At 32.6% G+C, this 57,671-nt stretch carries 48 protein-coding genes and 1 pseudogene (2 of these 49 only partly in view); 17 read left to right on the forward strand and 32 right to left on the reverse strand.

Annotated elements, in window-relative coordinates; all coding sequences use genetic code 11:
* Window positions 1-169, reverse strand: the start of a protein-coding gene (locus tag CELAL_RS16060; protein WP_013551946.1) for a sigma-70 family RNA polymerase sigma factor. 359 nt of this gene lie to the left of the window's left edge; 169 of the gene's 528 nt are visible here — the first part of the coding sequence; the start codon lies at window positions 167-169; its stop codon lies off the left edge, out of view.
* Between the two features lie 509 nt (window positions 170-678).
* The gene (locus CELAL_RS16065; protein ID WP_013551947.1) at window positions 679-1,272 is read right to left on the reverse strand and encodes a DUF6134 family protein; all 594 of its coding nucleotides are present in this window, start codon (window positions 1,270-1,272) and stop codon (window positions 679-681) included.
* A 470-nt stretch (window positions 1,273-1,742) separates the two neighbouring features.
* On the opposite strand from CELAL_RS16065, the gene CELAL_RS16070 reads away from it, so the two are divergent.
* On the forward strand, window positions 1,743-3,017 hold the full coding sequence (locus tag CELAL_RS16070; protein ID WP_013551948.1) for a ribonucleotide-diphosphate reductase subunit beta: 1,275 nt from the start codon (window positions 1,743-1,745) through the stop codon (window positions 3,015-3,017).
* Window positions 3,018-4,805: a ribonucleoside-diphosphate reductase subunit alpha gene (locus tag CELAL_RS16075; RefSeq protein WP_013551949.1), complete on the forward strand. Its 1,788-nt coding sequence runs from the start codon at window positions 3,018-3,020 to the stop codon at window positions 4,803-4,805.
* A 225-nt stretch (window positions 4,806-5,030) separates the two neighbouring features.
* Here CELAL_RS16075 and CELAL_RS16080 read toward each other — a convergent pair whose 3' ends face one another.
* From CELAL_RS16080 to CELAL_RS16110, 6 genes are all read right to left on the reverse strand, one after another.
* Entirely contained in the window at window positions 5,031-6,521 is a 1,491-nt protein-coding gene (locus tag CELAL_RS16080) for a M48 family metallopeptidase (protein WP_013551950.1), read from the reverse strand.
* Between the two features lie 6 nt (window positions 6,522-6,527).
* Entirely contained in the window at window positions 6,528-7,703 is a 1,176-nt protein-coding gene (locus CELAL_RS22465; protein WP_013551951.1) for a DUF6882 domain-containing protein, read from the reverse strand.
* A 43-nt stretch (window positions 7,704-7,746) separates the two neighbouring features.
* Window positions 7,747-8,403 carry a hypothetical protein gene (locus CELAL_RS16095; RefSeq protein WP_013551952.1) on the reverse strand — a complete coding sequence of 219 codons (657 nt, stop codon included), beginning with the start codon at window positions 8,401-8,403 and terminating at the stop codon, window positions 7,747-7,749.
* A 127-nt stretch (window positions 8,404-8,530) separates the two neighbouring features.
* On the reverse strand, window positions 8,531-8,941 hold the full coding sequence (locus tag CELAL_RS16100) for a hypothetical protein (RefSeq protein WP_013551953.1): 411 nt from the start codon (window positions 8,939-8,941) through the stop codon (window positions 8,531-8,533).
* A 107-nt stretch (window positions 8,942-9,048) separates the two neighbouring features.
* A complete protein-coding gene (locus CELAL_RS16105) occupies window positions 9,049-9,786 on the reverse strand; it encodes a LytR/AlgR family response regulator transcription factor (RefSeq protein WP_013551954.1) in 738 nt (245 codons plus the stop codon).
* Window positions 9,783-11,636 carry a histidine kinase gene (locus CELAL_RS16110; protein WP_013551955.1) on the reverse strand — a complete coding sequence of 618 codons (1,854 nt, stop codon included), beginning with the start codon at window positions 11,634-11,636 and terminating at the stop codon, window positions 9,783-9,785. The genes CELAL_RS16105 and CELAL_RS16110 overlap by 4 nt, the downstream gene beginning before the upstream one ends.
* A gap of 206 nt (window positions 11,637-11,842) precedes the next feature.
* Here CELAL_RS16110 and CELAL_RS16115 point away from each other — a divergent pair, with 206 nt between their 5' ends.
* From CELAL_RS16115 to CELAL_RS16130, 4 genes are read left to right on the forward strand one after another with little or no spacing between them, the layout of a single operon-like run.
* Window positions 11,843-12,445, forward strand: a complete 603-nt coding sequence (locus CELAL_RS16115; protein ID WP_013551956.1) for a TetR/AcrR family transcriptional regulator — start codon at window positions 11,843-11,845, stop codon at window positions 12,443-12,445.
* Window position 12,446: 1 nt separating this feature from the next.
* Window positions 12,447-13,505, forward strand: a complete 1,059-nt coding sequence (locus tag CELAL_RS16120; RefSeq protein ID WP_013551957.1) for an efflux RND transporter periplasmic adaptor subunit — start codon at window positions 12,447-12,449, stop codon at window positions 13,503-13,505.
* 3 nt (window positions 13,506-13,508) lie between these two features.
* Complete coding sequence (locus CELAL_RS16125; protein ID WP_013551958.1) at window positions 13,509-16,607, forward strand: efflux RND transporter permease subunit; 3,099 nt, start codon at window positions 13,509-13,511, stop codon at window positions 16,605-16,607.
* Window positions 16,608-16,642: 35 nt separating this feature from the next.
* Window positions 16,643-17,968, forward strand: a complete 1,326-nt coding sequence (locus CELAL_RS16130; RefSeq protein WP_013551959.1) for a TolC family protein — start codon at window positions 16,643-16,645, stop codon at window positions 17,966-17,968.
* 366 nt (window positions 17,969-18,334) lie between these two features.
* On the opposite strand, the gene CELAL_RS16135 is transcribed toward CELAL_RS16130, so the two are convergent.
* On the reverse strand, window positions 18,335-18,817 hold the full coding sequence (locus CELAL_RS16135; RefSeq protein ID WP_013551960.1) for a hypothetical protein: 483 nt from the start codon (window positions 18,815-18,817) through the stop codon (window positions 18,335-18,337).
* A gap of 540 nt (window positions 18,818-19,357) precedes the next feature.
* Here CELAL_RS16135 and dinB point away from each other — a divergent pair.
* From dinB to CELAL_RS16150, 3 genes are all read left to right on the forward strand, one after another.
* On the forward strand, window positions 19,358-20,590 hold the full coding sequence (gene dinB / locus CELAL_RS16140; protein WP_407636719.1) for a DNA polymerase IV: 1,233 nt from the start codon (window positions 19,358-19,360) through the stop codon (window positions 20,588-20,590).
* 1 nt (window position 20,591) lies between these two features.
* A complete protein-coding gene (locus CELAL_RS16145) occupies window positions 20,592-23,579 on the forward strand; it encodes a DNA polymerase III subunit alpha (RefSeq protein WP_013551962.1) in 2,988 nt (995 codons plus the stop codon).
* Between the two features lie 164 nt (window positions 23,580-23,743).
* Window positions 23,744-24,193 carry a ferritin-like domain-containing protein gene (locus tag CELAL_RS16150; protein WP_013551963.1) on the forward strand — a complete coding sequence of 150 codons (450 nt, stop codon included), beginning with the start codon at window positions 23,744-23,746 and terminating at the stop codon, window positions 24,191-24,193.
* A gap of 110 nt (window positions 24,194-24,303) precedes the next feature.
* On the opposite strand, the gene CELAL_RS16155 is transcribed toward CELAL_RS16150, so the two are convergent.
* The 6 genes and pseudogenes from CELAL_RS16155 to mnmE form a co-directional block, all read right to left on the reverse strand.
* Window positions 24,304-25,041 carry a DUF3891 family protein gene (locus tag CELAL_RS16155; RefSeq protein WP_013551964.1) on the reverse strand — a complete coding sequence of 246 codons (738 nt, stop codon included), beginning with the start codon at window positions 25,039-25,041 and terminating at the stop codon, window positions 24,304-24,306.
* Between the two features lie 116 nt (window positions 25,042-25,157).
* The gene (locus CELAL_RS16160) at window positions 25,158-26,558 is read right to left on the reverse strand and encodes an exonuclease domain-containing protein (protein WP_013551965.1); all 1,401 of its coding nucleotides are present in this window, start codon (window positions 26,556-26,558) and stop codon (window positions 25,158-25,160) included.
* 11 nt (window positions 26,559-26,569) lie between these two features.
* Window positions 26,570-28,630 carry an ATP-dependent helicase gene (locus CELAL_RS16165; protein WP_013551966.1) on the reverse strand — a complete coding sequence of 687 codons (2,061 nt, stop codon included), beginning with the start codon at window positions 28,628-28,630 and terminating at the stop codon, window positions 26,570-26,572.
* Window positions 28,631-29,306: 676 nt separating this feature from the next.
* A pseudogene (locus tag CELAL_RS16170) lies at window positions 29,307-29,849 on the reverse strand (integrase core domain-containing protein); the annotation flags it as partial.
* Between the two features lie 56 nt (window positions 29,850-29,905).
* Window positions 29,906-30,172, reverse strand: a complete 267-nt coding sequence (locus CELAL_RS16175) for a helix-turn-helix domain-containing protein (RefSeq protein ID WP_052304013.1) — start codon at window positions 30,170-30,172, stop codon at window positions 29,906-29,908.
* A gap of 215 nt (window positions 30,173-30,387) precedes the next feature.
* On the reverse strand, window positions 30,388-31,800 hold the full coding sequence (mnmE, locus tag CELAL_RS16180; RefSeq protein WP_013551967.1) for a tRNA uridine-5-carboxymethylaminomethyl(34) synthesis GTPase MnmE: 1,413 nt from the start codon (window positions 31,798-31,800) through the stop codon (window positions 30,388-30,390).
* A 470-nt stretch (window positions 31,801-32,270) separates the two neighbouring features.
* Between mnmE and CELAL_RS22400 the strand changes: the two genes are divergently transcribed.
* Both CELAL_RS22400 and CELAL_RS16190 read left to right on the forward strand, forming a co-directional pair.
* Window positions 32,271-32,819, forward strand: coding sequence for a hypothetical protein (locus CELAL_RS22400; RefSeq protein ID WP_041557775.1), 549 nt, complete (start codon window positions 32,271-32,273; stop codon window positions 32,817-32,819).
* Between the two features lie 68 nt (window positions 32,820-32,887).
* Window positions 32,888-33,226 carry a DUF4870 domain-containing protein gene (locus tag CELAL_RS16190; RefSeq protein WP_041557776.1) on the forward strand — a complete coding sequence of 113 codons (339 nt, stop codon included), beginning with the start codon at window positions 32,888-32,890 and terminating at the stop codon, window positions 33,224-33,226.
* A gap of 75 nt (window positions 33,227-33,301) precedes the next feature.
* Here the strand turns inward: CELAL_RS16190 and dnaN are convergent, their stop codons facing one another.
* Window positions 33,302-34,420, reverse strand: a complete 1,119-nt coding sequence (dnaN, locus tag CELAL_RS16195; RefSeq protein WP_013551970.1) for a DNA polymerase III subunit beta — start codon at window positions 34,418-34,420, stop codon at window positions 33,302-33,304.
* A 307-nt stretch (window positions 34,421-34,727) separates the two neighbouring features.
* The gene (locus CELAL_RS16200; RefSeq protein WP_013551971.1) at window positions 34,728-35,558 is read right to left on the reverse strand and encodes an SAM hydrolase/SAM-dependent halogenase family protein; all 831 of its coding nucleotides are present in this window, start codon (window positions 35,556-35,558) and stop codon (window positions 34,728-34,730) included.
* A gap of 127 nt (window positions 35,559-35,685) precedes the next feature.
* Here CELAL_RS16200 and CELAL_RS16205 point away from each other — a divergent pair, with 127 nt between their 5' ends.
* Complete coding sequence (locus tag CELAL_RS16205; protein WP_013551972.1) at window positions 35,686-36,639, forward strand: PhoH family protein; 954 nt, start codon at window positions 35,686-35,688, stop codon at window positions 36,637-36,639.
* Window positions 36,640-36,684: 45 nt separating this feature from the next.
* Entirely contained in the window at window positions 36,685-37,638 is a 954-nt protein-coding gene (locus CELAL_RS16210) for a phosphoribosylaminoimidazolesuccinocarboxamide synthase (RefSeq protein WP_013551973.1), read from the forward strand.
* A 9-nt stretch (window positions 37,639-37,647) separates the two neighbouring features.
* On the opposite strand, the gene CELAL_RS16215 is transcribed toward CELAL_RS16210, so the two are convergent.
* The 3 genes from CELAL_RS16215 to CELAL_RS16225 all read right to left on the reverse strand — a co-directional run bounded on the left by CELAL_RS16215 (window position 37,648) and on the right by CELAL_RS16225 (window position 40,579).
* On the reverse strand, window positions 37,648-37,836 hold the full coding sequence (locus CELAL_RS16215) for a hypothetical protein (RefSeq protein WP_013551974.1): 189 nt from the start codon (window positions 37,834-37,836) through the stop codon (window positions 37,648-37,650).
* A gap of 164 nt (window positions 37,837-38,000) precedes the next feature.
* Window positions 38,001-38,663 (reverse strand): 3'-5' exonuclease, encoded by a 663-nt coding sequence (locus tag CELAL_RS16220; protein WP_013551975.1) that lies wholly within the window; start codon window positions 38,661-38,663, stop codon window positions 38,001-38,003.
* Complete coding sequence (locus CELAL_RS16225) at window positions 38,663-40,579, reverse strand: DUF294 nucleotidyltransferase-like domain-containing protein (protein ID WP_013551976.1); 1,917 nt, start codon at window positions 40,577-40,579, stop codon at window positions 38,663-38,665. Before CELAL_RS16225 ends, CELAL_RS16220 begins: the two co-directional genes overlap by 1 nt.
* Before the next feature lie 775 nt (window positions 40,580-41,354).
* Here CELAL_RS16225 and CELAL_RS16230 point away from each other — a divergent pair.
* The 3 genes from CELAL_RS16230 to CELAL_RS16240 all read left to right on the forward strand — a co-directional run bounded on the left by CELAL_RS16230 (window position 41,355) and on the right by CELAL_RS16240 (window position 44,402).
* Complete coding sequence (locus CELAL_RS16230) at window positions 41,355-42,419, forward strand: methyltransferase (RefSeq protein ID WP_013551977.1); 1,065 nt, start codon at window positions 41,355-41,357, stop codon at window positions 42,417-42,419.
* 76 nt (window positions 42,420-42,495) lie between these two features.
* The gene (locus CELAL_RS16235; protein WP_013551978.1) at window positions 42,496-43,164 is read left to right on the forward strand and encodes an RluA family pseudouridine synthase; all 669 of its coding nucleotides are present in this window, start codon (window positions 42,496-42,498) and stop codon (window positions 43,162-43,164) included.
* Between the two features lie 182 nt (window positions 43,165-43,346).
* Window positions 43,347-44,402 carry a flavin-containing monooxygenase gene (locus CELAL_RS16240; protein ID WP_013551979.1) on the forward strand — a complete coding sequence of 352 codons (1,056 nt, stop codon included), beginning with the start codon at window positions 43,347-43,349 and terminating at the stop codon, window positions 44,400-44,402.
* Window positions 44,403-44,882: 480 nt separating this feature from the next.
* On the opposite strand, the gene CELAL_RS16250 is transcribed toward CELAL_RS16240, so the two are convergent.
* From CELAL_RS16250 to CELAL_RS21620, 12 genes are all read right to left on the reverse strand, one after another.
* A complete protein-coding gene (locus tag CELAL_RS16250; protein WP_013551981.1) occupies window positions 44,883-46,724 on the reverse strand; it encodes a PLP-dependent transferase in 1,842 nt (613 codons plus the stop codon).
* Between the two features lie 298 nt (window positions 46,725-47,022).
* A complete protein-coding gene (locus CELAL_RS22635) occupies window positions 47,023-47,244 on the reverse strand; it encodes an alpha/beta hydrolase family protein (RefSeq protein ID WP_052304014.1) in 222 nt (73 codons plus the stop codon).
* A 164-nt stretch (window positions 47,245-47,408) separates the two neighbouring features.
* On the reverse strand, window positions 47,409-47,687 hold the full coding sequence (locus CELAL_RS22640; protein WP_052304015.1) for an alpha/beta hydrolase family protein: 279 nt from the start codon (window positions 47,685-47,687) through the stop codon (window positions 47,409-47,411).
* 349 nt (window positions 47,688-48,036) lie between these two features.
* On the reverse strand, window positions 48,037-49,209 hold the full coding sequence (locus tag CELAL_RS16260) for a hypothetical protein (RefSeq protein WP_013551982.1): 1,173 nt from the start codon (window positions 49,207-49,209) through the stop codon (window positions 48,037-48,039).
* Between the two features lie 288 nt (window positions 49,210-49,497).
* Window positions 49,498-50,070, reverse strand: coding sequence for a hypothetical protein (locus tag CELAL_RS16265; RefSeq protein ID WP_013551983.1), 573 nt, complete (start codon window positions 50,068-50,070; stop codon window positions 49,498-49,500).
* A 95-nt stretch (window positions 50,071-50,165) separates the two neighbouring features.
* Entirely contained in the window at window positions 50,166-50,747 is a 582-nt protein-coding gene (locus tag CELAL_RS16270; protein WP_013551984.1) for a hypothetical protein, read from the reverse strand.
* Window positions 50,748-50,905: 158 nt separating this feature from the next.
* The gene (locus CELAL_RS16275) at window positions 50,906-51,487 is read right to left on the reverse strand and encodes a DUF5071 domain-containing protein (RefSeq protein WP_013551985.1); all 582 of its coding nucleotides are present in this window, start codon (window positions 51,485-51,487) and stop codon (window positions 50,906-50,908) included.
* A 135-nt stretch (window positions 51,488-51,622) separates the two neighbouring features.
* Window positions 51,623-52,171 (reverse strand): STM3941 family protein, encoded by a 549-nt coding sequence (locus tag CELAL_RS16280; RefSeq protein WP_013551986.1) that lies wholly within the window; start codon window positions 52,169-52,171, stop codon window positions 51,623-51,625.
* A gap of 154 nt (window positions 52,172-52,325) precedes the next feature.
* Window positions 52,326-52,532, reverse strand: a complete 207-nt coding sequence (locus CELAL_RS16285; protein WP_013551987.1) for a hypothetical protein — start codon at window positions 52,530-52,532, stop codon at window positions 52,326-52,328.
* Between the two features lie 92 nt (window positions 52,533-52,624).
* Window positions 52,625-53,356 (reverse strand): hypothetical protein, encoded by a 732-nt coding sequence (locus CELAL_RS16290; RefSeq protein ID WP_013551988.1) that lies wholly within the window; start codon window positions 53,354-53,356, stop codon window positions 52,625-52,627.
* A 237-nt stretch (window positions 53,357-53,593) separates the two neighbouring features.
* The gene (locus CELAL_RS21615; RefSeq protein WP_013551989.1) at window positions 53,594-54,607 is read right to left on the reverse strand and encodes a DUF6630 family protein; all 1,014 of its coding nucleotides are present in this window, start codon (window positions 54,605-54,607) and stop codon (window positions 53,594-53,596) included.
* Window positions 54,608-55,372: 765 nt separating this feature from the next.
* On the reverse strand, window positions 55,373-56,413 hold the full coding sequence (locus CELAL_RS21620) for an SH3 domain-containing protein (RefSeq protein WP_169311406.1): 1,041 nt from the start codon (window positions 56,411-56,413) through the stop codon (window positions 55,373-55,375).
* Between the two features lie 464 nt (window positions 56,414-56,877).
* Between CELAL_RS21620 and CELAL_RS16305 the strand changes: the two genes are divergently transcribed.
* Window positions 56,878-57,671: the 5' portion of a DNA topoisomerase 3 gene (locus CELAL_RS16305; RefSeq protein ID WP_013551991.1), read on the forward strand. Its footprint extends 1,528 nt past the window's final position; only the first 794 of its 2,322 coding nucleotides appear in the window; the start codon lies at window positions 56,878-56,880; its stop codon lies beyond the right edge, outside the window.

The following is a 57,671-nucleotide window of genomic DNA, read 5'->3' on the forward strand; positions in this document are numbered from 1 at the left end:
AAATCCAAGCTCTAGCTTTTTCTTCTTCCTTTAGTTTAGATACATTTTCATGAATTTTTAGGAAGGTATTTTGAAAAATATCATTGGTATGCTCTCTATTTTTAGTTTTTTTTAAAATAAAAAAATAGAGCTCATCATTGAATTTGTTCCATATTTTTTGAGTTTCCATACTTGAAAAATAAATAAAAGCTAGTTAAAAAACTAGCTTTTGATAAAATTAGCAACAGGTACATTTTGTACATTCACATAGCGCACATGGACAATTACTTTCCATGCAATTTTTGCAATTACATTTGGCACATTCGCAATTGGTGCATTTACACGTATTCATAGTCGTAAAATTTTTAAGGTTCATTAAGTAGACTGATCAACCTTAAAAAAGATACATTTTATTTTAAATTTTATTAATGCTGTTGTACTTTTTTACTTGTCATCGGTTCTCGATACTATTTTTGTTTCGCTGCCCTACACAAAAACCACTCGAACTGACATTGCGTTTTCTTGAACTTGACACTTTGTTTTTTGATATAAAGTTGTCTTTCAGTTTCCATTTTTTGAAATTACCATCAACCATCAACCATCAACCATCAACCATCAACCATCAACCATCAACCATCAACCATCAACCATCAACCATTAACCAATAGGAGGGAAGTCTTACTTGGCTTTAGCGAAAACCTATTCCCGCCGTACCATTTCAAAAGCGATGAGTCCGCCATCAATCACCGCTTTTTCTAAGACACCATTCTTATAATAATATTCGTTTTCTTTACCATTAGCATTTATTTTCTTATAACCATGATTGCCAAGGGAAATAATAGTATTAAAACTACCGTCTTGTTCAGAATAACAATCGGTTATGTCTAAGGGTTCTACAAAATACAATAAGACTGTAGCGTAAGTAATGGTGTTTTTAATAGCTACTTCAGGTTTGTCATTTTTTGTAATTTGATACTCATTTCCATGCCAATGGGTAAGTGTTTTGGCATGTGACTTTTCATTAATACTAATATTTACAGCCGCTTTTTTTAAAACCTTAGCATTAAAACTCACATCGTACTTATAGTTTACGGCAATCTCTTTAATAATTCTAAATTTAATAGTACTAGAAGTATGGTAGTTTATTTTAGCATCCTTAGTGCTTTTTGTTGCTATTAAACTCCCAATAGTTTTTTCTTTATAAATAATATCAAACCATAAGGTTTTATCTGGAGGGGATTCTAAGTCTCCTTGAAGCGTTATAAAATTGAAAAGTATCAGACACCAAACCATAAATTCGTTATTAAATAATATAGAGCCCTAGAGAGGCATTGCCCTTAAATTTAGATATCGCTTAGCGTTCTAGAATTTTTTGTATTCAGACATGTTTAAAGGTAAAAAGAATAGGTTTATGCCATACTGATTAAAATCATTAAAGTATAAAATCTAATTTTATTCAATTAAAGAGAGGGAGAGAATTACGTCTTAATTTAAAAGTAAAATAGTTTATTGCTCATGTTCAGCATGTTGTAAATAAACCATAAGGATTGGGGGTTTTTGCGACCCTAATTAGTAAAATAATTGTACTTAAAGTATATCTGTAAATAGTAGTTTCAACACGTTGATTATAAGTCTCTTTAAAATCTTATTAAGGAATTGTTTATAAAATGTGGAAAAACAAAATGAAGGTATAGTGAAAAACTACAATATCTTGTAGACCTTTGTATTCTCTTATAGCAAAAATTTTAATACGTAGATATCAAATGAAAATAACGCATCTCATCAAGAGGGATTTTACCACAAAACCCTTTCAGTTAAATAAGATCTCAAATGCCATACTAAAAGCTATGACTACTGTAAATCATGGTGATAAGGCTGATGCAGATTTGATTTCAAAAAATGTTCATGAGGCACTTTTAGAACGTGAAGAAACGGTTGTTAATTACACGCCAACGGTTGAAGAAGTACAAGATTTTGTAGAAACCAAACTGATGGAAGGCGGTTTTTTCGATGTTGCCAAAGCATACATTTTATACCGTAATGAGCAGTCGCAAAAGAGAAAATCAAATATTTTTGAGAAGCGTATAAATTTAAAGCCTTACGAATATCCAGAGCTTTATGAGTATGTTCCTGCGATTCGTCATTCCTATTGGATTCATTCTGAATTTAATTTCACGAGTGATATTCAAGATTTTAAAACACGCCTTACAGATACAGAGCAAAGCGCGATTAAAAACACAATGTTGGCTATTTCTCAAATTGAAGTAGCTGTTAAGGGTTTTTGGGGAGACATTTATCATAAAATGCCAAAACCAGAAATAGGATCTGTAGGGGCTACTTTTGCAGAAAGTGAAGTACGTCATGCAGATGCGTATTCGCACCTTCTTGAAATTCTAGGCTTGAATAATGAATTCAAGAATTTGAAGAAAAAACCAGCGATCATGAAAAGAGTGCAGTATTTAGAGACTGCATTAAAAAATGCTAAGAGTGAGGATAATAAAGATTATGCAGAGTCTATTCTTTTATTTTCTCTCTTTATAGAGCATGTTTCTTTATTTTCTCAATTCTTAATTATTATGGCTTTTAATAAGCATAAGAATATGTTGAAGGGGGTTTCAAATGTAGTAGAAGCAACCTCTAAAGAAGAGCAAATACACGGTGATTTTGGTATTGATATCATTAAAATTATCAAAAAAGAAAACCCAGATTGGTTTGATGCAGATTACCATAAGACCATACAACAAATGTGTAAAGATGCTTTTATAGCAGAAAGTAGTGTTGTGGACTGGATTTTTGAAAAGGGAGAGCTTGATTTCTTACCTAAGGATGTGGTGAATGAATTTATAAAAAACCGATTTAACAATTCGTTAGAAAGTATCGGTATTGAAAAAATATTTGAAGTAAACGAAGAATTAATAGCAGAGACGGAGTGGTTTGATGATGAAATTATTGGTACCAAACACGGCGATTTTTTCGTAAAGCGCTCTATTAATTATAGCAAAAGAACACAAAGTATAACTAGTGACGACCTTTTTTAGATGAACGAAATGAACACGACTAAAGACAATAAAACGTCTGCGACAACAGAAAGCGAACAACTTTTAAAAGCAAGAAAAGAAGCTTTAAAAAATCATAAAGAAAATTCTGAACCTGGATTTGATTGGTTGACAGAGCATAGCCGTAATTTTTTAAATTCGGGCTATTTAACAGATAACGAAACTCCAGAGCAACGTATTCGTGAAATTGCAGATAGAGCAGAGAAGTTATTAGATATGCCAGGTTTTTCTGATAAATTCTATGGCTACATGTCTGATGGGTACTATTCACTAGCATCGCCTGTTTGGTCTAATTTTGGAAAAGAAAGAGGTTTGCCTATTAGCTGTTTTGGATCGCATATAGATGATGATATGGGGAATATTTTATATACTCAATCTGAAGTTGGTATGATGTCTAAAATGGGTGGAGGTACTTCTGGCTATTTTGGAAAAATTAGACATCGTGGTGCAGAAGTTAAAAATAACGGTCAGGCTTCAGGAGCAGTACATATTATGCAGCTTTTTGAATCTATGGTTGATGTGGTAAGTCAAGGTTCTGTTCGTCGCGGAAGATTTTCACCATACCTTCCTGTAGAGCATCCAGATATTTCTGAGTTTTTAGAGATTGGTACAGAAGGGAATCCTATTCAAGAATTAACGCATGGAGTAACTGTAACCAATGAATGGATGCAGGAAATGATAGATGGAGATTCAGACAAACGTGCTATTTGGGCAAAAGTATTACAACGTAGAGGGGAAATGGGGTATCCATATATTTTCTTTAAAGACAATGCAAATAACGGAGCTGCAGATGTTTATAAAGATAATAACCATACCATCTATGCAAGTAATCTTTGTACGGAAATAATGTTACCATCTAATGATAATTGGTCTTTTGTTTGTGTGTTATCATCAATTAATGTTATGCATTATGACAAATGGAAAGATACAGATGCTGTAGAAACCATGGTCTATTTCTTAGACGCTGTGATTACAGAGTTTCTTGATAAATTAGAAGTGTATCGCGATTCAGATAGACGAGAAGATAGACAAACTTTCTTATTTATGGAGCGCGCTTATAATTTCGCAAAAGATAACAGGGCTTTAGGTCTTGGCGTATTAGGATGGCATTCTTTGTTACAATCAGAAATGCTTCCTTTTAATAGTCAAAAAGCATACGACTTGAATAATGAGATTTTTAGAACTATAAAATCTAAATCTTACAAGGCCTCTGAAGAGTTGGCAAGTAAATTTGGTGAGCCAGCTGTTCTTAAAGGATATGGAAGACGTAATGCTACATTGAATGCTGTGGCACCTACCACGTCATCAGCGTTTATTTTGGGGCAAGTTTCGCAAGGTATAGAACCTATCTGGTCTAATATTTATGTGAAAGATATCGCAAAAATAAAAACAACAATTAAAAATCCATTTTTAGTTGATTTGTTAGAAGAGAAAGGGCAGAATATAACGGAAGTATGGCATAGCATTCGTGAACGCGATGGTTCTGTTCAGCATTTAGATTTTTTATCTGATTTAGAAAAGGAAGTTTTTAAAACATATTCTGAAATAGACCAGTTAGATATTATTTATCAAGCAGCAAATAGACAAAATCATATAGATCAAGGACAATCTGTTAATATCATCGTTCATCCTGATATGCCTGTAAAAGAAATCAATAAAATTCATGTAACCGCTTGGAAACTTGGTTTAAAATCTCTTTACTATCAGCATAGTATGAATGCTGCACAGAAATTTAAGCAGAAAAAAGATTGTGCAAGCTGTGAGGCATAAGTACTATTTTTAATCTTAAAATAAAAACTGTTTTATAAAATAGGGTAGGGGTATAACTCCTTGTATTTTATAAAGCAGTTTTTTTATGCCTTAGAATTTAAACGGCTGTAATTTTTTTAATTGCAGACTAGAAATCTATTTGTAGTAGCGTAAAGGTATTAAAACACTAAAGCTAGTAACATAACTGTACTAGCTTTAGTATTTTAATCTAGTTTACATAAATAGCTAGACGCCTTGTGCATCACTAATAACACGATCTATAAAATCGGTATTAATATATAAAAGTCGCGCTAAATTATATAAGACATTAACTTCACTATCATCTATATGTCCATCTGCATATGATATAATAGATAAGTCTCTTAGAATATTCAATTTTTGCATTACAGATAAAACAATATCCAAATCTTTTGCAAGCTGTTGTACCTCGCTAATCATTTCTTGTTCTGTAAGTCCTTTAATAGTCATCATGCAATTAGCAAAAATTTTAGGAGAAACAATACTACTTAGGGCTTGTATTTCAGAGTCGTCTACAATACCATCTGCATTAGAAATTAAATAACCACCTAAGAACATTAAACGCTGTAATTTTTCTGAATGTTCACTATTACTTTCTAAATTTTCAGGTTCCATTAAAGACATAATACGTTTAATTTCGACCTCCATCGCTTCCTCAGTAATTTCACCTGTAATGGTTTCATTAAATTTAGCATAGGTTTCACTTTTATTAAAAAGCTCTAAGGCCTTAATTCTTAAAGGACTAAAAGGGTGGCTGCTATACCAGTCAGAAGGATCATGATCTGTATCGTTTAAAACTTTTTCTAAATCAACAAATTGTTCAATGTAATCATTCAATTTAAAATCTAAAGAATCCGTAGTTACTCCTGATGATAATTTAAAAAAGGTACGGCCAACAGCTTCAAAATTTTGACAACAAAGTAAACCAGCTCTATCAGCACTTATTTCAGCATTTCTGTTCCAAGCGTATAATTTCATGGCATGGATAGGTGCTAGATCATTTTCTCCTTGCTCCAAAATTTGTCGTACAGGATAATCAAAATGCTCAAACAGAACGTGTCCTATTTCATGACCAACCACAAAAGTTAATTCTTCTTTAGAGAAACGCTCTATAATGCCAGAAGACAAAATAATATATAATTTATTATCGTCTGGAGGGTAGCAAGAAGCATTAAAGATATCACTTTGGTATACAAAAAATTCAATATCTGCTTTAAGCTTCAATGTTTTTTTACAATGCGCTCCAATTTCATGAAGCGTTGGAGCTAATGTTTTTGTTAGTCTTAAACTAGACTTTAATAAATGCTTTCTAGATTTAAATTTGCCGTTGTTTTCGGTTACCTTTTTTAAGGTGTCTTGTATTAAATCATCTTTTTGAAACTCAATAACGTAATCTCTATCCCCATCATAAACTAAAAGGTTTAAATTTATATCTGCTCTATTGGTCGTATAAATTTGAGGCTCCTGGTCTGCTACGACTTTATGGTTCATAGCATTAATTTCTTCTATACGTTTGATATATTCTTCTGCTAATTCTGTGGTTATGTTTTGAAATACAAGACTTGCTTCTTGTATTTTTTCAAAATTACCTGATGCTTGAGCATCATTTAATTCTGTTAACATTTTTTCTTGAGCTGTATGTATGGCAGCGTTATGTTCTTTTTCTAAATCGGAAAGTGTTTGTGATATATATGACATAATTTTTTAAGCTTGAACTGTTATTTTTGAATTAGAAATTTTCATTAATCTCCCTTTTAAATCAAAGATTCCTAGAATTTGATCAGCGTCTTTTTTAGCGATGATATTGTTACCGGTAAACTCTACGTCATACCCTTTAGCTTTTAGATAAAAATATAAACTGTATTTATGAGGGAATTTGTAGTTTGCAGCAACCTTAGAAAAATGAGCACAAATTAGAGCTGGTGCTGTTTTAGCCTTACTATCGGCTTCTTTTGAAGAGACCGTAACATAGACGGTTAGCCCTTTAAAGGACAAAGGTACATAGCAACTCTCTTTTAACATGGCAGAAGCAATGGTAGAAAAGTAAGCTCCTGGATCAGCATCTAATTCTTTCTTTGGAGTTATTAATTCTTCTATTTGATACGCTTCTCCTATAGCTTTTATTCCTAAAGCAGTTTGTAAAAACTTTTCAGGAATACCACTTTGGTTATTAGCCCAAGCCCATAACCAACTTTTTTCATTCTCAGCATAAGTTCCAAGAATCTGTATGTCAAAAACCTTATCTTCTCCGAAGGTTAACTTACCTTCAAGCATATCACAACTCCAGCCTAAGTCTGCTACCATTTCGCTAAAAATTTCTTGCTTTTCATTGGAAATTACAAACGATTGATTGTATAACTCTTGTAGTTCTACTTTAGGAACCTGTTGCTCTTCTTTTGGTTTATTCGCTGATTCAGAACTAGCAGTGGGGGTTTGTGTTCTTGCTTCCGTTGTTTTTTCAGCAACATCCTCTAATTTTTCTTCTAATAGAGAAATGATACGTGCAGTTCTATCTGCTACTTTATCTGCATTTATAATTGGACTATGATCAATTTTTAAAACCCCGTCTTCAAATGTAATCGCACGTTCTAGATTATGTTCATTGTTTTCATTTATGATAACTACGTTTTTTAATCCAGATTTTAAAAGTTCGATACCCATATTATCTACACAAATGGATTTAAAAGCGTCTATTAATGGTAGAAAATATATTTTTGGATAGGTATCATTATACAAATGAGAAAAACGATCTTCTATTAGCGTATTCCAAGAAATACTTAAGGGAATTGTGTAGCCTGCAACAGTATTAATCTCTGTTTCTAAGGCTGGAAATAAATCATTTTGAAATGCTTGAATTATTCTTCTTTCTTTTAAGCCCATAATTTTATAATTTAGAATTTACTAAAATGATTTTTGTTTATTTTTATAATTGTTGAAGTAGCTTTTCTTCTAAAATGTTAGATAAGTTTTTAGGTAAAGCTTTATCTATAGCTAGTGCTATGGATAGGGTTTCTGCATGAATACTAAGCTGTAATGTTTCTGCTTGTTGTAAATTAATGGTCTCAATATTTTTCCAAGCCTCTTGCCCTAAAGTATCTTTTGTTAGTTGATCAATGGCATTTTTTAAAGCGGCAAAAATATCTTGAATGTTTAATCTGTTGTTTAAGGTATCAAGTGTGGTTGCGTCTAGGTTGATTTCCTTTATTTGGTTGCCCAATAAACTTTTTTCCGTATTTAGCCACCGTTTTAACTGCAATACCGTAAGTTCTTTATTTTCGGAAGATAGGGGTCTGCTAATAGTACCTTTAGATAATTCTACAAGCATTTTTTTAGGTTGTTTTATCGTAATAAGAGTTACACTATGTAAACTAAAAAAGGATACTTGTTCATCGTTTGAAAGTAAGCAAATCGATTTTTGAGCGTTGTCATCTTCTGTTATATCTAGAAGTATGCCTTCTAGGTAAGCCCCGTTATGTAATGAAATTGCGATTATAATATTTTCATCTTTTTCAAAAACAGCCTGTAAAATCTCTTCTTGTGTTTGGGCTACAAATGCTTTGTAGTAATTTGTTTTTTCCATACTATAAATGGTATTATAACAGCTATGTTAGAACTAGATAATCTATAGCTAATCGTTTTATGAGGTTAAAAATAGATGTGTGCAGTTCAATTATAAGTACCACTTAAACTAAGTGCTACACATTAGTTTATAAATTGTTTTCTAATAATTGGGTAAGAACATTTGTGCGGTCTTCTATATCATCAGCATTAAAAATTGGGCTGTGATCTACCGTTAAAACCCCATCAGAGAATGTATAGGCATTCTTAGGGTTGTAGTGGTCTTTTGTGTTGGTTATGTATATTTCTTTTAAGCTTTCTACTACAGCTTCTTTACCCATCTTGTCTGCAGTAATAGATTTAAATGCTTCAATAAGTGGGATAAAATATATTTTAGGGTAAGTGTCGTTGTAAAGATGTAAAAACCGGTCTTCGAATAAAGTGTTCCACTCGATATTAAAAGAGACATTAAAACCTGCAGCTTCAATTATTTGAGCTTTTAATTGAGGAAACTGTTCTTCTTGAAATGTTTTAGTAAATCTATTTTCTTTTAATCCCATGATACTTAACTTTAAGGTATATTTCTTTAGATACCTCAAAACTAAGCGTGAATAGGGGAGCTTATAAAACCGTTTTAAATTTGCTGTTTTTTGTTTTGTATGTGCAATTAAAGCGAGTCTAAAAGCTGTTTTAAATACGATTTTTTACGTGTAGCAACTGGTATTTTTTCATCATTTGTTAAACAAACGATATTATTAGTAGTAATCGTTTTTATATATTTTATGTTTACTAAATGCGATTGGTGTACGCGTACAAAAGTGTGTTCACTTAAAATATTTTCATAATATTTTAAATTTCGGGCACTCATTATTTTTTTATCTGCGGTATGAAAAATAGTATAGGCTCCGTCTGACTGGCAGCGTACAATATCTTTTATTTGAAGGAAATATTGCGCATCTGCAGTTTTAATTAATAGTGTTTTCTGGATTTCCTTTTCATTAATTTCAGAAACCTTATCTATCGCATTTTTATAAACCTGTTCTTTTTTAAAAGCAACTCTAAACCGATTGATACATTGTGTTAATTCTTCGGAATCTATAGGTTTTAGCAAGTAGTCTATAGTATCAAATTTTATAGCTTTTATCGCAAATTCATCATAGGCTGTTGTGAAAATTATTTTAAAGGCAATACTATCTAAGGCTTCTAAAATTTGAAAAGCATTCCCGCCAATAAGTTCAATATCTAAAAAGACCAGATCTGGCGTTTGTTCTTTTAAAAATAGTATGGCGTCTGCAACATTATCTATTTTTGCAATCACCTCAATATCTTTTTGAGTGTATTTAATAAGTTTGTCTAATGTATTTAAGGCATTAAATTCATCTTCTATTATAACTGCTTTGATCATTCAAGTTTTAATTTAAAAAATACTTTTGTACCTATGGGCTTATTACTCTCATCAAATAAATCTTCGATAATAAAAGTTTTTTCTTCGCCCTTTTTTCTCATTTTCAAACGCTCTAAAAAGATAGTTGTTGCATGTAACTCTTCTGTTATTTTTTCTTTCTTTGCTTTTGTAGATCTTCCTAAACCATTGTCCGAGATTATAAATGACAATCCGTTTTCTTCTTTTGCTACTTTAAGTAGCAGTACTCCGCCTTCTTTTTTCTCTTTTAACCCGTATTCTATGCCATTTTCAATAAAAGGTTGTACCAACATTGGAGGCACTTTTATTTTAGAGGTATCTATAGTGTCTTCAATTTCTATGTTATAGCTAAAAGAATAATTAAACCGTAATTGTTGTGTTTCTATATAATTAGAAATCATGGCAATCTCTTTGTCAAGTGAAATTGCTTCTTTTCGTACATAGTCAAAATTTTGGCGAATTAATTTAGAAAATTTAGCAATATAATTTGATGATTTTATAGCATTGCCCTCTAATGTTATATTTTGAATAGCGGCCAATGTGTTAAAAATAAAATGAGGATTCATTTGTACACGCAATAAACGTTGTTCTAATTGTGAAGCTTTATTGGTGGCGCGTAATTTGGTGTTATAGATATAGAACGCGGTAGCTATAAATAAAAGTATAAATAACAAAACAGTATTTACTAAGAGCCACTGGTTTCTGCTGTTTATTTCTTTCTGATGGCTGATTTCAGATTCCTTTTGTTTAATTTCATAATTGACATTAGCAAAATTTAAAAGTCTATTTTTTTCCAAACTATTTATACTAAGCTGTAAGCTGTCTCTAATCTTTTGGTGGTTTAAAGCTTTTGTATAATCTCCGTTCATAATAGAAATAGAAAGCAACTTATCTCTTACTTCTATTTCTTCTTTTATATCATTATTAGACGTATAAATGGCTAAGGCTTTCTTATAGTTAACTTCTGCAGAGTCGTTTTCAATTTTTAATAAAAAGAGATTCCCTAAACCTTTATAAGGCGCTGCATTAATCGATTTTATATTTTTATTTAAAGTAATAGCCCCTCTTAAAAATTTTTCTGCATTTGGGTATATACCTGCTTCTATATAAGTATACCCTATATTATTGAGAATGCTGACTAGTGTTTTTGGGTCTTTTTTAGACTGACTTAAAGCCATTGCTTCAGAGAAACTAGCTAAAGCTTTGTTGTATTCTTTTAATTTTAAATAAACGCTGGCCTTATTTCCTTTTATTGAGATAATTGAGAAAGTATCTGTTCCTTTAGAATATAAACTGTCTATTGCTTTTATATAGGATAAAGCCTTGTCATAGTCTTTTAGCTTAAAATGCAATTTGAATAATTGATTATAGGCTTTTCCTTCTATGCGCTCATCTTTTATCAATAGCCCTAATTTCAAAGCTTTTAGCGCATAAACTTGAGATGTTTCTATATCTCCCATGTGCAAAGACGCTCCGCTTAGGGTAATTAAACTTCTACTTTCATTGTAGTTATCCTTTAATTCAATAAATAGTTTATTGCATTTTAAATGCGTATTAAATGCTTCTTGATATTTATCATTTAGATATAAGACTTCGCCTTTATTAAACAATACCATTGCCCGCTCCAAAGTGTTTAAATTATTACTGTTTTGTAATAAACTATCTAAGGTGATAATGGATTGTGTTGGTTGTGTTTGGCTTATCTGCTCTATAGCTAACAACTTTTTTTCTATGCTTGGGTGTATTGTATCTTGCTTAGAACAGGCAAAAAATAACATTAAAAAAGAAATGGCAAAACTTAATTGCCATAGGCCTTTGATTTTTAAAATCATAAAAAGAAAACTGGATATATTATCAATAAGCTAAAATAAGAAAACATCAATGTTTAACAGGGAAATTTAGTATTAAAACTTTCTAAATAACAACACTTAAAAATAGATAAGTCTTGAAGAATAAAAATTGTGTTAAATTTTAATAAGATAATTTTTAATTAGACAAAATTGTTATTTTTGTCGAAAATTAAACAAATTATACAGATATGTCGAACATGACCAAAGATGAATTTGTGAAAAATCAAATTATAGAAGCATCTAAAGAAGTCTTTAAGCAGTATGGGTATAAAAATGCCAAAATGGAACATATAGCCAAAGCATCAGGAAAGGGGAGGAGTACCTTATATTATTATTACAAAAATAAAGATGATGTATTTCGGGCTTTTGTAAATGATTTCTATCAGGCTATGTTTGATAGTTTTAGTTCAAAATTAACTAGAAAAAATACTGTTGAAGAAAACTTTTCAATTTATACGGAAGAACGCATAAATCATTTGAAAGCAGGAATGGAGGCTTATAATAATTTATTGTCAGATTTAAAACAAGATGTAGATTTCATCTCTCACCTTTTAATTAATTTTAGAGAGAAAGAGATTAAACTAATAGAAAACTGCTTAAAATGGGCTATAGAGAAAAAAGAAATAACACCAATAGCGGAAGAAAATTTTAGCTTTCTAGCCTTGGCGATTGTAACAACAACGAGCAGTATAGAAAAAGAAATTTATTTGTATGAGACCATCAAAGGCGATGTTTCAACAAGAATAAAGTGGATCAACCAATTAATTATAAAGTCATTAAAAAGTAACTAAAATGTCAAATAAACAACTTTTATTATCAATCTTATTAGGGTTTTTAATGGTCTCTTGTGGAGAAGAAGTAAGCACAAAAAAAATAAATCCGGTAGGGGTAGCAACGATTACCATTGGTGGAGAGAATGTAGGTGCGGGTACTACAAATAGCTATCCAGGAATTATAAAATCATCTAAAACAACAAACCTTAGCTTTCAAGTTGCTGGTGCTATTACATCTTTACGTGTAGATCTTGGAGATTATGTAAAAAAAGGAACAATAATAGCCTCAATAGACCCATCCACCTATAAAGAACAATATGAAGCGAGTAAAGCTCAGGCAAATCTTGCCAAAGAGAATTATACGCGTATAAATAATGTGTTTGAGAAAGGAAGTATTGCAGAAATACGAATGATTGAAGCTAGATCTAGCTACAAACAAGCACAAGCGGCAGCGAATGCAGCCCAACAAAACTTAAATAAAACAACCATTAGTGCCCCTTTTGATGGGTATGTTGGTAAAAAATTAACGGAATCGGGAGCTGTTGCTTCTCCAGGAATGCCAGTAATAGAACTTATCGCTATTTTAAAAGTACACGCTATAGTTTCATTATCTGATCAAGAAATAAATACCTATAAAACGGGGAGTAGTGCACTAGTGTATATAGCAGCATTAAATAAAACGTTTCCTGGGAAACTAACAGAAATTGCAGTACAGTCCGGGAATCAAAATCCTGTTTATGAAGCTAAAATAACTATCGATAATACTGCAAATCTATTAAAGCCAGGAATGACTTGTACCACAACTATAGAAGGGGCTACTGCTAATTCTGATTCAGACTCCAATACTATTTTAATAAAACTTCCTGTTGATGTGGTCTCTATTACAGATGAAGGAGACAATTTTGTTTTTATTGTTGATGAGCAAAACAATACTGCACAACGTAAAATAGTTGAAATAGGTAAACTTTATAATGATGGTATCGCCATAACGAAAGGATTACGTAAGGGCGATAAAGTGATTACATCTGGCTATCATAAACTTACCAATAATACCCCTATAAATATTTTAAGCAATTAAAAGATGAAAGAAAAAAAATCACTTATAGCTTGGGGAATGAAAAATAAAGCATTCCCCATAGCTTTAGCAGTTACATTTTTCATTATTGGCTTATTGGGGCTTACTAATATGTCTAGAAATGAGTTTCCTGATTTTACTATGAGAACAGGTCTTGTGGTAGGTTTTTATCCTGGAGCGAGTGCAGAAGAGGTAGAAGCACAACTTACCTCAAAGCTGGAGGAATATTTATTTAGTTATAATGAAGTAGATAAGATAAAAACGTATTCCTATTCTCAAAACGGAATGAGTTATGTGTACTTAGAAGTTTCTAATAAAGTGAGTAAAGATGAAACCCAGCAATTTTGGAATAAACTAAAAAACAATCTTTTTATATTTCAACAAACATCTTTGCCTTCTGGGGTAAAAGGCGTTGTGGTTAATAGTGATTTTGGGAATACAGCTGCAATGATTTTGGCGGTAGAGTCTAAAACTAGGCCTTATAAAGATTTACAATTACATGTAGAAGAAATTATAGATAATCTAAGGCAAATAGACCGTATGGCTAAGGTGAGCTATTCAGGTGGACTTAAAGAACAGATTGCAGTATATGCAGATCCAAATAGATTAGCTCAATTTGGGATTAGTCCTGCGATGCTTATGCAGAGCCTAAAGACAGAAGGTAGTATAAAACCAGCAGGAACTTTAGAAGGCGATAGGATTGATTATCCAATACATATCAATGCATCTTTGACTAATATAGCAGCTGTAGCCCAACATATTATTAAATCAGATGAGAATGGTAGCGTTGTAAGGATAAGTGATGTGGCAAAGGTAAAACGTGAATACGAAGATCCAGATGCTTACGTACAAACCAATGGCTCCAAAGGAATCATTATTACCTTAGAGATGACGAAAGGAAATAATATTGTTCATTTTGGGGAAGAGATTAAAGAACACTTAGCTCAGTTAGAGCAAAATTTACCAGACGATATTAGCATTAGAACTATTGCAGATCAACCAGAAGCTGTAGACCATTCTATTAGTCATTTTATGAAAGAGTTTGGTTATGCCTTGTTAGGTGTTATTTTGGTAAGTATGTTATTGTTGCCCTTTCGCGTAGCATCTTTAGCCGCAGCGACTATCCCTATTACAATTGCAGCGACTTTGGCAGTCATGTACATTTTTGGAATGGAGCTAAATACCGTTACACTAGCCGCATTAATTGTAGTGTTAGGTATCGTGGTAGATGACCCTATTGTAGTCATTGATAATTATATAGAAAAATTAGACGAAGGTAAAACAAGATGGGAAGCGGCTTATGAAAGTGCAACGGAGTTATTTCCATCAGTATTTACGGCAACATTAGCCATTTCGGCAACATTTTTTCCTCTGATGTTTTTTATGAGCGGAACGGCGAAAGATTTCTTAAGTACGTTTCCGTTTACTATTTCTATAGCACTATTCTTATCCTTAACAATATCTATTTTACTTGTACCACATATGAATACGGTATTTATTAAGAAAGGATTGCATTCTGATAAAAAAGAAGGAGAGGAGCATAAAAAATCTATGTTAGATTACATTCAATCGTTTTTTAATAAGAGTGTTGAAAAGGCGATGGAGCATTATAAAATTACTGTTTTAGCAGGGGTTTTATCTATTGTGTTAGGAGTCATGATTTTCTCCAATGTAAGTGAAGAATTATTCCCTATCGTAGAACGAAATCAATTTGCAGTAGAAGTCAATTTAAGTAAAGGCAGTAATTTAGAAGAGACCGCGAAAATTGTTAATGCGTTTGAAAAAGTTTTAGCTAAAGATGAGCGTATTGTAAACTATACCAGCTTTATTGGTGAAAGTTCGCCAAGATTTCACATGGTTTATGCCCCAAATTTACCCGCTAAAAATTATGCCCAAATATTGGTTACCACAACATCTAACGATGATACAGAAGCCGTTCTTAAAGAGTATGATACAAAGTATGCTCAAATGTTTCCCAATGCCTATTTAAGAATGAAACAGCTTAACATGGTAGGGAAGCCTGCGGCTATTGAAATTAAACTTTACGGGAATAATATTTCGGAAATAAAAAAATATGGAGATTCTATCATCAACCTATCAAGAGAAACCCCACAAACAATTTGGTCTAGAACAGATTATGGAGAAATGTATAGTAAGGTCGGTATTGCTATTAAAGAAGATCAAGCAACACAAGCCGGAATAACTAAGGATGATATTGCTAATACTATTGCAATGCATATGGAAGGCTTACAGGCAGCCCAAATTTACGAGGGTAATTATGCGGTAAATATTAAAGTAAAATCTGAAAATAATACCGCTACAACCATTTCAGATTTACAGCAACTTTCTGTAATTGTACCAAGAACGGGTAAAACAATACCGCTGACTCAAGTTGCTACGATTAAACCAGAATGGGAACAACAGCAAATTGTAAGACAAAATGGTATGCGTTGTTTAACCGTTAGAGTAGATATTGAAAAAGGTGCTGTTGCAAATGTAGTTCTAAGTAAAATTATGCCTAAAATAGAGACGCTACATATACCTAGTACTATTAAAGTTGCCTATGGTGGTGAACAAGAATTGTCAGAGGAAAACTTACTTCCTATGGGGATTTCTCTAATGGTTAGTGTGGTACTAATTATTTTAATTCTTATTTGGCACTTTAAATCTTATAAACATGCTTTTTTAAGTTTTATTACCATGCCACTAAGTATACTAGGTGCTGCAATTGGGTTGTTGTTAATGCAATATCCATTCGGATTCACATCATTTTTAGGAATATTAGCACTATGTGGTATTGTTGTGCGGAACGGTATTATCCTTATTGACTATGCTGATGAGTTGTATAACCACCATGGAAAAACAATAAAACAAGCAGCAATACTTTCTGCACAACGCAGAATGAGACCTATATTTTTAACCTCGGCAGCTGCGGCTGTAGGTGTAACGCCGATGATTATTAGTAGATCTAGTTTATGGGGGCCTTTAGGTACTGTTATTGCATTCGGACTTTTAGTCTCTATGGTATTAACGCTGTTTGTTCTTCCAATACTTTATTGGTTGTTCTTTAGAGCAGATGAAGTGCAAAAAGAAATAAAAGAATAAGAAGATAAAATTATTTGAATATAATATTTGAGATTATGAATAAACATAAGTCAGCCACAATACTAGTAATGCTTGTAATTTTATTTTTGTTTGGGTATAGTTCCAGTTACGCTCAAGAAAAGCCATTGAATTTGGAAGCTTTAAAAAAATCTGCCTTACAGTATAGTCGTACTATAAAGAATGATTCGCTACGTGTTGAGCGAGCAGAATTGGTGAAAAAAGAGGCTTTTGATACTTATTTTCCAGAAGTGAGTGCTAACGGATTTGCTTTATATGGTTTTGAATATTTAGTACCAGCAATACCTACTTATTTACCTAATGGGATTGATAATTTATATAGTTTAGGTGCAACTGCCACACAGCCAATATATACAGGCGGAAAAATAAAGTTAGGGAACAAGCTGGCAGATTTGCAGTTAGACAGTCAGAGAATAAGTAGTAAAACCGCTATAGACTCCGTAGTATTAAATACAGAGCTAAAGTTTTGGCAGCTTCTTAAAATACAAGAACAGCTAAAAGTAGTAAAGGCAGGGAAAACGTATTTGAATGAACTCTTAAAACAACAGGAAGATTTATTGTATGAAGGATTAATTTCTAAGAGTCAATTATTACAAGTAAAAGTAGAAAAAAGCGGTGTTCTCGTGAATGAATTGGAACTGTCTAATTTTAGAAAAATAGCTTTGTTAGACTTGTCTTTATATGTGGGCATTCCGTTTGATACTACGCTCGTAGCCGAAAAAGGATTTAATGAAAATGTCATCCCTGCAGATTTGGTGTATGCAAGTCCGACTATTGATTTACCCAATAATAAATTTTATCAATTATCAGAAAAACAGGTTAGTGCTGCAAATTTGCAAGTAAAAAATGAAAAAGCAGATTTATTACCACAAATAGCCATAGGAATAAATGCTACAAAACTCGGGACATTTACGAATGACTTTAATACCGCAATACAACCCATTGCATTTGGGACGCTATCTATTCCTATATCTGCTTTTTGGGGAAAAGAGAAAAAACAAATCAAACAGCGAGAGATAGATGTACAAATAGCAGAGAATAGTAGAGATGAGGTTAAAGATCAATTGACTAAATATATTATGAAAAACTGGTATGACTTACAAACGGCAAATAAGCACATTCAGTATTCAAAAGATAAAGTAGCATACGCTATCCAAAACTTAAAATCTCAAAGAGATAATTATGACAGTGGTTTAAGCAACTTGACAGATCTATTGAATGCAAGGCAAACAAAAGAAGAAGCAGATGCTGCTATTGTGAATGCTATTGCGGATTATAAACAAAAAGAAGCCACGTACTTATATAGTATTAATGAACTCCCGATTCCCAATTTAGATAATTAAGCTGTTATAAGGCTATTGATAGACTGATAAACTCATTTAGTCAATGGCTTTTTTAAAATATAGTTTGATGAGCTTTCTCGTAATTACGTTTAGTCTTTTTGCTAAGGTATGATGTTTTAATTTTACTTAGAATATTTGCTTGGGTATCATTACTATTTGATAAGCATTAAAACCTGTTTTTAGAAATATTTTTTTTACTTGAAATTTCTTTTGATTTATGGGGGCAAAACAGTACAGATGAAGATAACTACTACTGTAAAAACACCTATATTTTGTCCTTATCATCTAAAAAATTAACCTTTTCATTACTGCTATTAAATCCTTGAATTAATTGATATACGTTTGGAATTTGCGTCTCAAGCCTAGTTAAAATATCTTCAGAGATATTATTTCTACTAAAAGGTACATTTTTAATATACTCTTGAATTTGGCCGGCATTTCTTCCATATTTATAATCGTATGGAAACCTTCCGTCTGCATCAATTTTAGTGTTTTGAAATACATTACTTTTTCAATGTTCAATTTTAATACTTTTAAGATTCTTTTATTTTCTTTAAAATGGAATATTTTCTCTTTGGTGTTATTTTTATCTGAACATTTACATTCAAAAGGCTGATTCTTTTTAAGCCAAACATCAAATTCATTTTTGTCTTTGATAACTTGATGTTTGTCAAATTGTAAATCGGATATTTTTATTGGAAATCCTGTCATACATAATTTATCACAAACAACCTTTAATCTAGTCTGATGAAAATTCCCAAAAGTACTTTTATCACCAAAATGGTCTTGACCAAACAATTCTATTGTATCGGAATCTTGAAATTCAATTTTGTGTTCAAACTCGAACATTTTTTAGTAATTGCAGGTAACAATTATATAATAAACACATGTTCTTTATATCTTTTATATAATATGTTGAAAAAGCTAAGTTTTTGTTTTGGTAAAAAAGATAAGTGTTATACGCTAAGTTAAGTGTTTATTAGAATAATAAGGCTACGTAGAAGGTTTATGGTTGTAGGACAGCAACAATTAAGTAGATTAGAAAACCTACCAAAATAGCTGCAAATTGAAATGAACCTGATGTGGTTCTGTTTTCAATTATAAATTCTTTTATTTTTTTGAATACCATACTTTAAATAGAGTACTTTTTTTTAAGTATGGAACCCTAGTTGCTTATTTATGAGGTCTCTAAATTAATAAATCCGTTAAATAATGTACCTGTTTCTGGTACGCCTAAAGTACTCTTGTTTGGTTGTTGTAAGTCCACTAGTTATTATGCTGCATGTACTCTTCTTTTAAATGCACTACAAATAGCCTTGTTAATAACAATAGTGTTAAACTTCTTCTTAGCAAGTAAAAAATAATTAATTTTGGAAATATTCCATAATAATGGAATTTATCCTAATGAAAACAGAATCCATACTACATTTAGATTTAGACACGTTTTTTGTGTCTTGTGAGCGCTTAATCGACTCCAAATTACTCAAGCGACCTTTGCTGGTTGGAGGTATTGGAGATAGAGGTGTAGTGGCTGCCTGTAGTTATGAAACTAGGAAATTTGGTGTACATTCAGGAATGTCAATGAAATTGGCGAGGCAGTTGTGCCCTGAAGCAACGGTTATTAAAGGAGATTCTAGTACCTACACCAAACACTCCCAATTAGTAACAGAGATTATAAAAGAACGAGTGCCTGTTTTTGAAAAAGCAAGTATTGATGAGTTCTATGCAGATTTAACTGGAATGGATAAATTTTTCGGCACCTATAAATTTGCAACAGAGCTACGAAATACGATCATCAAAGAAACTGGATTGCCTATTTCATTTGGATTGTCTTCTAATAAAATAGTTTCCAAAGTTGCTACGGGGGAAGCTAAACCCAACAATCAAATGCGGGTAGATACAGGCCTAGAAAAACAATTTCTAGCACCTTTGTCCATTCAGAAAATACCATCGGTAGGTACAAAGACCTATCAGACACTTCGCAACTTAGGCATTACCAAAGTACATATTGTTCAAGAAATGCCTTTAGAAATGATGGTCAGTGCCTTGGGGAAACATGGACAAACTATTTGGAGACGTGCCAATGGTATTGATAGGCCTCCACTAATTCCGTTCCACGAGCGTAAATCTATTTCAACGGAGCGCACCTTTACAAAAGACACCACCAATATGGTGCAATTACGGACTACCATTACTGCAATGGCAGAGAATTTGGCGTATCAATTGCGAAGGGCAGATAAGTTAACGGCCTGTATTGCGGTACGAATACGGTATTCCGATTTTCAGACCTATTCCAAACAAATTAAAATACCCTATACCAGTGCAGATCATATTTTAATACCTAAAATAATTGAACTGTTTGAGCGCCTGTATGAGCGTCGCTTATTAATCCGTTTGGTAGGCGTAAAGTTTAGTGATATTGTCACAGGAAACTATCAGATTAATCTTTTTGATGATACTGAAGAGATGCTCAGTTTATACCATGCGATGGATCATATCCGAAAAAAATATGGAGAGAAAAGTATTATGCGCGCTACTTCTATGGGCGCAAAAACTATTGGTAGGTTTCACAATCCATTTAGCGGAGAACCTCCTATTGTATTAGCACACCGAAAACAATAATATGTACCTCAATTGTCATTCATACTACTCTTTACGATTTGGCACCTTTTCAGAAATAGAACTTTTGAAGATGGGGCAGGCAAATCATATAGCTACGCTAGCTTTAACAGATATCAATAATACCTCTGCCTGTATGAATTTCGTTAGAAAATCTAAGGAATATGGTATTAAACCTATTATTGGAATCGATTTTAGAAATGGCGCAGAGCAACTTTATGTGGGTATTGCTAAAAATAACGAAGGCTTCAGAGAACTCAATGCGTTTCTTTCTTTCCACTCCCATAAGAACATCAAATTACCGCCCATAGCACCAGTATTTGAGCATGCATATATTATTTATCCTTTTGAAAATGTGTTACAGTTAGAGAAAATCAATTTTGAAGCGCATGAATACATCGGTATTTCTGTAGAAAATTTAAGGCGATTACCTTTTTCAAAATACAAATCCTATACTGATAAATTAGTCATCCAACAACCAGTTACGTTCCGTAATAAGCGCGATTTTAATGCACACCGCTTGCTACGTGCCATTGCAAACAACACCTTATTAAGCAAACTACAGCAGACAGAAGAGGGGCGTTTGTCTGAGCAAATGCTATCAAAAGAGAAACTTTTAGAAGCCTTTCAAGACTTTCCACAATTGGTAACAAATACCAAGACTTTAATGGCGCAGTGTAATGTGGGTTTTGGATTTGGAGCAAGTAGGGTTTCTCAAAACCAACAGGTATTTGGAACCTCAAAAGAAGAAGATTTTAACTACTTACAACAACTCTGTGAGGACGGTTTGCCCAAACGATATCCTACCCGTACCGATGCCGTGAGTAAGCGCCTGGCGGTGGAGTTGGAGACCATTAAAAAAATGGATTTTGTGTCTTACTTTCTAATCAATCATGATATTGTTAAGTACGCCAATTCTAAAGGCTATTTACATGTGGGGCGGGGTAGTGGTGCCAATAGTATAGTTGCCTATATTATTGGAATTACAGATGTAGACCCTATTGAATTAGATTTGTATTTTGAACGCTTCATCAATCCCTATCGAGTTTCTCCACCAGATTTTGATATCGATTTTAGTTGGAAAGATCGGGAAGATGTCACCGCCTATATCTTTCGTCGTTTTAAAAACACCGCATTATTAGCCACCTATAATACTTTTAAATATAGAGCCGTAGTTCGGGAATTAGGAAAAGTATTCGGCCTCCCAAAAGAAGAAATAGACAAGCTTTGTAAGGGTCATTTTTCTGAAAATAATTTAGATGATATGGGGAAACTAGTTTTAAAGTACAGCGCACTCATTAAAGATTTTCCCAATTATTTAAGTGTGCATTCTGCCGGAATTCTAATACTAGACCAGCCTATTCATTATTATTCCGCTACAGATTTACCGCCTAAAGGATTTGCAACGGTGCAGTTTGATATGATTATTGCAGAAGATGCGGGTATTTTTAAGTTTGATATTCTAGGACAACGTGGATTGGCGAAAATTAAAGAGGCTATAGAAATCATCAAAGTGAATAGGCCAGAGGTTCCTGAGATAGATATCACCCAAATAGAAACATTTAAAAACGATGCGAATATCAATAACTTATTAAGCAGAGGAAAAGCCATTGGCGCCTATTATGTAGAGTCTCCTGCCATGCGTGGTTTAATGTGTAAGCTAAAAGTCAATGATTATTTAGGCTTGGTGGCCGCAAGTTCTGTTATTCGCCCAGGAGTATCTAGTTCTGGAATGAAGAATGAATACATCCGCAGACATCGTGAGCCAGAGCGCAGAAAAGAGGCCAATGCTATTTTAGCGCAAATTATGCCAGAAACCTATGGTATTATGGTCTATCAAGAAGACGTATTAAAAGTCGCCAATCAGTTTGCGGGTTTAGATTTAGGAGAAGCAGACGTCTTGCGTAGAGGTATGAGTGGTAAGTTTAGATCTAGAGCAGAATTTACCCGCGTAGAAGAGAAGTTTAGGAGTAATTGTAAGGCAAAAGGCTATCCGGATGCTTTAACTACAGAAGTATGGGACCAAATTGCCAGTTTTGCAGGCTACGCCTTTGCTAAAGGGCATTCTGCTTCCTATGCTGTTGAGAGTTACCAAAGCATGTATTTAAAATGCTACTATCCTTTAGAATTTATGGTGGCGGTACTAAATAATGGTGGTGGTTTCTACAGCACAGAACATTACATTCATGAAGCTCGGATGTGGGGCGCACAGATACATGCGCCTTGTATTAATCTAAGTGATCATCACAATACCATTAAGGGAGTTGCTATTTATTTAGGCTTTGGCTATCTCAAAAATCTAGAAAATTTGGTGGTGCAACGTTTCTTAACCGAACGGCAATTGTACGGTGCTTTCAAATCTTTAGATGATTTTATAGACCGTGTAATCATTAGCATAGAGCAGTTGGCGATTCTTATTAGAATAGGAGCTTTTAAATTTACAGGGCTAGAAAAGAACGAACTGCATTGGCAAGGCATCTTTAAAATTAATGCCCTCAAGAAACGCTCTGGGAATCCGTCATTATTCAAACCAAAACACAAACAGTTTGAGCTTCCTAAATTAGCACATAGTTGGGTAGAAGAAGCCTATGATCAAATAGAACTCTTGGGGTTTCCGTTGTATAGTTATTTTGATTTGATATCAGAAGAAATTTTAAGCGACGCTAAAGCTCAAGACATGCAGCATCACCATAATAAAGAACTTCTGCTTTATGGCATTCTCGTAAATACCCGTTTTAATACGACGAAGAACAACAAGAATATGCGTTTGAGTACTTTTGTAGATCAAGAAGGCGATTATTTTGATGTGGTACATTTTACCAATGTAGTAGATAAATATCCTATTCACGGCATGGGCGTGTATGCATGCTATGGAAAAGTAACCGAAGAATTTGGACACTGTAGTATAGCTGCCATTTGGACCAAGAAACTAGCATTTAAAACCGATCCTAGAGCTTCTGATATTCCTACTTTTGAAAGTTTAAAGAAATAGACGCTACCGAAATACTTGCCATAAGCGCCTCTACAAGCGCTACTGCCTATGCAACTCTTTTAAGTTAATATCACTTTTGATTGAAATAATTTATTCTTCCCACAGCGGGTATCTTTAGGTTATCAATAACGGTACGCTAAACAGTACCATTTAAACTAAAAATTATGAATTCAGATATAAAAGAGATTGAAACTAAAATTAATTCCATACTTCAAAAAAATGAAGATGCTATAATGGGCTATGAAAAAGCAGCCGAAAATGCAAAGGGAATTGGTCTCCAAAGCTATTTTAGTAATAAAGTATTAGAAAGAAAAAATTTCCTTATCAGTTTAAAAGCTGCGGCACCTGCTCTTAATTTAAGAGAGGATATAGATGGCAGTGTAACTGGAGCCTTGCACCGAACTTGGATGGATGTAAAAGCTGCATTCTCTAGTGACGATGATGAAGCCATGCTTGAAGAAGCCATTAGGGGAGACAAAGCTGCCATAGAAGAATACAATGAAGTTTTGTCAGAGGTTCATTTGCCTGTAGCGGTCGCTACGCTTCTTAGACAACAAATAACATGGATCAGAGAAGATTTAGAAAAGATCAAATCTTTAGAAGATGTCATTTAATTTTTATTAAAAACGAAAAAAAAAGCCCCTAAATTTGGGGCTTTTTTAGGTCTTATTTTAAGTGTGATTATGATTCCTAACCATATAGCGTAGCCAGCTATACGTGCTCATTATTTTGAATTTCTGAAAGTTACTTTCTGTAGATGTACGGCGGTCAATTCCAATACGTCTTCTAGTTCCTTGTTGGATTCAAAATTTACTTGATTTACTATTTTGTATTCAAAATCGACTTCAAAGCAATCAGCTTCAAAAATCCACGGAGTCACTAAAAATGTGCCATCTTCATTCCTATTTATATGATATGTTTTGTCTTCTATTGAGGTGTTTATCTCCAGCTTTCGCCCCGTTTTAGGAACCTCTTCTCCACAAATTATGAGTGATAACCGATCACAAAAAAGGAGAATATAATACAAATCATCTTCAATTTTTTTATTGATTCCATATAGTTTTCGCTGTACTTTGCTTTTTTCATAAATTTCCGCCAAGAAGTGTTTCATTTCTTTGTTTGTATCGTTTCCGTACAGAAATTGTAGATGCCTAGCAATTAGCAAAACAATCCAACCCGATTTTTGTTTAGACTCCTTATACAATTTTTTTGCATGGGCAATAGCATCTTTCTCATAGCCACCCTCCATCATAAAATCTCTAGGTGTTCCTACGTTGGTCAAATAATTGGTGGCATCAAAATCTACCATATAATCGTCATGATCGGTTATTGCAGCTAAGGTCTCTACCCAATGAGTGTGCCGCAATTCTTGGTTTAATTGATACGCAAATTTACCAGCCAATAAGCCGTGTGTATAATGCGAAATAATTTTCCATCCATCGGTATGGTGTCTAACAATCATAAGGAGTGCTTTTATTAATAACGGTACCTATCTAAGCCTAAAGTTCCAATTATTCGCTCCTTTTTAATACTATAATTCATAAAATATTTAATGCATTTGATGATTACCATTTAAATCTAGTGCGTGTAGTTTTTTGTTTCTAGAAATTTAATTTTATACGGATTACGTTTTCGATATGCGGAAATAGTTTTAGCAGAATGGAAAGAGTGCTCTTTAGCATCCATCAAATGCAGTAAATCAGAAGTTCCTTCCACCAATTCATTTTTGTCTATAAAACCAAAACCTTGGTAAACACCGTGTAGTACCAAAACAAAACTTCGTTCCTGTGTATTCCTGCCTTTTTCAAGAATTACGAAATTTTCATTCTCGTTATTCAAATGATCCAGTGCCTGTGTTACGCGGTCATTGTATGCTTCAATAGCTTCTTCTTCCCTACAGATACCTTTACAACTACTAGAACTAATAGTGCTGCATTTTGTTTTTAAATTGTGTACCCCTGTAAAGCTAGGACACAACTCAAATTTTTCTGTAAGCTGGGCAAGTCGCTCAATAGCTAAAGATCGTTTCAAGAAAATTTCTGTGGGGGTATGTTGAAACGGTCTTCGCTCTACTTTTAATTGTAGAATGCCCTTCTTATTTCGGATGGGAACAATCAAATAGGTGATGTGTTTTTTCTTTTGAATATAGTTGTAATAGGGGTCTAGCTTTGTTATTAAATCTGCTTCTCGCAACAAGGCTACTAACTCACTCCCCATAGGCTCAAAGTCAATAAAATAAGTAGCAGTACATAACAGCAGTTCTTTTTCTGTTGTGGCCGTAAAGTGACTTAAAACTCTCTTTTTTATGTCTTTAGCTTTCCCTACATAGATAACTTTTTTATCCTCATTTTGAAATTTGTAAATTCCTGGCACCTTAGGCAATCGATCCAATTGTGCCTCGGCGATATGCTTGGGAATCCGGTAATTTAATTTTGGTTTAGGTTGAAGTAGTGCTGTTATTATTTCTTCGTTTTCATCTAAAGCTAGCAATCTTTGAAAGAGTGCGCTCGTAGCATCATTAGACTCCTCTAAAGAATCTGCTACATCAAAAGGGATTCCTAACACACTAGTTAGATAAGGTAATTCATAGGATGCCATATTCGGAATCAATTTCTTAGAAAGTCTTACGGTACATAGTTGCGGCATATCAAAAGCATACCCGATATGGCGAAACTGCGTTTTTAAATGATAGTGTAAAAAGGATATATTGTGCCCTACTAAAATGCACCCCTGAAGTTCCCTGAGAATGGTATCGGCAACTTCTGAAAAGCTTGGAGCATTTAACAAGGCTACATCTGTTAGCCCTGTTGCTTCTTGGATGTATAAGGGGATACGCTCTTCTGGGTTAATGTGAGTGGCAAGTACACACGTCCAATCGCCATCAATACATTTATGGATCACGATACCTACCGTTCTAAAATATAAGGGCTTGCGGCCATAATTAATCATAGAAACAACCGCATAATTCGTATTTGTCATAAGCTAGGACATTAATTAAAATCCATCCCGGAGGATAAATCAATGGTATTAGGCTTCGGCGCATCTTTCACCTGATGGAATTGATGCCCAACAGTCTCCTGTGCCACCAGTGCTTCCGGTAGGCCTGTTAGAAAATACGTTTCCGCATCATCGGTATTTTTTCCATCTTGGGTAGGGGTAGATCTTGCATGAACTGCCGAAATAGATGCGGTGTTTCTGGTAATAATAAGTCTGTTTTTTGCACGCGTAAGCGCTACGTACAACACCCGACGATCTTCTTCTATAGCATCAATATCATCAAGAGAATACGCAGACGGGAATGATTTTGGGGATACATTAAGCACAATACACACATCTGCCTCTAAACCTTTTGCGGAGTGAATGGTAGAGATAATCACATGATCTTTTTGCTCGTCCGTACTTAATTTAGATTCCGTTAGCACATTAGCGCCATTCATTTTTTCCGCATTATCTAAAAGGCCTTCTCCTATAAATTCCCCTAAACTAGCGTAGCTTTCGGCTAATAATTTAAGAACAGGAAAATCAGCCTTCCGTTTTTCGGTCCAATCTTTTCTATATTTAAAAGCTAAGCCTAGTGCCATAGCTTCATAGGAGATTTCTACCATTTTCCCCACTTTGCCTTTTTCTTGGGTAACGGCCCGGTACAATTCTGATATTATTTGACCATCCGTACCCGAAATATTCGCAGCTAGTAAGGTGGCAATGGCTGTTTTTCCTTCGTCTGCAATAATTGCCGCCATAATTCGTGAAGCCCTAACTTCACCGATGCCTTCCCAGAAAGTCAGAAACCGAACCCATGCTATTTCATCATAGGGGTTATTTACAATCCTTAGTAAGGATACTAAATCTTTTATATGGGCAGCTTGTAAAAATTTGCGACCCCCGTAAGTCACATACGGTATTTTTCTTCTTATAAAAACAGCTTGTAGTGATTTGGTGTAATACTGTGACCGCGATAATATCAAGTGGTCTGCAAAATTACGATCTTCGTCTGTATAGTTTTTCAAGATTTCATCCGCAATCCAATTCGCTTCTTGCCATTCATCACTCACATTCAAAATAATAGGTTTTTCCCCAGGACCACGAACCGCTTCCAAGCGTTTGTTGTAATCAATAGTAGCATGGTCTAATAACCAATTAGAGAGATCTAAAATTTCTTGCGTAGACCGGTAGTTTTTTTCTAATTTGTACACTTCGGATTGCGGTACACGGTCTTTAAATTGATGCACATTTTTAAAATCAGCTCCTCTAAAAGAATAGATAGATTGGGCGTCATCTCCAACACAGAATAGTTTACAGATTTCAACGAATGGCGATAATAATTCCCACTGTAGCGGATTTGTATCTTGCATTTCATCAACAAGCAGATATTCCAAATTTTGAGCTAATAGTTCCCGAGCATCAGCATTTGTTTTTAACTGCGTAGCTACTACCAATAAGAGATCATCATAATCTAAATAGCGTTGTTCCATTTTCTTTTGTTGATAGGCGCGCAAGAGGACTTCAACATGGGGTTTCATCGCAGCAATCTCATAATCTGTGTCTTTATCTACCTTACTTTTAAAAAGAAGAATACGTATAGATGCCGTTAAGTTCTTTTTCGTATTTCTAGCATAAGAATAGATATCTAGCAGTTGCTGCGGTTTAATCCGCAATTTCGCGTAGGTATCCGCATGCGTACCAGAGATCATTTTCATAATACCTAACTGATCGTCAGGATCAATGACTGTAAAGGCGGCAGCACCAAATAAATTAGGGTATTTTAGTATTAATTGATTACACCAAGAATGAAATGTAGCACCGCTAATAGCCTGACTATTAGATTGTGGTAAGCTAGCTTTTACACGCTCTACTATTTCATTAGCGGCCTTTTTAGTAAAGGTTAGAATTTGTATTTTTGAAGGATCAACGCCAGATGCAATGAGGTGTGCAGCACGTGCAATAATGGTACGTGTTTTTCCGGTACCTGCTCCTGCAAGCACCAGTAGATGTTTGCCATCATAGGTTACTGCTCTTAGTTGTCCCTGATTAAGTTCTTCTTTTAGATGCATTCCTTTACGATTAAAATGAATGATTAATTTCCTTATGGATATATTCCATTTAAGTGGATAATTTCCAAAATTAAGGAATTTTTCTTACATAGTGTAATTCCACAGTTATTCAAGAACCTATACTAGGTATAAAGTACAGGCGTCTACGATATACATTTTACAATACAGATGGCGTCATTGCGAAAACAATTCTTAAAAAAATGATCTCTAGTGTATAGCCTTTATATAAAATTAATTAAGATTGGTCTTTTTATTTAAAATGCTAGAATAGTTTTCTGAAAAATTTTATAATGGATTACCATTGAAGTCTTAAATTAAATTCTTTTCAAAAGTTTGATTTTGTTTAGTTTTAAGATTTTTAGAGTAAATAAGTATATTTAAACTTTGTAAGAGTTCTCCGTTTTATATAATTAGAGTTAGAAATAAATGATTCCGTTCGTTAAGAGACATGGTTAACACAAGTTAAAGCTTAGACTTTGCACTAAATTAGTTTCTAACTTTGTTGCTTGTTGTTTATTTCTAAGATGTTTTTCATCAAAGTAACCTAAAAATACCTTTCTATAAAATACGTTCCAAATTCCATTGCCAAGTTCTTCAATTGCAACGTGTTTACCTTTTAAAGCAGCGGATACATATACGCAAAAATAAGATTTCCATCTTACAGCTCCACTTTCTGTTACTTTGAGTATTTTAACTTCGTGTCATACTCAAAGTTGGGTATTCTTTCGGGGAAGGGTCTCGTAGAGAAGTCATGTATATCAGCTGATGTTTTCATATCTAATGCTTCATGTGGTCTTATGGTATTATATTGTTTTACAAAGTGATTTAAACGTCTTTGTTGGGCTTTTAAATAATATACAGAAGGCTTGGCACAAGCAGCTTTTAAATCACGATGCATGCGTTCATGTCTTCCGTTATTTTGTGGACTAGCAGGTTCAGAAAACACAGGACTAATACCTAGTTCAATAAACCAGTAGGAGAGTTGTGTAAAACGTTGTATTGCCCTTACAGAACCAAAAGGACTACCATTATATGTGTGTATTTGTTTAGGAATTCCATATATTCTAAAAACCCTTTTAAACTCTGCCTTAGCAGACTTTAAGTTTTCTTTATAGTGACCTTTAGCAGAGAATAAAAATCGACTTTTAGAGTCTGCAATTGTTAATGGATGACAATATATTTTATTACCCATTAAGAACTTTCCCTTATAGTCTGCACTCCAAACTTCATTACATGATTAAGGGTCAAATATGGGGAAGACTGGCTTGACTCTTCTCATCCTTTTTTGAGGACATAGAAAACCGTTTCTTTTAAGAATATTATGAACATAACCACAGATGGGACTTCTTGACTTAAAAGTTCTTTAAACAATATCGCTCTACTTTTTTTAGCTCCCCAGAGTTTATATTTCTTCTTTAATTTTACAATACTATCAACGATATTCTCATTGGTTGCATTGGGGTGTTTGCCAGGTGCTCTTGACTGCTCTTTTAGCCCTTCATAACCTCGATTTTCAAACCGACTTATCAACTTATAAGCCATTGGTCGAGAGATTTCAAAACTTTTAAATAATTCTGTTATAGTATACTTTCCTGTACGTCATTCACAAATAAATTCGATTTTTTGCTCCATTGTTGTGCTTACTTTCCAAGGCATGATAATTTGATTTTTATCTCAAATTAACCCTTAAAAAAGTGTAAACCATGTGCCTTTAACTTTGTAAACGATGTGCCTTTACCATACCAAATTTTATTGCTTTACTTTCCAATACAAAAATTAGCAAATATATTTCCTAGCAAATCATCACTTGATATTTCACCAGTAATTTCACTAAAATGAAATAATGCTTGACGAATATCTATAGCCAATAAATCTCCAGAAAAACCAGAATCCATTCCATATTGTACTTTTTGAATCTCTTCAAAGGCTTTTAAAAGTGAATTGTAATGTCTAGAATTGGTTACAATAGTTTCGTTGTTTCTAAGGGCTCCTGTGTTTATCAGTCCTAATAATTCTTCTTTTAAATCTTCTACGCCTTCACCCGTTTTCGCTGCGATAAAAATAGTTTTCAGCTGTGCAGATAATGATGCCATTTCAGAAGAAATAAGCGTGGTGGTTTCAGTAGCTATTTTATCTGCCTTATTGACCAACAAAAGAATAGATTTCTGTGGAAACTGATTTTTTATCTTTTCAATTTCTATTTTTAAAGCGTCTATCTGTTTTTTCTCTTTTATAAGTGCACCATCAATTAAATAAAGGACAACTTCTGCTTGTTTTATTTTTTCGAATGTTTTCTTTATCCCAATACCTTCAACAATATCTTGCGTTTCACGAATTCCTGCCGTATCAATAAACCGAAATCCGATACCATCAATAGATAGTTCATCCTCAATAGTATCACGGGTAGTACCCGCAATATCAGATACAATAGCTCTATCTTCGTTTAATAGCGAGTTTAATAAGGTAGATTTTCCAACATTAGGTTCGCCTACAATAGCTACCGGAATTCCGTTTTTTATTACATTCCCTACAGCAAAAGAATCTATAAGACGTTTTAAGACCAACGTAATTCTATTGATAAGGTCTTGAAACTGCGCTCTATTCGCAAACTCCACATCTTCCTCTGAAAAATCTAACTCTAATTCTATTAAGGAAGCAAAGTTCATTAGCTCTGCTCGCAATTCTTTTATTTCATTGCTAAACCCGCCACGCATTTGCTGAATGGCAATTTGATGACTCGCAGCATTGTCCGAAGCAATAACATCTGCTACGGCTTCAGCCTGACTTAAATCTATCTTTCCATTTAAAAAGGCACGTAAGGTAAACTCTCCGGCGTCTGCAGTTCTGCATCCATTTCTTAAAAATAATTGGATAATTTCTTGCTGAATATAGGTGGAGCCATGGCATGAAATTTCTACTATATTTTCTCCAGTATAAGAATTAGGTCCTTTAAATATAGAGGCTAAAACTTCGTCTAAAATACGGTCTCCATCTACAATATGTCCTAATAAAATGGTGTGTGTCTTTTGGTTGGATAGTTTTTTACCTTTCCTAGATACAAAATGGTTTGAAGCAATAGTAATAGCATCATTACCAGAAAGGCGAATTATAGCAATGGCTCCCGCACCAGATGGTGTTGCTAGTGCTACTATAGTATCTTGTTGTATCATGATGCAAAAATATAAAATAGAATCTGGTAATCTACTACCATAGTATAATATCTAGATTTAGCAGTCATTTATTAGAGGAATGCTAGGCTGTAAAAGGTCAAAAATATTGCTTAGTCATCTATTCGTTAAAGGAATGTATAAAATAGTAAGCTTAGGTTTTAAAGTTTGGTTTAAGAAATTTTCAAAATACTTTTTTGCAACTGTAATTCAGGAATAAAGGCTTATGTCTGTGTATGTATAAATTGTTGTTTGTGAGTGGTTTGTGGTTATATAATCTATAATGTGTTGATCTATGTATTTTAAAATAATTGCAGGAAAAAATGCCGTTTTATAAAAGCGGCATTTTTTTTGATATATACCTTTTTAGACCCGCAATAGAGGGGATTTTACAACGTACAAAATAAAAATATTTTATGATGGTGATTCATTCTATTTTGTACATTCGTTGTCCATTAACAATTAAATTATATATGAATAAATTAGCAGTAGTAGCAATGATTGCATTATTTTCTTTAGGAAAATCTTATGCACAAGAAACAGAACAAGTTAAAGATTCTATCATAGTCGTAAAAGATATGATAAAAGAACAAGAGGATTTAAAGCAAATAGAACAAGCTAAAGTAGAAGCTGCCGCAGCAAAAGCAGAGCAGAAAGCGGCTGAAAAAGAACAAAAGGCAAAAGAAAAAGAGCAGAAAGCGGCTGAAAAAGAACAAAAGGCAAAAGAAAAAGAGCAGAAGAAAATAGCGAAAGAGCAGAAACAAGCAGAGAAAGAACAAAAGAAAGTTGAAAAGGAAGCTAAAAAGGCCGAAAAATTAAAAGATCAAATAGCAGATAAAATACAAGATATTCAAAAAAGTGAAGACAAAATCGCTAAATACGATATGAAACTTGCAGAAGGTCAGCGTAAAGGCAAACTTTCTCCTGTAGATATAGGCAAGTTAAATGATAAAATTTCGAAAGAAAACATCAAAATTTTAAAGGAATCAGAAAAATTAAGAAAGTTAGAACGTAAACAATAATTTTTTTTCTTGTAACAATTTGTTTTCTCATGCGTCTTATTAGTACATCAATCAAAAATCAAAATATCATGCAAAAAGAAAACAAACAGTTATTAGTCATTACCCATTTAAGTCAATTATTAGATGTTGTAACAGGTTTTGGAGGGTTTATAGTTCCATTAGTAATATGGTTAACCCAAAAAGATTCGGTATTGAATATGGAAGAGAATGGAAAGGCAATTATGAATTTTAGAATTAGTATGTTTATCTATTTTATTATTTGTATTCCTATGGTGCTTTTATTCGGCTTAGGGGTATTAGGTTTTTTAATATTAGGGATTTTAACTTTTGTATTTCCTATAGTAAATGCCATACGAGTTAGTAATGATCAACAACCGTATTATCCTATGAGTATCAAATTTTTATAATCAAATACTTTATTAAAAATAAAAAACCCCAATCACGTAAGTAATTGGGGTTTTTCTATAAAAATCTGGTTGGTATTAATTATTAAGCATTACAGGCATAACAAGCATTGTAACCAATTCTCCTTCATCTAAACCATCCACAGGAGTTAAAATACCAGCTCTATTTGGTAAACTCATTTCTAATGAAACATCATCAGAGGTTAAGTTCGCTAGCATTTCAACCAAAAATCTTGAGTTAAAACCAATTTGCATATCATCGCCTTGGTATGAGCATGTTAAGCGCTCTTCTGCTTTATTGCTGTAATCAATATCTTCAGCAGAAATATTAAGTTCTGCACCAGCAATTTTTAAACGTATTTGGTGCGTTGTTTTATTAGAAAATATAGAAACTCTACGAACAGAGCTCAACAACTGATTTCTAGAAATAGATAATACATTTGGATTCTCTTTAGGGATTACCGCTTCATAGTTTGGATACTTACCATCTATTAAGCGACAGATAAGTTCTGTGTTTTCAAAACTAAATTTTGCATTACTTTCATTGTACTCAATAGTTACGTCAGATTCACTACCTCCTAAAATACCTTTTAAAAGATTTAAAGGTTTTTTCGGCATAATAAACTCTGCAACTTGCGAAGCAGAAATATCTGTTCTTTGGTATTTTACCAATTTATGTGCATCAGTAGCTACAAAGGTTAAACTCTCTGGAGAAAACTGAAAAAAGATACCACTCATTACGGGTCTTAAATCATCATTACCTGCAGCAAATATTGTTTTGTTGATAGCTGTTGCTAATATGTCTCCAATAATAGTTGTAGAGCTAGGGTTTGCTAATTCTACCGCTTTAGGAAACTCAGCACCATCTGCATAGGCTAAAGCGTACTTACCATGATTAGAGCTTATTTCAACTGTATTGTTGTCTTCAACAACAAATGTTAAGGGTTGCTCCGGAAAGGTTTTTAATATATCTAATAATAGTTTTGCAGGAACTGCAATTAAACCTTCATTATCAGAATCTACATTTAAAACAGAACTCATCGTAGTTTCTAAATCAGAAGCAGAAACAATTAATTGGTTTTGTTTTAAATCAAATAGAAAATTATCTAGAATTGGTAGTGTGTTGCTGTTGTTAATTACGCCACCTAAAACTTGTAATTGTTTAAGTAAATACGTGCTAGATACTATAAATTTCATTCCTTATGTGTTTTATTTTCTCTTAAAATCTGTCGATGAATTAGTAATTAGAATATTAAAATTCTTTGGTTACTTAGACCGTCGCAAGAAAAACAAAGATATTTTAATTGTTGTTTTTAATGAAACAAACTTATCAACAGTTATTGCCCTATCAATTGCTACAAATATAGTATAATTATTGTCTATTATTAACGTCTAAACCTACTGTTAATCAAGGAAAACCTTTTAAAAGTAAGTGTATAATTTTTACAAATTTAGAATACTCGTTTTTAACAATGTTTATAAGTAGCCTAAAACCTACTCTATTTTACTTAAAATCTATGGTGATGGTATCTCTATAATCTAAACCGAGTAGGGTAGAGGCTCCTCCTACAGTATTTAAATCACTCTTATAGATGGCTAATTCTATATAGTTAGATGAATTAAAAAGGGCTAACAGGTCTCCTGGGCCGTTTCGTCTATCTTTTTCTAAATCAAAATTTATAATATCACTATACTTATTATAGATTTTAGTAATTTTTTTATTTCGAGCATTTAAAATAAAATCTCTCCCTTTTCTATAGGCTTCAAAAGTATGCCTTTCTATATTCGTAATGACATTCCCAAAATTATCAATATAAATTACGCTCCCAACAATACCATTGCCATTTTCTGTAATTCTAGGGGCAAATTCTCGAATATCTTTTAGTTTATTAAACAATTTACCAACAACTTCTAAAGTGCCACCGCGCGCAATATGACAAGCAACTTTAACAAATACATCTAACACAGGAAATGATCCATGTTCTGGATTGGGAATATTAATTTCAACGACCTTTTCAGGAGTAATCTCAGAAGTAATTAAACCAATAACACCATTGTTTGCGGTAATAAAATAATGACCATCTACAAGGATTGCAATGTGCTGGTTTTCAGGGGTTGGCTCAGAGTCTACCCCTACAATGTGTATGGTGCCTTTAGGGAAACTCTTATAAGAATTTTTTAAAATATAAGCACATTCTGGAATGTTAAACGGACTTATCTCATTAGAGATGTCAACAATTTTAGCGTCGGCTAATTCCGAATAAATAGCACCTTTAATAACGCCAACAAAATGGTCCTTATATCCAAAATCAGTAGTTAATGTAATTATTGCCATGTAAGACTGTTGATATTTTTTTACTTTATGAAACTGATTTTTACTTAAGTTTGTTTAACAAAATTACACAAATTTTAAGGCAACTAAAATTAATATTTAATAGGTAAGTAATTAAATCCCATATTCTTTGAAAGAACTTGTAATTGAACTCACAGAAATTAGTCCTAGAGATTTTTTTGGACAGCAAAATGAAAATATAGACTTGATAAAAAAGTACTTTCCAAAGCTAAAAATTGTAGCACGAGGAAGTAAGATTAGAGTCTATGGCGATGACGAACTTCTGGAAGAGTTTGATCAGCGTTTTAAATCACTTACGGAACATTATGTGAAGTATAATAAGTTAGACGAGAATAGTATTGAACGTTTGCTTATGAGTACTGCAGAAGATGATCTGTCGGCTTCTGAAAGTAGTGGAGAAGTCATCATTCATGGTGTTAGCGGTCGTTTGATAAAAGCACAAACCGTTAATCAGCGTAAATTGGTTGATGCCGTACGCAAAAATGACATGGTTTTCGCAATTGGCCCCGCGGGTACGGGTAAAACATATACCGCGGTAGCACTTGCTGTAAAAGCCTTAAAAGAGAAAAGAGTCAAACGCATTATTCTAACGAGACCAGCAGTAGAGGCAGGTGAAAACCTTGGGTTCTTGCCAGGAGATTTAAAAGAGAAATTAGATCCGTATATGCAGCCCTTATACGATGCGTTACGCGATATGATTACGCCAGAAAAACTGGCTTTTTATATAGAAAATGGTACCATACAAATTGCACCATTGGCATTTATGCGCGGTAGAACATTAGATCATGCTTTTGTAATTTTAGATGAAGGCCAAAATACAACGCATGCCCAGATGAAAATGTTCTTAACAAGAATGGGTAAAAATGCACAGTTTTTAATTACGGGAGATCCCGGGCAAATAGATTTACCTAGAAGAACCGTTTCAGGATTAAAAGAAGCTTTGTTAGTTTTACAAAATGTAGAAGGAATTTCAATTATCCAATTAGATGATAAAGATGTTATCCGTCATAAATTAGTGAAAAAAGTAATAGAAGCTTATAAAGGTTTAGAGCACCAAAACTAGCTTTCAATTTAATATATAATAATAGTCAACGCATTCCTTAAGAGCATGAACAATACAATTACAGATACAAATTTTAATTTTCCAGGACAGCTTAGTATTTATAAAGGAAAAGTAAGAGAAGTGTACACTTTAGCAAATGACATTATGGTAATGATTGCTACAGATAGGCTTTCTGCTTTTGATGTTGTTATGCCAAAGGGTATACCTTATAAAGGTCAGATACTAAATCAGATTGCAACGAAAATGATGGCAGATACGTCAGATATTGTTCCCAATTGGTTGCTAGCAACACCAGACCCTAACGTAGCTATTGGGCATGCTTGTGAGCCTTTTAAAGTAGAAATGGTAATTCGTGGATACATGTCTGGGCATGCAGCTCGTGAATATAAAGCAGGTAAAAGAATGCTTTGTGGAGTAGCTTTGCCAGAAGGGTTAATAGAGAATGATAAATTTCCTGAACCTATTATAACGCCAGCGACTAAAGCAGAAATGGGCGATCATGATGAAGATATTTCTAGAGAAGATATTTTAAAAAGAGGAATTGTTTCTGAAGAAGATTATAGCATCCTAGAAAAATATACCAAAGATCTTTTTCAACGAGGAACAGAAATTGCAGCAGAGAGAGGTTTAATTTTAGTTGATACCAAATATGAGTTTGGGAAAACTAAAGACGGTAAAATTGTATTAATTGATGAAATACATACTCCAGATTCTTCACGCTATTTTTACACGGAAGGGTATACCGAAAGGCAAAAAAATGGGGCGATGCAAAAACAACTTTCTAAAGAGTTTGTACGTCAATGGCTAATTTCTAATGACTTTCAGGGTTTAGAAGGTCAGAAAGTACCAGAAATGTCTGATGATTATATTACAACGGTATCAGATAGGTATATTGAACTATATGAGAATATCGTAGGAGAATCATTCCAAAAAGCTAACATTTCAGATATTCAAACAAGAATAGAAACTAATGTTTTAGCGTATTTAAATAAAAGCTAAGTACAAAAATTACTTAATAATAACATGAGCAGTAACCAAATTAGCTTTTTTAAGAGGTGTTTTTTGGCTAGTTTTTTTGTACTCTGTATTTTTAATGGCCGAAGATTTAGGACTTTCTTGAGTTGTACCATAAAAGGTAGCTGATCCTATAAATGCCATAAGGAAAATAAAGCTCTTAATTTTTTGAATTCTTTTCATGCTCTCGGAGGTTTGATTGCTGAAATTAATAAAATATTCTTAAAATAATGCGTTTTGACTTAAAAAATTACATTTAAACGGAAAATTGTTGGTTATCTGTATTTATAACTAACAATTTTCCTTCTTTTCATATAAAAATAGGCTTGTACGTTATATATCTATAATCAATCGCGTAAAAAACTGAGGGTTACTTCTTTTTTGGATTCTTTTAGCTTACTAATAATCTTTAAAAAGAGTATAGCTGTAATATAAGCATCACCCATAGCAGTATGCCTATCTTTTTTTGAAATGCTAAATTTATCAGCTAATTCATCTAATGTGTAATTTTCTTTTCTTGTAATTAAATTAGATCTAATAATTGTCTTTTTATAGAGATGAGAAGTATCCAAATAGGTGTTTTTTAATTCGGGTAATCCATTTCTTAGTAAGGCATTGTTAATCATATTTAAATCAAAAATTGCATGGTGTGCAATAATTACACTGTTCCCTACATAGGTAATAAATTGTTCTAAAGCCTCTAGTTCAGTTACCCTAGGAACTGTACTGTTTTTGAGTATTCCGTGGATTGGGGCGGCATCTTTACCATACACTTGCTGTGTAACAAATACTTCAAAACCATCTCTTATCGCAATTTGTTGCTGTACTAATTTTACAGCACCAATGCATAAGATTCTATCGTTAGAATAATCAAAACCCGTAGTTTCAGTATCTAAAACAGTATATACGGTGTCAACTAGTTTTTCCGTAGGTTTTTCTTTAAATTTTAACGCATAGTCGTTCCAAAATTGAGGAAGACTGGCTTTGTTTTTTTTTAAAAAGTTAAACATTACATATTTTTTAATTGAAACCTTAGGGTTACCAGTTCTTGAATTTCTTTTATTGTTTTAAAAGTACGCTTAAGCTTTATCTTCTCTTCTTTACTTAGATTGTTTAAAGCTATATAACGTCCAGAATCATTATTTGTAATGCCTTGTTTTGTTCTAAATTTTAATAATGCTTTAGAAGCGTAGGAACATGCAAGGTAGATTTCTTTATTGTTGGGTTCTAGTTCCGCAAGTTTTTCAAAGCGCTCTGCAGTGTTGTTAATCGCTTTAATGGAGTGCGATAGAATAAGTACCCGAGCGGCATCAGTCAAGGGCCTTAAGGCTCTACTTTTTACATCAAAAGAATCTTTATGTGCCCCATCTTGTTCTACTAAAAATTGTCTAAAAAATCCTGTAGGAGAAGGGTTTTGAAGCGCGCCTTTCGCTAAATGCACAAAAAATATAGGGTATTTTTTTACCGTATAAAAGATATGTTCAGAAAGCCCTGTAACTAAACTTGGTTCTCCATAAATTAGATTGTAATCAAAAAATATGGAAGAAAGTAATACTTCATCAATACCTGGATTAATAATCCAATGCGATGTTGTTTTTTTCCACTCACTAAAGCTTAAACACCATTGCGGATTTGAAGCCATCATCTCCGCCGGGCAGTATTCATAACCAATTTCATTTAACCCCTTGGTAACTAATTTAGAAAAGTCTAAAAAATAGGCGTTTGTTTTAGGAAGCATATCATCAGAAACATCTTCAAAAATTAAAGCATTGTCTTGATCGGTATGCAACATTTGTTCACTCCGCCCTTGACTACCAAGCGCTAACCATGCAAATTTCACAGGTGGTTTATTTTCCATTTTATCCAATGAAATTTTAATCACTTGTTTTAAGCAAGCATCATTTAATTCCGATATAATTTTAGAAACCAAGGTCATCGGGATGTTTTCAGCGAGGTAACCTCGTAATAAATCCATGATGTTTTTTCGTATAGGCTTAAGGTGTTTTACTTTCTTAGCACGTTTTATAGCTTTCATTAAAACGGCAGGGTTGTTACCCAAAGCAACCATTACATCGTGTTTAGAGAGTATTCCGACTAACTTAGTCGCTACCGTTCCGTCTTTGGTAAGGCATAAATGACTTATGTTACTTTTCATCATAGCCATTTGTGCCTGAGTAATGGTCAGGTTTTTTGGGTATGTAATTACTGGACTCGTCATAATTTTACTAACCGCAGTAGTAATAGGATAATCACCAGTGACTATTTTATTGCGTAAATCTTTGTCTGTAATAATCCCAATGGGCAACGCATCTTTTACGATAATAATGGCTCCAACTTGTTTAGCAGTCATTATTTCAGCAGCTCTTTTTACGGTGGTTCGCGGACCGCAAGAAATTATTTTTTTAGAATATTGTACCGGTTGTAAATCTATAAGCGGCAAGTTAGGAGTGCTTTTTTCTGGGTCAGAATTGTCACTGTATAGTTTACCACGATAATTTTTTGAGTATGGGTTTCTCGTGTTCGAAGCAAAACTCTCTATTAAAAAATTACCTACCGCTGTATTGTTTAAAGCCAGTGGTTTAAAAAGGGCAATAGGAATAGCATAAAGAATACTTTCTTCATGTGCCTTAGCTTCCAGTTCATAGTTTTCGTTGGCCATTAAAGGGCGTAAGCCAAAAATATCACCCTCGTCACAGATATCTACGATGGTATTGGTTGTTTTTCTAATTAGAGATACAGCACCTTTATGTATAACGTAAAAGTGGTCATGACCTACCTCTTTCTCCGTGAAAATTATACTATCTTTTTCTTGGTATATAATGGTAATCTGTTCCGAAAGTAGCTGTAAATCATCACTTTTTAATCCATTAAATGGAGGGTAGTTTTTTAAAAAATCTGCTACTCGTTGCGATATGGTGTTTTTCATAGAAAAGCATTCTACAGTAAAAATAATCTATCTAATGCATATGTGGTTTTATGAGTGATGTTTTTTAAGTATAGTACGCCAAATAAAATAAAGACATTAATGTTATTTTTAGTCTCATCTAATGCCATACGCTACCAAGCTCGCATCAATGCAACGAAGGTGAAACAAATTGTACTCAAATCATTAAAAGAAGAACGCTTTAGTACCCGACGTCAATTGATTATTCCTTTTATATTCTTCCTAAAATAGGGTTTAAAAAAGTATCTTTACAGCGTATTATTTATCCTTTAGTTTCACTTTAGCAAATTGCCGAGGCTTATTTTATAGGCCCTTTTGCTGATCTGTGAAACCTAAATAACCAGCTTAATGACTGGTTGGTAGTAGGTAACTATCTAATACTTTTTAACCCTACGCATTGCTAAGGTCATTAGTCTGCAATTCGTTTCAAATCATTAAAAAGCATGGTTTGCTTAAAAGCACCATAAGTATAGCCAAAGGAGCATCATATGCGGCGCATTTTTTAAGTTCAATAAGTAGGATACAAACCCTTGTTTTCTATAAGAACCTAAAGCAAACTCCGTAAAGTATCCTTACTTAGGCCTGGGCGTGTCCTTGCTCCTGAAGAAGGTTCAGAAGCAAGGTCGGGCTTTTCGTTACAATTCCTCGCCCTGCTCCCGTTCTATCGGGAGCGGGCTGTGGGATTTACACTGCAATCCCTCACGCATAAAAGAATATAAATTTTAAAAAGAGTCATTACAAAACTAAAACCATAAAGATGAGTACAGATATAAAGCTTAGCAAGCCACAACCTATTATTTTAGATAAACAATTAGAAATGTTCAATCGTGGCTCAGACGTTAATCTTACTATTAAAGCATTAGAAGCTGGTAAACCTGTGCTCATAACAGCTTTTTATAGTAATGGATTAGTACTTCTCAAAGAATTGAAATACTATCTTCAAAAAAAGTTTCCTAATGATTCTTTTCAAGAACAACGTAAATTTCGTGCCGCTTATCAAAAATTATCCAATCTTATTTTAATAGAAATTGTTGCTAATAAGTTAATCGTTAAAAAGGCACCTTCTATTGGTTGGTTAGAAAAGTTGTATCCAGAAATAAGCGATTTTTTATTGCCTTTCCCTCAAGTACAAGGATTAAATAGTGCTTGGCAATGGTATGAAAACGGAATTGCAGTTCCTGTGTTAAGAAATAAAATGCATCCCTATTACGGAGTTTATTTTCCAACACGTTTTGATCATTTAATACTTTTTGACCAATGGTTAAAACGATACGAGGGTCCTAAAAAATCTGCAACAGATATCGGTATTGGTAGTGGTATACTTTCTTTGCAAATGGTAAAATACGGTTTTCAGAAGGTTTTTGGTACAGATACAAACCCTAATTCAATTATTGGTTTAACTGAGTTTATGGGAGATACAAAATTATCTAGAAAAATAGCTTTAGATCATGGTTCGCTGTTTGGTAAATTTGAAAAGCAAACAGAACTAATTGTTTTCAATCCGCCTTGGCTGCCACAAGCACATGATTTAGATCGTATTGATGAAGCTATTTATTATACTAAAGATCTATTTCCAGAATTTTTTGCAGCAGCAAAAAAACACCTCTTGCCAGAAGGTAAATTGGTGGTCTTATTTTCTAATTTAGGACAGATAACAAATGCTACAAAAGAACATCCTATAGCAATGGAATTGGCTAATGGGGGTAGGTTTAAATTAGAGAAATGTCACAAAAAATCTGTGAAGGTAGCCTCAGATAAAACAAAGAGAGACCAACATTGGCGTACGTTAGAAGAAGTAGAGTTATGGGTTTTAACCCATTAATGGGCTGTAATAATGTGCAAGTCATAAATCGTCTAGCAAAATAAAAATATAATACCCTGTAAAAAGTAACGTGCTAATGCCAAATCTAGAAGTAGTAGAAGAAAACAATGATTATATCGTTGTAAATAAGACGGCCGGATATATAAGTGAAAAAAACCCTTATGAGGATAATACCATAGAAGACCAGCTATTTAAACACCTTTTACAAAAAAAACGTAAACCCTATATTGGCGTTATTCATAGATTAGATAGAGTTACCAGTGGCGTCTTAATTTTTGCTAAGAAGAAAAGCGTTCTCGTGGCATTTAATGAACTTTTTAGTAGTCGGCAAGTTCAAAAAACATATTTGGCCATCGTTAAAAATAAACCAGCAAATACTAAAGGTGATTTAGTCAATTTTCTTGTAAAAAATAATAAAGATAAAAGAGCAGACATTATTCAAACTAAATCAAAAGAGTCTTTAGATTGTAGCCTTAGTTATGAGGTTATTGCAAAAAACAACTTTGGCTATCTTTTAGAAGTACAACCTAAAACGGGGAGATTTCATCAAATAAGAGCCCAATTAGCACATATAGGACTTCCCATTATTGGAGATGAAAAATATGGTTCAGACCAAGAATATTATCCTCTTTCTGTTTGTCTTCATTCTTGGAAGTTAACCTATCAAGTTTCAGGATCTAATGAAAGTAAAACTTTTGTAGCTCCTTTGCCAAAGAATAAATTTTGGGAATTTAAATCCTTATAACTCATTTAAACCAGCAGTATGCATCCGTAGAAAGAATGCTGCTATTTTTAGACTCCTGATTACCACTTTAAAAGACTATATGCTGAACAGGTAATTAGAGGTATCTCTTTTTAATTTTTAAAATGGACTTACATTCCATTTAATGATGGTTACTTTTGCGACTAATTTTGTAGTGTATTAGAATGAGTAATAAAAAGTTGGATTATGTAGTGATCGGAGCAGCTCAAGCAGGCTTAGCTATGGGATATCATTTACAAAAAATGAATAAAAATTTTTTAGTAATTGATGGGGAAAAGGAAATTGGTGCTTCATGGTTAAATAGATGGGATTCATTAAAGCTATTTACATCTACTGAATACAACCATTTACCAGGCTTAAAGTTTGAGGCTCCAAAAGGACATTATCCAACGAAATTTGAAGTAGCTTCCTATTTTAAACAATATGTAAAGACATTTAAAATTCCTTTACAATTAAATACCTTAGTTACTGCTGTTCGTAAAACAGAAAAAGGATTTAGTATTGCCTATAAAGATGGAATGCTTGAAGCAGATCATGTAATTGTGGCTACAGGACCTTTTCATATTCCATATACACCACCTTGCCATACAAAGCTATCAAGCAGCGTACTTCAAATGCATAGTAATTATTACAAAGGAATACACCAATTACAAGAGGGGGATGCCTTAGTAGTTGGTGGTGGAGATTCTGGATATCAAATCCTAAATGAAATATCTAAAGATGGTTCTAGAACCGTATATTTTTCTGGGAATACCAATGTAAAATCTATTCCTCAGCAATTTTTAGGTAAAACAATATGGTGGTGGTTTACATTAATTGGGTTTTTAAGTTATACCAAATATAGTTGGATAGGGAAGAAGATTAATTCTTCTACCCAACCAGTAATTGGTACCGATGTTAAGGAAATTCTTTCTAGAAAAAACGTAATAGCGGTAGGTAGGACTAAAGATGCATTACACGAGGAAATGTTTTTTGAAACCAAGAAAATTTCTACTATTAAAAATATTATTTGGGCAACAGGGTACCGTCCAAATTTTAAATGGATAGAAGGTTTGGAGCTGGATGCCAATAGTTATCCAAAAAATTACAGGGGCGTTAGTAATATAACAGGCTTATATTTTATAGGCTTGCCTTGGATGTATACCCGTGGATCTGCAACTTTAGGCGGAGTATCTAAGGATGCTACTTATTTAGCAAATGAGATACGTAACAATGATTAATTTTAATCATTGTTTGTGTAGATTTTTAGTTCGTTGGTTTTTTATTCAAATAAGTTAGCAGTACTATAATCAAAATAGGAATTAGTACACAAATAACAACGGAAGCTTGCACGTAATTTAATCCGAAATATTCAAACCAATTTAAAAATAGAACAGAATGTTCAAATAGGGCAGTAGCGAATTTCTCAAAATCTGGGATTATAAAAATAGCAAATAAAACAAAGACTATAAAGCCAAAAATTAATGATTTTGATTTAAGTATTCTGCTTATTAAAAAAACAAAGAAGCCTGGAATTATAATATAATATATAATTATGTTGACTTCATGGTACGTAAGACCAGAGATTTTAGAAATCCATTTTAAAATATTATAAACTGCTTGAAATATACGATCCAATGTATGCTTTATGTACTTATGGTTCTAAAATTTTCGCTCAATTAGGGTGCCTATTTTTAATAATAATAAAGTCATTATCAATATTATATATTCTCAACAAATTTCAAAAAAACGTCCTTGTGACGTTGTACATCTAAATTTGGAGAAAGTGATGCGCGCACAATATAATCTTTATCGCCTTCTTTAGTGGTTCCTTGTGTAGAAGTTGCAGGTACCGTCCAATAACAGCCTTTTAACTGTCCGTAACTTACGCAGAATTTACTTTCATCAGGAATTTCAGTGATCATTAAATTTATTAACTTCAAATTCAGCGCTCTTTTATAGGCTTCTTTTTCCTTATCTGTAGTACCTTTTGTAGGTAGGTCTAATGAAAAAACAGAAGGCGTAAATCCTTGATTTGCTAATTCTTCGGAAACAAAATTAATTTTAGCATCGGGTAATTCCGTGTGGATAAAATTTACAAATTCACGGGTGTTTTTGTAGGCATCGTGAATTCGCTGATTCATAGAAGGTAATTGTTTGGCTAATATTTCATATTGAAGCGGTGTAGCCTCATTATCGCACAGCATTAGATGTGTTTCTATTTTTTCAAGCAAAGCCTCTGTTTTTTTATTTGTCACGCAATAGCCCGCTGTACATTGTCCGCCACTTGGGAATTTTGACCCGCTCACATAAGAGATGGTTCTAACAGAAGCTAATATTTTATCTTCACCTAAGAAAAGTACGTTAGGGCAAAATGTCTGATCCAAAATAAAAACGGGATCTATAGCTGTGCCACCAATTGCCGTTTTACGTTTTTTACTTAAAACCTCTTTTAGCTTAATAAGATCGGGAACTTCAACCCTAGGGTTAGTAGGGATTTCTGCTATAATATAAGGTACCGCATCTTGATGAGCAATGGTACTTAATACCGTATCTATACTTTGCACCATATCATTATCACCATCTACCAATAAATCTACTATTTCTACATTATCTAGGCAAGCGGCAACTCGTCTAGCTTGGTCATTTGTACCTCCATAACAATTAGGAGGAACAATAATTTTTATAGCTTTTCCTTTATGGTTTTCTAAGGCATTATCAATTAATCCCATCAAGATAGCATACTGAATAGAAAGACCGCTAGAAGCCACCAAAGGCTTTGTAGCTGCTCCTGTGATTTTATGGATAGCTTGTAAGACGTTTATTTTATTAGCTTCAACAGGGCTTTTATATGCTATAGCAGACTGTGCTATTACAGCATTTAAGGCCGTAAGAGAATTAGCGGGTGTCATCGCAATGGTTTCTCTTCTACGTACATGCTGAATAGCAGAAACATAAGATTCGTTTTGTGCACCATTTACCACTAAAACACTTCCTAAATTTCCGTAGAGACTAATAAAAAAGTCGATGTTAGGATTGGTATCAATAGGACCAATTTTATCTTGATCTGAAAGGAAAATTGTACTCCCATCAAACTTAGAAATTTCGTCACTATTTTTAACTTTTTTCAATTCAAAAGTATACCCATAAACACGTTTTATTACATCAGCGTCAAAACACGCTGGTAATTCTTGGGTATATACGATTTGGGTATGTTTAGAGTCTAATAAATTTGTTCTCAGAATTGCCAATATAGGAAGGGTCTTTGAAGAAAAACTAATAACATTTTCAGCCCTTAAATTATTTAATTGAGCAATTCCCCATTCTAATAAACAGGATAATGGGTGCCCTAATCTTATATAGTCGTAGGCAGTGGGTAACTTATTTAATGCAGCAGCACTCGTATTATTGTCCGTATATAAGGTTTCAAACTGGTCTAAAAATTGTGTTTTTGCCAATTTTTCATCATAAAGATCTAATCGGTGTGTGGTTATATTTAACCAACCTGATGGCATGTTTTCTAATACCTCTTTAATATAAGTAAACATTTTGTTCTCTTTCATAATTACCGACTTTAAATAAACCGGTAATTTACGTTAATTAGCGGTATTTAAAGCGTGTATTGATGCGTAATTGTAAGATTATCTTGAATAGGGTAGGAGCTATAAATAGCGTAGCAGTAAACCGGATCTTATTTCGTTTTTGTGGCAAGCTTTGGCGTCCGGATTAAAAACTATACTAAACAGACTAAAAGCAAAGCCATTTTAAAAAGATAGGTAGCCCCTTGTAAAATTGGTTTACTTATTTTTTAAATGAGTAAAATTTGCTTCTGTAGAATTTAAAGATAGCTTAGAGAAAGGCTTAATTAATATACCGATCTACCCAATTTGCTATCATTTTTCCAACATAAATAGAATCATTTTTATTAGATAACATATGAGACGCACCATCTAAAGAAATAAAGCTTTTAGGGTGCCATGCAGCCTTATAGATTTGAGCAGCATTTTCTATACCAACGGTTTTATCTTGTGGGGAGTGAAAAACTAATAAGGGTAATTTTAACTTTTTTAAAGTCTCTTCCATGTTTTGCTCGTTAATATCATTTAGAAACTGTTTTTGTATTTTAAATGCTCTGCCTCCAATTGCTACAACAGCTTCTCCTTTTTCATTAATTTCATCAATTCCTGAAGCAAGTAAATGAGCTACATGTTTTGGGTTTGATGGGGCTCCTATGGTCGAAACTGCTTTTATACTTGAGATATGTTGCCAGCAAATATAACGGCAGCACCTCCTAAAGAGTGTCCGATTAAAATATCTGGGGGCGAATAATTATTCTTTAAAAAATCGGCTGCCGCAATTAAATCGTTTACATTAGAAGAGAAGTTGGTGTTCTCAAAATCACCCTCACTTTCTCCTAATCCGGTAAAATCAAAACTTAATACAACAATACCACTTTTGTTTAATCTTCGAATGATATTTCTAATTGCTGTAAGGTTTTTATCACACGTAAAACAGTGCGCAAACACAGCATAACTTTTCGGGTCTGCTATAGGAAATTCAATTCTAGCAGCTAATTCTTGTCCGAGTTTATTTTCTATGTTGTTTTAGATTTTAAACAGGACCGAACTTATTGGTTTGTCGATACTACGCAGTTAAACCAACAAAAGAATCTAAATTGTTTAAGAAGTAACCATTACTAAGCTTATGCAGGGCATCGCAAACAAAAGGCTACTAAATTGCTTAGATAAAAATCATTTTAAAAATGAACTAAATCCAATAAAAATGTTTTTAGAATAAGGACTTCTTTTTATGACGACTAGCAGGTTGACTGTATTTTTCTTGCTCGTATTTGATGCTGCTGTTTAGGTTATTCTTCTATATTTTTTTACAGTTATCTGTTTTTAAATCAGGAAGACTAGGATTATAACCATTAGATTTAATTTGAAAGTTATTTTTTGATTCTTCTTCTATTACCACTCCTTCAAAAATATTCTTAAGAGCACAAAAGTCCTCTAAGCCTGTATTGCTCAAAATCTTTAATTCACCTACGCTTTTTAAATTTTCAAGTCCATTTAGGCTCTTAAGTGCCTCGTTTCTTCCAATGTACAATTCTCCGTTTATTTCATTTAGTTTATTTAAGCCCTCAAAGGACACTAGTTGGTCATGTTCTGTAACATCTAGATAACCTCCTATTTTTTTTACATTATCCAAACCAGATAAAGAGGTTAATTTTTCATTACTTCTTATCATAATTCCGCTAGAAATTAATTTTAAATTATCCAAGCCTTTTAGGGATGTAAGGCACGTATTTCCACTCACTACTATTTTACCTATAGTGGTGATGCCTTCTAATCCTTTTAAATTTTCTAATTTCTCATTTTGCTTAATGGATAAAGAACTTCCTATGGTTGTAAGCTGCAACGCTGCAATACTGGTCAGGTTAGGATTACTATCAAAACTTAAATAAGAAAGCAAGGTTTTTAATTTTTCTAAGCCTTTGCAACTTTTTAGATTAGTATTAAAATACACCTCTAAGGTTCCTATAGTATGCAAATTAGTTAAGCCTTCTAGAGAAAGAAGTGCAGTGTTGTGAGCAATTCTAAATTCTCCCTCTACTTTTTTTAAATTATTTAAACCTTCTAAGTTTTCTAAACTTATATTTGATGAAATATCTAGGGTAGGCAAATAAACAAGAGATTCTAGGCCTGTTAATGACTTTAGTTCTAAATTGCTATAAATATATAATCCCTCTGTTATTGTTTTAATTTTTGAAAAGGATGCTATGGTTGTTATATCAGTAGCATTTGATCTGTCTCCTAAATATAAATACCCGTTAATCGCAGTAATATTATATAAAACCCCTCCTTTACTAAGCGCTTTATCTATTTCATTTTGACTTTTAAGTTGTATATTTCCTTCATAGGTTTGAGCGTTACTACTCATGCTTAAAAAAAGCAAGTTAAAAATAAGTGCCGTTGTCAAAAGAATTATTTTTCTTTTAAAAACACCTTGCCTTTTAAAAGATACATTGTTTTCTATTTTTTTCATTCTTTATTATTTTTTATGCTGCTTTTCATCATTTTAAATTGGAAATATACACGAAACCTAGTAGTCTAAATCTCTTTCTCTTTTTGCCTTATTTCATAATTTGTTCTTCTATTAAAACGAAAGCTAAGTTTAATCTATGGGTTCTTAGAACCAAGCTTAAGGTTATATTTAAAGTTAAGAAAGATAGGCTAAAATAGAGGGGAACAGAAATATACGCCTTTACGATTAGTCTGTAAATTTAATAATGAAAGGAGCTTTTTTTACCTCAGTTCTTTGTTGCCAGTAGTTTTATTCTTCAATTAGAATCCACTCAGAAATATCTTCATTCCCATCAATTATACTTCTATATTTCTTTTTCACTCCACTGCAATAATGTCTATAAGTGGCCTCATTTATTTCGTATTCCATTTCATCATATATATCATCATCATCATAAAGAACTCCACAGCCATAATATCCAATACCTCTTTCAAATTTTAAAAGTTCTTTTTTTGTATAGATTTTGTTTTTATGGGGAGTCATACTGATATTAATAATTGTATCAGTATTAATCTTATAAATAATTTTTTGTTCTTTATAATAAGCTTTAGAAACTTCTATTAAAAGAGTATCATTTTTTAATAGATTAGAGCAAAAAGATATGAAGTACATTCCGTCAAAATCAGACACTGTTGCTTTAATTCTTTTGTAATCTTTATCCATAAATTCCAGATTTACAATACTTAGGGTGTCTTTAGTCGTTTTATCAGTTATTTGTCCATAAAGCTTATACATTCTTCCAGATTTAAAGGGTTCCTTATTTTGAGAATAGGAAGGTAGATTGTACAGAAATGCAATTATAATAATGATAGATATTCTCATTTTTTTAAATTAACGGCGAATGACTCTTATAATGTTCTATATTTAAGTGTAAGTAAATATTAATTCTAGATTTTGTTTGGTAAAAATTAGATACTCTAAAGTTTAATTATATTTCCAGAAGGAGTGATTTTAAAATTTTCTGTTTTTGGACTAGACATCACGCTATCTTTAATTTTAATAGAAGTAAGTGCTATCTCATGATTAGAAAAGAGCTTGAAAGTTGTTTTCGTTCCATTTGCTAAATCGATATTCATGCCACCCTCAACATCTATTTCATAATATTCTTGCTCAATTAATAAGGTAGAAATTATTTTATGTTCGTTATAAACTAAAAGATCTACCCATTCAGAATCATAACAACCACTATTTGAAATTATCGAAATCTTATTCTTATTTAAATTTCCTAAATCATAATAAGGTGTCTCGCCTCCACAAGAATACTCTGAGAATAAGGAATTGTTTGTGAATTTATATCCAGTTTTTTTAATTGAATCCCAAATATCAGTGCGTTCAATTGGGAAAGTTTCTAGATTTTGAGGTAAACTGTTAGTATCAGTACCAATGATTGATTTTAAAACTTCTTTTTCTGGTATTATTTTATCTTTATTGTTTATGTTGCACGACATTAAAAAAATAAGAAATAAAGCTAGACTGTATCTATAATTATTTTTGACCATTTCAGTATTTATATTTTAAATCTCCTAATTGTTGCTAACGTTTGGTATGTGCTTAGATATGCTTGTTGCAACTAAATTAGCGAAAGGAAACCAAAACTTAGGGGAATTCGTAAGATTTTCCGAGCACAAATAACCTGTGCGATAAATTAAACAGACTGTTAGGAACGAGCTTTTATTTCATCTTTTAAGTCTTCTATCCAAAACTTATCTCCTTCAAACTTTTTTAGAAGATATTGATAATATTCTTTAATTTCTATTTCGGATATCAGCTCCTTTTCTTTCAGTATACTTAAAGCTTGAATTGAAGCACCTTCTTTATCTGCCTTAATAATTAATTTAATTAATTCTGGCTTAAGCTTATTTACTAATTCCTTATTCCAGTTTTTTATTATTAGTACTAGAATCCAATAATGCCATGTTTCATCATTTGTGAATTCATTAAATACTCTTTTAATTTCAGGTATAATTATTTCTCTTGCTTTTACGAGCATTTTAGATACTCCACCAGATGCAGGCCAATTAGCATCTTGCAAAAACTCAAGAAAACTCGGTAAATAATTATTCAACTTTTCAAATCCTAAATATTCTATTAAAATACCAACTTTATAGGATTTAATATGAACAGTTAATTCCAATATTTCGTCTTCTGTTATATGGTCAAATTGAGATAGGTTTTCTAATTGTTGGTCAAATGAAATACCATATTCGATAGTGTTTTCTATTCTCTCAATTAGTTTCATTTTATGCTTGTTGCTAAAGGTATGTTTGTTGTAATAGGTGTTCGATATGTTACTAAATTAACAAATAAAAACCGAATAGAAATCCGCGAAGATTTGCGTACGCAGATTAGAACTAACATGAAATTATAAACGGAGTTACCCAAGATTTTTATTCCTATTAAATTCAGCTTGTATTAATTGTTCAAGTTTTTCAAAATCATATTTTAACGTATTCGATGTTATCGAAAGTGGTGTTCCGTACATTTTCATATTTGTCCGCATGAGTCTTGCCTTCAATCCGCTTTTTGCTTTCCCAATATGTTTTTCAGAATCAATGACATTAATCAGAAGGAATTTTGTAGACATAACTTGCTGTGTTTTAATTTCAGAAATATCGTTCCATTCAATGAGTCCAACACTCGATGCGTTCGAGTTGTCCGTTATTCCGTTTGAGTCAATTATTAATCCAACTTTTTTGTCTAATAGTTTTCTACATCCATAAATCCCTGTCGCTCCAAAGAAAAGAATTGCTAAAGTTCCAGCAGCTTTAATTACCATAGGATTTCTTAATAATTGCATTGAGTGTTCTTGAAATTCATCTGCATTTATCACTAACCAAATACCTAAAACAACCAAAATAATTGAACCTCCAATTCCTAAAAATAATTTATTTTTACTTAATGGTATTTCTATCTTTTCTGTCATTTTCTTCTTTTTCTTGGTCAAAAGTTGGGTAACGTTTGGTGTCTGGTATGTTAAGCATCTAAACCTTTTTTTTGTAAGTGCCATCCTATGTACAGCTTACGCTTAGCTCTACTGACTTATAGTATTTAAGTATTGTGTTTTACGGCATTATTTTCTAATCATAAAACCCATGTATGAGGTCATAGATTAGTTCCCCAAGATTAACCCATTTATATTCAATATTGAGGTCTTGATGACTTATTCCATATACATTACCACATTCTTCTAAATTTTTATTACGGTTAATGTCGTGCCAATTACCATTAATACGATACCCAATATAAGATAATTTTTTCTTGAAAGATGGATTTAAGTCTTCCATAATTATCTATTTATTTGTGTTGGAATTACAGTAATTAAAAAGTTGTTTTTTTAATTTTAATTTATCCGATTTTTTATGTAATATCTTCGTTTTCAGCAACTACACATTGTTATGATCACAACCTTTTCATCGCTAAAATTTTGCAATTCTTTTGATATTTTGGGGTCGATTATTTGTTCTATTTTGTTAGTTTTTTCTTCTACTTGGTAATAATTTGTACCATCAGGGTTTTCTATTATCACTTTTTGTTCTTTAATTTCTTCTTCAAAACGGATGGAAATTTCTTTGAGGACTTTAATAATTCTGTCCGTTTTATCATTTTTATTGTGAATATAAATGTGATAAGAACAAAAAGTTCCTCCAATAGAGTATTTCTCAACAGGTTTCTTTTTCATCCATAAACGATCTTCCCAAGCGTGTTTAGTAGAAATTCCAATTGCGTAAGATTGGTCTGTTAGTTCAATTATTTTAATTTTTTCTATATTATTTTTATCAACCTCTTTTTTATCTGTCAGCGTATAAATAATTTTTTTAGCTCCTTCATCATCTGAATAGTCGTATTTAATTCTATTCTGAAAATATGTAAATTCTCCGATTAAGTCGTTAGATTGCTTTCTCAATATAAGTTGGTAGTTATTTTCTAAAAACGCTGTGTAGCTTATAGATTTGTCTTTTTGGTAAATAGATGATAAAAAATTGTATCCAATTATTTCACTTCCATCTTTAAATTCAATTGAGAATTTAATTTGATGACCATTATATTCTGCAAATGCACTAAATGGTAAAAAGAGAATGAAAAATATAAGGCTTTTAATCTTACTCACAATGTTTGTTTTAAATGTTTGTTAGCGGTTCACATATGCTTAGGCGTGATTGTTACGCACTAAACTAACAAAAGGAAACCAAACCTAAGAGAAATTCGTAGGATTATTCTAGTAGTAACTAAATAGGATGGAATTAAAAAAAATACTATAAAAAAGCTTACACAGAAGTTTAAGCCTAGACTACAAGTGTATAAATTTAATAAAGAAAAAAGTCTTTTTCACCTTAGTTCTTTTTTATCATGCGTTCGTTTTTGATCTATTACCTATATATAATCTCAGTGTGTCATAAATAAAATAAATAGATAAATAATAGAATAAAAAGTTGATAATTGCTATGAAAATAACGATAAATGATAATCCTTCTTTCAAAAAACCAGTATAAACTACAAATGTAAATGCAGGGCATAAAATTAAGATGACAAGGGAAAAAATAAATTTTATGCTATTAAATTTATACTTTATAATAAAGGGGTATCTTGGTTTTAGTAATCTTCTATCCGTCTGTGTATCAAAATAATTATAACCAATAATATCAATTAATTTTTCGATTTTTTCCTTGTCAGAAACTTTGTGAATGACAATAATATATTCATCAGATTCAGTATCTATAAAACCCATTTGATATCCTGCTTGTAGTAAAGGTGTATCATAATCTTCAAATACGTTATCAAAAGAAACCGTCTTCTTTTGATAATTGCTTATACTTGGTAATTCAACAGAGTCTTGAAAATTGTTTTGTAAAGATGTAGTAATTCTCCATTCTAAAGTTTCTACATCCTGGTTCAAGTCAAGCGGCATAATAAAAAAGATATTATGGATATCTAAAAATTCCGTCACATAATTTAAAGTTGACATGTAATCTTCTTTATCACTTGAGAAGTCTTTTAGTTTTTCTAAGAAAGGGATTATTTTTCCCTGAATTTCAGCGGAACAACATAATTTGGTCAAACTAATATAGGCCTGCTTTTCTTTTATATTTAATTCAGGAAGTGCTGAAATATAATCTTCTTCATTAAAAGAGTTATTTTCTTCAAATGAATAAATTTTTTCCTTTTTTTTGATTGTGAACCAGGATTTACCTGTAAAATCTTTTTTAGACCAAACAAATAATATTAATGTTAAAATAGCCCATATTTCTGATAGAAAAGCCCAAATTCCTAGTTTTGTAAACTGAAATACTACTATTTGATAAATACTGATGAAGAATAATACAATCAATATTAAGTAATAAATTATTATTTTTCTATTCATTTTGTCTCTAAAATTTATTACTTATCCATAGGGTTAAACTTAATAACGCACAACATTTAGTATAACAGGTGTAAGGCAGTAAATAAAGATTTTCTTTTCGATTTATCACTTAGTTAAATATAAATAGTATGGTTTTATTTTTTTGTTGAAAATACCAAATTTTATGTTTGGTGGACTTAATTAGTATGCACCAACTTTCTGTTAGACACTTTAAAATTATTTTTCCATACTGTTTTATAGACCGTGTTATTTATACCCATAAACTATAAAATTATTAGTATCAGTTTAAAAAGGTATATTGTTTTTGATTAAAACATCTTTTAGTTTTTCACTACTATCTATAGTTTTATCTTTTACTAACTTTCCTACATATTCTTTATGTATAGGTATTATTATTATTATTAAATACTCTATGTAAAAAAAAAAGAAGCATATATACTTGGTTAAGCAAGCACATCATTTTAACGCCCAAAGAATATAAAAAAAGTGAGTATATATGCGGCGGTTTTTGAACGAAACCTGTCTATTGGTAGACAGAGGTACTTGAAATACACGTAAAAACGTATAAAAAGTGAAGCAGGAATGGCAGCTTTTCTTGCTGTTCTAAAAAAGAACCCTTATCATTTAAAACGCTCACATTTAAGCATATTAAAAAATCACCTACTGCTTACTTGATCAAAAAATAAACCACCTTGAAAGACGGTTGTTTATGTCTTACTTTTCTAAATTATGGAGTTGTGCAACGCCTACAGGTGTTAGTAATAGTTAATTTTTCATTTCTAAGTTAGTTTTCAGGTAGTCCAATATCTTTCGTTGTTTTTTATCTGTATGCTTTTCTTTGTATGTTTTTATATAAAGGGTGTTATTGTCTTTCCATTTTATTTCCTCTACAGCCCAATCTTCAGAAGTATAACTTTTGAATTCAGTCAAATATTTTTTTGAATTATTTTTATTTAATTCATCTACTTTAATTACTCCAATAAAACATCCTTGAAACTCGTACATAACATTATATTTATATACTAAATAGTTACCCTTAGGAGAAGTTATTGGTTGCTCAACAGCACCGTCTCCAGGAGATATTATATTATATTTATTATTTGAAATGCTATCAATTAAAGTAAGTTCACTAAAACCTAAATAGTCTTGAGTGTAATTAGTTTCTATTGCATAAAATTTGAGTTTTGGATAATAACCTATATATTCACTTCCGCTCCAACTTCCATTTTCTTTATAGTCTTTGTAAACTTTAAATTTAAAATTTTCATTTTTTGTCTTAATAAAAAAGAAAGTATCATTTTTATTTATTTTAGGTAATATGTTTTTTGGGTTGGATTCAATTTTTTCAAATTCATTTTTGGTGATTTTTGAAAATTTTAATTGAGGCAAATTCTCATATATACTCATTTCTCCAACATTAGTATTCGTCTTTGAAGAAGTATTTGAATTTCGGCTTATTTTTTTATTAGACAAATATCCACTAAATATATAAACAGTATCTTGATCTAACTTGACACCAAGCCATTCTCCTTTCTTTAATATATGCTCATCTTTAATTGTTTCAAATATATGGGTGTGTTCAATTAACTCTACTTTTCTACCATATTTAAATTTTCCAATTATTTCTCCATTTGGTTTTTTTCTGTAGTTTAACCCAGATTCAGCTATAACATACTTAAATTCAGAATCTTTTTCTTTGTTTGTGTTTTTATGTAGGATTATTTCCTTTTTTGCAGATGTTTCTTTAGGGTCAGTTTTACAACTGAATAATATAATTAGTATAACAAAATGGATTAGTTTTTTCATAATTAATGTCAACATACAGATATGCGCATGTTCTATTTTTTTGGTAGGCAAGCTTTGTTGCTTATAAAAATAGCAAATATTTTCTATAGTTGTCTGTGGTATTCCGCATTAGTTGTGCGTATTTTAGTTTAATCGGTATATGTATTTTTTGTAAAAAAAAAGATAAAAAATTTTTAGTATTCCAATTCGTTCTCGATACACTTGCTGTTTCGTATCACTACACCGTTAGCATTGGAACGGACATTAAAGTTTCTTTTTCTATCGGTTCTCAATACACTTTTAGTTTTGTTTCACGAGACTCAAACGCCTGGAAATGAAATGGGTACTTCCGTTTTATAGACTACACCAGATGATTTTTTTTTTTTTAATCCATAATACTTCGCTCTAATAAACAGCACCAACCTTATTTCTGCTTGCTATTTGAGTTCGATGATCAATGTATTTTAACTATTTTTGTTGCTGTCATGAAAGTATGTATTGCCGAAAAGCCAAGTGTTGCCCGTGAAATTGCTGCCGTTTTAGGAGCTAATATAAAATGCGATGGCTATTATGAAGGTAATGGCTATGCGGTAACCTATACTTTTGGCCATTTATGTACACTCTTTGAACCCAATGACTACAAACCACATTGGAAAAGCTGGGACCTTAATAACCTTCCCATGTTACCCGATAAGTTTAAAACAAAAGTGGTAGACAACGCAGGGATTCAAAAACAATTTACTATAGTAAAAAAATTATTTGACAAAGCTACTTTGGTTATCAATTGTGGAGATGCTGGGCAAGAGGGAGAATTAATACAACGTTGGGTTATAGATCAAGCAGGATACAAAGGTGAAGTACAGCGCCTATGGATTTCTTCTTTAACTACAGAAGCGATAAAAGAAGGTTTTAAAAAATTACAACCTTCTGCAAAATATGACAATCTATACTACGCAGGATTTTCTAGAGCTATTGGAGATTGGCTTTTAGGAATGAATGCTACGCGTTTATATACCGTTAAACACGGAGGCTATAAGCAAATGTTATCTGTAGGCAGGGTGCAAACACCTACATTAGCAATGATTGTTAACCGCTATAAGGAAATAGAAAGCTTTAAATCTGAACCGTATTGGGAGCTGCAAACCTTATATCGCGATACGCTGTTTAATTGTGAGAAAGGGCGGTTTTTAAAGAAAGAAGAAGGCGAAGCTTTTGCTAAACAAGTTAAAGAAAGCGATTTTGAAATTGTATCCATCACCAAGAAAAAAGGAAAGGAATA

It is taken from the genome of Cellulophaga algicola DSM 14237 (assembly GCF_000186265.1).
In the GTDB taxonomy this organism is placed as follows: domain Bacteria; phylum Bacteroidota; class Bacteroidia; order Flavobacteriales; family Flavobacteriaceae; genus Cellulophaga; species Cellulophaga algicola.

Bases quoted from the DNA above. Each gene is read 5' to 3' on its own strand.
- CELAL_RS16065 (WP_013551947.1), bottom strand. From the start codon at position 1,272: ATGGTTTGGTGTCTGATACTTTTCAATTTTATAACGCTTCAAGGAGAC.
- CELAL_RS16070 (WP_013551948.1), top strand. From the start codon at position 1,743: ATGAAAATAACGCATCTCATCAAGAGGGATTTTACCACAAAACCCTTT.
- CELAL_RS16075 (WP_013551949.1), top strand. From the start codon at position 3,018: ATGAACGAAATGAACACGACTAAAGACAATAAAACGTCTGCGACAACA.
- CELAL_RS16080 (WP_013551950.1), bottom strand. From the start codon at position 6,521: ATGTCATATATATCACAAACACTTTCCGATTTAGAAAAAGAACATAAC.
- CELAL_RS22465 (WP_013551951.1), bottom strand. From the start codon at position 7,703: ATGGGCTTAAAAGAAAGAAGAATAATTCAAGCATTTCAAAATGATTTA.
- CELAL_RS16095 (WP_013551952.1), bottom strand. From the start codon at position 8,403: ATGGAAAAAACAAATTACTACAAAGCATTTGTAGCCCAAACACAAGAA.
- CELAL_RS16100 (WP_013551953.1), bottom strand. From the start codon at position 8,941: ATGGGATTAAAAGAAAATAGATTTACTAAAACATTTCAAGAAGAACAG.
- CELAL_RS16105 (WP_013551954.1), bottom strand. From the start codon at position 9,786: ATGATCAAAGCAGTTATAATAGAAGATGAATTTAATGCCTTAAATACA.
- CELAL_RS16110 (WP_013551955.1), bottom strand. From the start codon at position 11,636: ATGATTTTAAAAATCAAAGGCCTATGGCAATTAAGTTTTGCCATTTCT.
- CELAL_RS16115 (WP_013551956.1), top strand. From the start codon at position 11,843: ATGTCGAACATGACCAAAGATGAATTTGTGAAAAATCAAATTATAGAA.
- CELAL_RS16120 (WP_013551957.1), top strand. From the start codon at position 12,447: ATGTCAAATAAACAACTTTTATTATCAATCTTATTAGGGTTTTTAATG.
- CELAL_RS16125 (WP_013551958.1), top strand. From the start codon at position 13,509: ATGAAAGAAAAAAAATCACTTATAGCTTGGGGAATGAAAAATAAAGCA.
- CELAL_RS16130 (WP_013551959.1), top strand. From the start codon at position 16,643: ATGAATAAACATAAGTCAGCCACAATACTAGTAATGCTTGTAATTTTA.
- CELAL_RS16135 (WP_013551960.1), bottom strand. From the start codon at position 18,817: ATGTTCGAGTTTGAACACAAAATTGAATTTCAAGATTCCGATACAATA.
- dinB (WP_407636719.1), top strand. From the start codon at position 19,358: ATGGAATTTATCCTAATGAAAACAGAATCCATACTACATTTAGATTTA.
- CELAL_RS16145 (WP_013551962.1), top strand. From the start codon at position 20,592: ATGTACCTCAATTGTCATTCATACTACTCTTTACGATTTGGCACCTTT.
- CELAL_RS16150 (WP_013551963.1), top strand. From the start codon at position 23,744: ATGAATTCAGATATAAAAGAGATTGAAACTAAAATTAATTCCATACTT.
- CELAL_RS16155 (WP_013551964.1), bottom strand. From the start codon at position 25,041: ATGATTGTTAGACACCATACCGATGGATGGAAAATTATTTCGCATTAT.
- CELAL_RS16160 (WP_013551965.1), bottom strand. From the start codon at position 26,558: ATGACAAATACGAATTATGCGGTTGTTTCTATGATTAATTATGGCCGC.
- CELAL_RS16165 (WP_013551966.1), bottom strand. From the start codon at position 28,630: ATGCATCTAAAAGAAGAACTTAATCAGGGACAACTAAGAGCAGTAACC.
- CELAL_RS16175 (WP_052304013.1), bottom strand. From the start codon at position 30,172: ATGGCTTATAAGTTGATAAGTCGGTTTGAAAATCGAGGTTATGAAGGG.
- mnmE (WP_013551967.1), bottom strand. From the start codon at position 31,800: ATGATACAACAAGATACTATAGTAGCACTAGCAACACCATCTGGTGCG.
- CELAL_RS22400 (WP_041557775.1), top strand. From the start codon at position 32,271: ATGAATAAATTAGCAGTAGTAGCAATGATTGCATTATTTTCTTTAGGA.
- CELAL_RS16190 (WP_041557776.1), top strand. From the start codon at position 32,888: ATGCAAAAAGAAAACAAACAGTTATTAGTCATTACCCATTTAAGTCAA.
- dnaN (WP_013551970.1), bottom strand. From the start codon at position 34,420: ATGAAATTTATAGTATCTAGCACGTATTTACTTAAACAATTACAAGTT.
- CELAL_RS16200 (WP_013551971.1), bottom strand. From the start codon at position 35,558: ATGGCAATAATTACATTAACTACTGATTTTGGATATAAGGACCATTTT.
- CELAL_RS16210 (WP_013551973.1), top strand. From the start codon at position 36,685: ATGAACAATACAATTACAGATACAAATTTTAATTTTCCAGGACAGCTT.
- CELAL_RS16215 (WP_013551974.1), bottom strand. From the start codon at position 37,836: ATGAAAAGAATTCAAAAAATTAAGAGCTTTATTTTCCTTATGGCATTT.
- CELAL_RS16220 (WP_013551975.1), bottom strand. From the start codon at position 38,663: ATGTTTAACTTTTTAAAAAAAAACAAAGCCAGTCTTCCTCAATTTTGG.
- CELAL_RS16225 (WP_013551976.1), bottom strand. From the start codon at position 40,579: ATGAAAAACACCATATCGCAACGAGTAGCAGATTTTTTAAAAAACTAC.
- CELAL_RS16230 (WP_013551977.1), top strand. From the start codon at position 41,355: ATGAGTACAGATATAAAGCTTAGCAAGCCACAACCTATTATTTTAGAT.
- CELAL_RS16235 (WP_013551978.1), top strand. From the start codon at position 42,496: ATGCCAAATCTAGAAGTAGTAGAAGAAAACAATGATTATATCGTTGTA.
- CELAL_RS16240 (WP_013551979.1), top strand. From the start codon at position 43,347: ATGAGTAATAAAAAGTTGGATTATGTAGTGATCGGAGCAGCTCAAGCA.
- CELAL_RS16250 (WP_013551981.1), bottom strand. From the start codon at position 46,724: ATGAAAGAGAACAAAATGTTTACTTATATTAAAGAGGTATTAGAAAAC.
- CELAL_RS22635 (WP_052304014.1), bottom strand. From the start codon at position 47,244: ATGGAAGAGACTTTAAAAAAGTTAAAATTACCCTTATTAGTTTTTCAC.
- CELAL_RS16260 (WP_013551982.1), bottom strand. From the start codon at position 49,209: ATGAAAAAAATAGAAAACAATGTATCTTTTAAAAGGCAAGGTGTTTTT.
- CELAL_RS16265 (WP_013551983.1), bottom strand. From the start codon at position 50,070: ATGAGAATATCTATCATTATTATAATTGCATTTCTGTACAATCTACCT.
- CELAL_RS16270 (WP_013551984.1), bottom strand. From the start codon at position 50,747: ATGGTCAAAAATAATTATAGATACAGTCTAGCTTTATTTCTTATTTTT.
- CELAL_RS16275 (WP_013551985.1), bottom strand. From the start codon at position 51,487: ATGAAACTAATTGAGAGAATAGAAAACACTATCGAATATGGTATTTCA.
- CELAL_RS16280 (WP_013551986.1), bottom strand. From the start codon at position 52,171: ATGACAGAAAAGATAGAAATACCATTAAGTAAAAATAAATTATTTTTA.
- CELAL_RS16285 (WP_013551987.1), bottom strand. From the start codon at position 52,532: ATGGAAGACTTAAATCCATCTTTCAAGAAAAAATTATCTTATATTGGG.
- CELAL_RS21615 (WP_013551989.1), bottom strand. From the start codon at position 54,607: ATGAATAGAAAAATAATAATTTATTACTTAATATTGATTGTATTATTC.
- CELAL_RS21620 (WP_169311406.1), bottom strand. From the start codon at position 56,413: ATGAAAAAACTAATCCATTTTGTTATACTAATTATATTATTCAGTTGT.